60 protein-coding genes, 1 tRNA gene and 1 pseudogene (1 of these 62 cut by a window edge) are annotated in these 55,414 nt (G+C 57.1%); 23 read left to right on the top strand and 39 right to left on the bottom strand.

Annotated elements, in window-relative coordinates; all coding sequences use genetic code 11:
- The 3 genes from QZ517_RS01765 to QZ517_RS01755 form a co-directional block, all read left to right on the top strand.
- A protein-coding gene (locus QZ517_RS01765; protein WP_294221109.1) for a M20 aminoacylase family protein crosses the window boundary here: on the top strand, positions 1-366 show its 3' portion. The gene continues 795 nt to the left of window position 1, outside the view; 366 of the gene's 1,161 nt are visible here — the last part of the coding sequence; its start codon lies beyond the left edge, outside the window; it ends in the stop codon at positions 364-366.
- Between the two features lie 108 nt (positions 367-474).
- The gene (speB, locus tag QZ517_RS01760; RefSeq protein WP_294221106.1) at positions 475-1,434 is read left to right on the top strand and encodes an agmatinase; all 960 of its coding nucleotides are present in this window, start codon (positions 475-477) and stop codon (positions 1,432-1,434) included.
- A 98-nt stretch (positions 1,435-1,532) separates the two neighbouring features.
- Positions 1,533-1,928, top strand: a complete 396-nt coding sequence (locus QZ517_RS01755) for a DUF1499 domain-containing protein (RefSeq protein WP_294221102.1) — start codon at positions 1,533-1,535, stop codon at positions 1,926-1,928.
- Here the strand turns inward: QZ517_RS01755 and QZ517_RS01750 are convergent.
- Complete coding sequence (locus QZ517_RS01750) at positions 1,860-2,114, bottom strand: hypothetical protein (RefSeq protein ID WP_294221185.1); 255 nt, start codon at positions 2,112-2,114, stop codon at positions 1,860-1,862. The genes QZ517_RS01755 and QZ517_RS01750 overlap by 69 nt on opposite strands.
- 118 nt (positions 2,115-2,232) lie before the next feature.
- On the opposite strand from QZ517_RS01750, the gene prfA reads away from it, so the two are divergent.
- The 3 genes from prfA (at position 2,233) to QZ517_RS01735 (ending at position 5,003) form a co-directional block, all read left to right on the top strand.
- Positions 2,233-3,282, top strand: a complete 1,050-nt coding sequence (gene prfA, locus QZ517_RS01745) for a peptide chain release factor 1 (protein ID WP_294221099.1) — start codon at positions 2,233-2,235, stop codon at positions 3,280-3,282.
- Positions 3,279-4,112, top strand: a complete 834-nt coding sequence (gene prmC, locus QZ517_RS01740; RefSeq protein ID WP_294221096.1) for a peptide chain release factor N(5)-glutamine methyltransferase — start codon at positions 3,279-3,281, stop codon at positions 4,110-4,112. Before prfA ends, prmC begins: the two co-directional genes overlap by 4 nt.
- A gap of 222 nt (positions 4,113-4,334) precedes the next feature.
- A complete protein-coding gene (locus QZ517_RS01735) occupies positions 4,335-5,003 on the top strand; it encodes a DUF4167 domain-containing protein (protein ID WP_294221092.1) in 669 nt (222 codons plus the stop codon).
- Positions 5,004-5,075: 72 nt separating this feature from the next.
- Here the strand turns inward: QZ517_RS01735 and QZ517_RS01730 are convergent, their stop codons facing one another.
- The 4 genes from QZ517_RS01730 to QZ517_RS01715 form a co-directional block, all read right to left on the bottom strand.
- Positions 5,076-6,044 (bottom strand): Gfo/Idh/MocA family oxidoreductase, encoded by a 969-nt coding sequence (locus QZ517_RS01730; protein ID WP_294221088.1) that lies wholly within the window; start codon positions 6,042-6,044, stop codon positions 5,076-5,078.
- 75 nt (positions 6,045-6,119) lie between these two features.
- A complete protein-coding gene (locus QZ517_RS01725) occupies positions 6,120-7,058 on the bottom strand; it encodes a DUF6716 putative glycosyltransferase (protein WP_294221085.1) in 939 nt (312 codons plus the stop codon).
- A 113-nt stretch (positions 7,059-7,171) separates the two neighbouring features.
- Complete coding sequence (gene rpoH, locus QZ517_RS01720) at positions 7,172-8,068, bottom strand: RNA polymerase sigma factor RpoH (protein ID WP_294221081.1); 897 nt, start codon at positions 8,066-8,068, stop codon at positions 7,172-7,174.
- 220 nt (positions 8,069-8,288) lie between these two features.
- Positions 8,289-9,116: a LysR family transcriptional regulator gene (locus QZ517_RS01715; protein ID WP_294221073.1), complete on the bottom strand. Its 828-nt coding sequence runs from the start codon at positions 9,114-9,116 to the stop codon at positions 8,289-8,291.
- Positions 9,117-9,215: 99 nt separating this feature from the next.
- On the opposite strand from QZ517_RS01715, the gene QZ517_RS01710 reads away from it, so the two are divergent.
- Entirely contained in the window at positions 9,216-9,614 is a 399-nt protein-coding gene (locus QZ517_RS01710; protein ID WP_294221069.1) for a hypothetical protein, read from the top strand.
- A 70-nt stretch (positions 9,615-9,684) separates the two neighbouring features.
- Here the strand turns inward: QZ517_RS01710 and QZ517_RS01705 are convergent, their stop codons facing one another.
- A complete protein-coding gene (locus QZ517_RS01705; RefSeq protein WP_294221066.1) occupies positions 9,685-10,713 on the bottom strand; it encodes an RluA family pseudouridine synthase in 1,029 nt (342 codons plus the stop codon).
- Here QZ517_RS01705 and QZ517_RS01700 point away from each other — a divergent pair.
- The 3 genes from QZ517_RS01700 to QZ517_RS01690 all read left to right on the top strand — a co-directional run bounded on the left by QZ517_RS01700 (position 10,712) and on the right by QZ517_RS01690 (position 13,397).
- Positions 10,712-11,035: a DUF6476 family protein gene (locus QZ517_RS01700; protein WP_294221061.1), complete on the top strand. Its 324-nt coding sequence runs from the start codon at positions 10,712-10,714 to the stop codon at positions 11,033-11,035. The genes QZ517_RS01705 and QZ517_RS01700 overlap by 2 nt on opposite strands.
- 382 nt (positions 11,036-11,417) lie before the next feature.
- Positions 11,418-12,995: a hypothetical protein gene (locus QZ517_RS01695; RefSeq protein WP_294221057.1), complete on the top strand. Its 1,578-nt coding sequence runs from the start codon at positions 11,418-11,420 to the stop codon at positions 12,993-12,995.
- Between the two features lie 30 nt (positions 12,996-13,025).
- Positions 13,026-13,397, top strand: coding sequence for a hypothetical protein (locus QZ517_RS01690; RefSeq protein WP_294221054.1), 372 nt, complete (start codon positions 13,026-13,028; stop codon positions 13,395-13,397).
- A 15-nt stretch (positions 13,398-13,412) separates the two neighbouring features.
- On the opposite strand, the gene QZ517_RS01685 is transcribed toward QZ517_RS01690, so the two are convergent.
- Positions 13,413-15,440: a BTAD domain-containing putative transcriptional regulator gene (locus tag QZ517_RS01685; protein WP_294221051.1), complete on the bottom strand. Its 2,028-nt coding sequence runs from the start codon at positions 15,438-15,440 to the stop codon at positions 13,413-13,415.
- The gene (locus QZ517_RS01680; RefSeq protein WP_294221047.1) at positions 15,440-16,492 is read right to left on the bottom strand and encodes a YcaO-like family protein; all 1,053 of its coding nucleotides are present in this window, start codon (positions 16,490-16,492) and stop codon (positions 15,440-15,442) included. Before QZ517_RS01680 ends, QZ517_RS01685 begins: the two co-directional genes overlap by 1 nt.
- A 148-nt stretch (positions 16,493-16,640) precedes the next feature.
- On the opposite strand from QZ517_RS01680, the gene QZ517_RS01675 reads away from it, so the two are divergent.
- Both QZ517_RS01675 and QZ517_RS01670 read left to right on the top strand, forming a co-directional pair.
- Complete coding sequence (locus QZ517_RS01675) at positions 16,641-18,026, top strand: hypothetical protein (RefSeq protein ID WP_294221044.1); 1,386 nt, start codon at positions 16,641-16,643, stop codon at positions 18,024-18,026.
- 35 nt (positions 18,027-18,061) lie between these two features.
- On the top strand, positions 18,062-18,691 hold the full coding sequence (locus QZ517_RS01670) for a hypothetical protein (RefSeq protein WP_294221040.1): 630 nt from the start codon (positions 18,062-18,064) through the stop codon (positions 18,689-18,691).
- A 208-nt stretch (positions 18,692-18,899) separates the two neighbouring features.
- Here QZ517_RS01670 and QZ517_RS01665 read toward each other — a convergent pair.
- Together QZ517_RS01665 and QZ517_RS01660 are read right to left on the bottom strand one after the other, a co-directional pair.
- Positions 18,900-18,976 (bottom strand) — tRNA-His (locus tag QZ517_RS01665).
- 42 nt (positions 18,977-19,018) lie between these two features.
- The gene (locus QZ517_RS01660) at positions 19,019-19,507 is read right to left on the bottom strand and encodes a GNAT family N-acetyltransferase (RefSeq protein WP_294221037.1); all 489 of its coding nucleotides are present in this window, start codon (positions 19,505-19,507) and stop codon (positions 19,019-19,021) included.
- Positions 19,508-19,631: 124 nt separating this feature from the next.
- On the opposite strand from QZ517_RS01660, the gene QZ517_RS01655 reads away from it, so the two are divergent.
- Positions 19,632-19,820, top strand: coding sequence for a DUF6324 family protein (locus QZ517_RS01655; protein ID WP_283425251.1), 189 nt, complete (start codon positions 19,632-19,634; stop codon positions 19,818-19,820).
- A 73-nt stretch (positions 19,821-19,893) separates the two neighbouring features.
- Here QZ517_RS01655 and QZ517_RS01650 read toward each other — a convergent pair whose 3' ends face one another.
- Positions 19,894-20,361 carry an MmcB family DNA repair protein gene (locus QZ517_RS01650; protein ID WP_294221026.1) on the bottom strand — a complete coding sequence of 156 codons (468 nt, stop codon included), beginning with the start codon at positions 20,359-20,361 and terminating at the stop codon, positions 19,894-19,896.
- Positions 20,362-20,755: 394 nt separating this feature from the next.
- On the opposite strand from QZ517_RS01650, the gene QZ517_RS01645 reads away from it, so the two are divergent.
- Both QZ517_RS01645 and QZ517_RS01640 read left to right on the top strand, forming a co-directional pair.
- Positions 20,756-21,100, top strand: coding sequence for a metalloregulator ArsR/SmtB family transcription factor (locus QZ517_RS01645; RefSeq protein ID WP_294221023.1), 345 nt, complete (start codon positions 20,756-20,758; stop codon positions 21,098-21,100).
- Complete coding sequence (locus QZ517_RS01640; protein WP_294221020.1) at positions 21,075-21,512, top strand: SRPBCC domain-containing protein; 438 nt, start codon at positions 21,075-21,077, stop codon at positions 21,510-21,512. The genes QZ517_RS01645 and QZ517_RS01640 overlap by 26 nt, the downstream gene beginning before the upstream one ends.
- A gap of 56 nt (positions 21,513-21,568) precedes the next feature.
- On the opposite strand, the gene QZ517_RS01635 is transcribed toward QZ517_RS01640, so the two are convergent.
- Entirely contained in the window at positions 21,569-21,895 is a 327-nt protein-coding gene (locus tag QZ517_RS01635; RefSeq protein WP_294221018.1) for a hypothetical protein, read from the bottom strand.
- A 150-nt stretch (positions 21,896-22,045) separates the two neighbouring features.
- A complete protein-coding gene (locus QZ517_RS01630) occupies positions 22,046-22,489 on the bottom strand; it encodes a GFA family protein (RefSeq protein WP_294221016.1) in 444 nt (147 codons plus the stop codon).
- A 90-nt stretch (positions 22,490-22,579) separates the two neighbouring features.
- Between QZ517_RS01630 and QZ517_RS01625 the strand changes: the two genes are divergently transcribed.
- Positions 22,580-22,984, top strand: coding sequence for a helix-turn-helix domain-containing protein (locus tag QZ517_RS01625; protein ID WP_294221014.1), 405 nt, complete (start codon positions 22,580-22,582; stop codon positions 22,982-22,984).
- Here QZ517_RS01625 and nusB read toward each other — a convergent pair.
- The 4 genes from nusB to QZ517_RS01605 form a co-directional block, all read right to left on the bottom strand.
- Positions 22,981-23,451 (bottom strand): transcription antitermination factor NusB, encoded by a 471-nt coding sequence (gene nusB, locus QZ517_RS01620; protein WP_294221012.1) that lies wholly within the window; start codon positions 23,449-23,451, stop codon positions 22,981-22,983. The genes QZ517_RS01625 and nusB overlap by 4 nt on opposite strands.
- Positions 23,448-23,999: a 6,7-dimethyl-8-ribityllumazine synthase gene (locus QZ517_RS01615; RefSeq protein WP_294221010.1), complete on the bottom strand. Its 552-nt coding sequence runs from the start codon at positions 23,997-23,999 to the stop codon at positions 23,448-23,450. Before QZ517_RS01615 ends, nusB begins: the two co-directional genes overlap by 4 nt.
- 3 nt (positions 24,000-24,002) lie before the next feature.
- On the bottom strand, positions 24,003-25,124 hold the full coding sequence (gene ribB / locus QZ517_RS01610; protein ID WP_294221006.1) for a 3,4-dihydroxy-2-butanone-4-phosphate synthase: 1,122 nt from the start codon (positions 25,122-25,124) through the stop codon (positions 24,003-24,005).
- A 240-nt stretch (positions 25,125-25,364) separates the two neighbouring features.
- Entirely contained in the window at positions 25,365-26,081 is a 717-nt protein-coding gene (locus QZ517_RS01605) for a glutathione S-transferase family protein (protein ID WP_294221003.1), read from the bottom strand.
- 149 nt (positions 26,082-26,230) lie between these two features.
- On the opposite strand from QZ517_RS01605, the gene QZ517_RS01600 reads away from it, so the two are divergent.
- The gene (locus QZ517_RS01600) at positions 26,231-27,478 is read left to right on the top strand and encodes a membrane dipeptidase (RefSeq protein WP_294221000.1); all 1,248 of its coding nucleotides are present in this window, start codon (positions 26,231-26,233) and stop codon (positions 27,476-27,478) included.
- Between the two features lie 6 nt (positions 27,479-27,484).
- On the opposite strand, the pseudogene sigZ reads toward QZ517_RS01600, so the two are convergent.
- Both sigZ and QZ517_RS01590 read right to left on the bottom strand, forming a co-directional pair.
- Positions 27,485-28,033, bottom strand: a pseudogene (sigZ, locus tag QZ517_RS01595) (RNA polymerase sigma factor SigZ); the annotation flags it as partial.
- A 240-nt stretch (positions 28,034-28,273) separates the two neighbouring features.
- The gene (locus QZ517_RS01590; protein WP_294220997.1) at positions 28,274-28,864 is read right to left on the bottom strand and encodes a riboflavin synthase; all 591 of its coding nucleotides are present in this window, start codon (positions 28,862-28,864) and stop codon (positions 28,274-28,276) included.
- A gap of 150 nt (positions 28,865-29,014) precedes the next feature.
- Here QZ517_RS01590 and QZ517_RS01585 point away from each other — a divergent pair, with 150 nt between their 5' ends.
- The 3 genes from QZ517_RS01585 (at position 29,015) to QZ517_RS01575 (ending at position 33,547) form a co-directional block, all read left to right on the top strand.
- Positions 29,015-30,307, top strand: a complete 1,293-nt coding sequence (locus QZ517_RS01585; RefSeq protein ID WP_294220993.1) for a capsular biosynthesis protein — start codon at positions 29,015-29,017, stop codon at positions 30,305-30,307.
- Between the two features lie 142 nt (positions 30,308-30,449).
- Complete coding sequence (locus QZ517_RS01580; RefSeq protein WP_294221183.1) at positions 30,450-31,538, top strand: polysaccharide biosynthesis/export family protein; 1,089 nt, start codon at positions 30,450-30,452, stop codon at positions 31,536-31,538.
- Positions 31,539-31,540: 2 nt separating this feature from the next.
- Positions 31,541-33,547 (top strand): capsular polysaccharide biosynthesis protein, encoded by a 2,007-nt coding sequence (locus tag QZ517_RS01575; RefSeq protein WP_294220991.1) that lies wholly within the window; start codon positions 31,541-31,543, stop codon positions 33,545-33,547.
- A 3-nt stretch (positions 33,548-33,550) separates the two neighbouring features.
- Here QZ517_RS01575 and ribD read toward each other — a convergent pair whose 3' ends face one another.
- The 17 genes from ribD to QZ517_RS01490 form a co-directional block, all read right to left on the bottom strand.
- Positions 33,551-34,660, bottom strand: coding sequence for a bifunctional diaminohydroxyphosphoribosylaminopyrimidine deaminase/5-amino-6-(5-phosphoribosylamino)uracil reductase RibD (gene ribD / locus QZ517_RS01570; protein ID WP_366765993.1), 1,110 nt, complete (start codon positions 34,658-34,660; stop codon positions 33,551-33,553).
- Positions 34,661-34,662: 2 nt separating this feature from the next.
- Complete coding sequence (gene nrdR, locus QZ517_RS01565) at positions 34,663-35,130, bottom strand: transcriptional regulator NrdR (RefSeq protein WP_283425268.1); 468 nt, start codon at positions 35,128-35,130, stop codon at positions 34,663-34,665.
- 228 nt (positions 35,131-35,358) lie between these two features.
- Positions 35,359-35,775, bottom strand: a complete 417-nt coding sequence (locus QZ517_RS01560; protein WP_294220981.1) for a secondary thiamine-phosphate synthase enzyme YjbQ — start codon at positions 35,773-35,775, stop codon at positions 35,359-35,361.
- Between the two features lie 13 nt (positions 35,776-35,788).
- The gene (locus tag QZ517_RS01555) at positions 35,789-36,214 is read right to left on the bottom strand and encodes a hypothetical protein (RefSeq protein WP_294220978.1); all 426 of its coding nucleotides are present in this window, start codon (positions 36,212-36,214) and stop codon (positions 35,789-35,791) included.
- Positions 36,215-36,235: 21 nt separating this feature from the next.
- The gene (locus tag QZ517_RS01550) at positions 36,236-36,658 is read right to left on the bottom strand and encodes a hypothetical protein (protein ID WP_294220975.1); all 423 of its coding nucleotides are present in this window, start codon (positions 36,656-36,658) and stop codon (positions 36,236-36,238) included.
- Positions 36,659-36,727: 69 nt separating this feature from the next.
- Positions 36,728-37,153: a hypothetical protein gene (locus QZ517_RS01545; protein WP_294220970.1), complete on the bottom strand. Its 426-nt coding sequence runs from the start codon at positions 37,151-37,153 to the stop codon at positions 36,728-36,730.
- A gap of 140 nt (positions 37,154-37,293) precedes the next feature.
- The gene (locus QZ517_RS01540; RefSeq protein WP_294220967.1) at positions 37,294-37,578 is read right to left on the bottom strand and encodes an HlyU family transcriptional regulator; all 285 of its coding nucleotides are present in this window, start codon (positions 37,576-37,578) and stop codon (positions 37,294-37,296) included.
- Between the two features lie 3 nt (positions 37,579-37,581).
- Positions 37,582-39,576: an RNA polymerase sigma factor RpoD gene (gene rpoD, locus QZ517_RS01535; RefSeq protein WP_294220964.1), complete on the bottom strand. Its 1,995-nt coding sequence runs from the start codon at positions 39,574-39,576 to the stop codon at positions 37,582-37,584.
- 128 nt (positions 39,577-39,704) lie between these two features.
- Entirely contained in the window at positions 39,705-41,666 is a 1,962-nt protein-coding gene (gene dnaG / locus QZ517_RS01530; RefSeq protein WP_294220961.1) for a DNA primase, read from the bottom strand.
- A gap of 15 nt (positions 41,667-41,681) precedes the next feature.
- A complete protein-coding gene (locus QZ517_RS01525; RefSeq protein ID WP_294220958.1) occupies positions 41,682-42,017 on the bottom strand; it encodes a hypothetical protein in 336 nt (111 codons plus the stop codon).
- 34 nt (positions 42,018-42,051) lie between these two features.
- Positions 42,052-42,597 carry a sarcosine oxidase subunit gamma gene (locus QZ517_RS01520; protein WP_294220955.1) on the bottom strand — a complete coding sequence of 182 codons (546 nt, stop codon included), beginning with the start codon at positions 42,595-42,597 and terminating at the stop codon, positions 42,052-42,054.
- On the bottom strand, positions 42,590-45,520 hold the full coding sequence (locus QZ517_RS01515; RefSeq protein ID WP_294220953.1) for a sarcosine oxidase subunit alpha family protein: 2,931 nt from the start codon (positions 45,518-45,520) through the stop codon (positions 42,590-42,592). The genes QZ517_RS01520 and QZ517_RS01515 overlap by 8 nt, the downstream gene beginning before the upstream one ends.
- The gene (locus QZ517_RS01510; protein WP_294220950.1) at positions 45,517-45,789 is read right to left on the bottom strand and encodes a sarcosine oxidase subunit delta; all 273 of its coding nucleotides are present in this window, start codon (positions 45,787-45,789) and stop codon (positions 45,517-45,519) included. The genes QZ517_RS01515 and QZ517_RS01510 overlap by 4 nt, the downstream gene beginning before the upstream one ends.
- On the bottom strand, positions 45,786-46,346 hold the full coding sequence (locus tag QZ517_RS01505; protein WP_294220947.1) for a hypothetical protein: 561 nt from the start codon (positions 46,344-46,346) through the stop codon (positions 45,786-45,788). Before QZ517_RS01505 ends, QZ517_RS01510 begins: the two co-directional genes overlap by 4 nt.
- 10 nt (positions 46,347-46,356) lie before the next feature.
- Entirely contained in the window at positions 46,357-47,613 is a 1,257-nt protein-coding gene (locus tag QZ517_RS01500) for a sarcosine oxidase subunit beta family protein (RefSeq protein ID WP_294220943.1), read from the bottom strand.
- Positions 47,614-47,776: 163 nt separating this feature from the next.
- Complete coding sequence (locus tag QZ517_RS01495; RefSeq protein WP_294220941.1) at positions 47,777-48,364, bottom strand: DUF6151 family protein; 588 nt, start codon at positions 48,362-48,364, stop codon at positions 47,777-47,779.
- Positions 48,364-49,794 (bottom strand): Glu/Leu/Phe/Val dehydrogenase, encoded by a 1,431-nt coding sequence (locus tag QZ517_RS01490; protein ID WP_294220938.1) that lies wholly within the window; start codon positions 49,792-49,794, stop codon positions 48,364-48,366. Before QZ517_RS01490 ends, QZ517_RS01495 begins: the two co-directional genes overlap by 1 nt.
- A gap of 328 nt (positions 49,795-50,122) precedes the next feature.
- Here QZ517_RS01490 and QZ517_RS01485 point away from each other — a divergent pair, with 328 nt between their 5' ends.
- The 3 genes from QZ517_RS01485 to QZ517_RS01475 are packed head-to-tail and all read left to right on the top strand — an operon-like array spanning position 50,123 to position 53,112.
- Positions 50,123-51,979 (top strand): VWA domain-containing protein, encoded by a 1,857-nt coding sequence (locus QZ517_RS01485; protein ID WP_294220935.1) that lies wholly within the window; start codon positions 50,123-50,125, stop codon positions 51,977-51,979.
- On the top strand, positions 51,976-52,521 hold the full coding sequence (locus tag QZ517_RS01480) for a pilus assembly protein (RefSeq protein WP_294220932.1): 546 nt from the start codon (positions 51,976-51,978) through the stop codon (positions 52,519-52,521). The genes QZ517_RS01485 and QZ517_RS01480 overlap by 4 nt, the downstream gene beginning before the upstream one ends.
- A gap of 3 nt (positions 52,522-52,524) precedes the next feature.
- Positions 52,525-53,112, top strand: a complete 588-nt coding sequence (locus QZ517_RS01475; RefSeq protein WP_294220929.1) for a TadE/TadG family type IV pilus assembly protein — start codon at positions 52,525-52,527, stop codon at positions 53,110-53,112.
- A gap of 27 nt (positions 53,113-53,139) precedes the next feature.
- On the opposite strand, the gene QZ517_RS01470 is transcribed toward QZ517_RS01475, so the two are convergent.
- The 3 genes from QZ517_RS01470 to QZ517_RS01460 all read right to left on the bottom strand — a co-directional run.
- Positions 53,140-53,643 carry a hypothetical protein gene (locus QZ517_RS01470; protein WP_294220926.1) on the bottom strand — a complete coding sequence of 168 codons (504 nt, stop codon included), beginning with the start codon at positions 53,641-53,643 and terminating at the stop codon, positions 53,140-53,142.
- A 16-nt stretch (positions 53,644-53,659) separates the two neighbouring features.
- Positions 53,660-54,703, bottom strand: a complete 1,044-nt coding sequence (locus QZ517_RS01465) for an aldo/keto reductase (protein WP_294220923.1) — start codon at positions 54,701-54,703, stop codon at positions 53,660-53,662.
- Between the two features lie 108 nt (positions 54,704-54,811).
- On the bottom strand, positions 54,812-55,414 hold a 603-nt coding region (locus QZ517_RS01460; RefSeq protein WP_294220920.1), incomplete at its 5' end, for an arginase family protein.

The following is a 55,414-nucleotide window of genomic DNA, read 5'->3' as shown; positions in this document are numbered from 1 at the left end:
CAGGCGATGATTCACCACCGTTTGAAAGAAATCACCACAGGCACCGCCGCCGCTTACGGTCTCGAAGCAGTGCTCGACATCGACATCGGCTACCCCGCCACCGTCAACCACGAGACACAAACCGCCTTTGCCGCCGATGTAGCGCGTGACATTGCCGGTGATGTGGCTGTGAATGCGGATCAGGGCATGGAAATGGGCGCAGAGGATTTCTCCTACATGTTGGAATCCCGCCCTGGTGCCTACCTGTTCCTGGGCGCAGGCGAAGGCGCTGGCCTGCACCATCCGGCGTTTGATTTTAACGACGACATCTCTCCGATCGGCGCCTCATTCTTTGCGCGTCTGGTGGAAACAGCGCAGCCGCTGTAGGCAATTTTCGGGCGGTCTTGGCACAAGATCGCCCGCACATCGTCTTCAGGCTTGACCTTTCTGTTAGATTTGCGAAATTTGATCAAATTCTGCAGGAAGGACTCGCCCGTGGCTCTGGAAGACGCAAAAACCCATGTTGATATGGCCTTCACCCGCGATAACCCGCGCGGTTTGAGCTTTGAAAACACCTTTGGCGGGGCCACCTCGTTCCTGCGCCGCCGCTATTCCAAAGACCTGACTGGCGTGGACATCGCCGTGACCGGCATCCCGTTTGATCAGGCCGTGACCAACCGCCCCGGCACCCGCCTTGGCCCGCGTGCCATCCGCGAGGCCAGCGCCATTCAGGCGTTTGATCCGCCCTACGGCTGGGGCTATGACCCAATGAGCGAATTGAATATCGTTGACTACGGCGATGTGGCCTTTGACTACGCCCGCGTGGCCGACTTCCCCGAGGCGCTGACCAACCACATTCGCGGCATTCTTGCGGGCGGCGCGGCCAGCATCGCTTTGGGTGGCGATCACTACATCACCTACCCAATCCTCAAAGCCTACGCTGAAAAATTTGGCCCACTGAGTCTGTTGCAATTTGACGCCCACACAGACACCTGGGCGGACGACGAACCAGACCGCATTGATCATGGCACTATGTTTTATAAGGCGGTGAAGGACGGTCTGATCGACCCCAAACGCTCTGTGCAAGTGGGCATCCGCACAGAGAACCCGGACACGTTGGGTTTCAACATCATTGACGCCCGCGAAGTGCATGAGACCGGCCCCTTAGCTGTGGCACAGAAAATCCGCGACATCCTTGGCGACCACCCAACCTACCTAACGTTTGATATTGATGGTCTGGACCCGGCCTTTGCGCCAGGCACCGGAACGCCAGTCTGGGGCGGTCTAACCAGTGGCCAGGCCAGCATCATCCTGCGCGACATTGCCGGTATCAACCTTGTTGGCGGTGATGTGGTCGAGGTTTCCCCACCGTTTGACACCACAGGTGCAACGGCTATCGCCGGTGCACATATTGCGCTGGAACTGATCTGCCTGTGGGGATGGACGCGGCGTTAGTACGCACCCCTCTGGAAAATCACCAAACCACCGCATAAGTTGCAGGCGTCGGGCGATTTTCCGGCGTTCTCAAGCGTATGATTTCAGGTGTGCGGAACATGAATTTTCTCTGGCTCATTCCAATACTGGCTATCGGCTTTGCTCTTTACGTGCGTTTGGCGCCCAGCGATCCAGCCCGCTGGCACAAAGAACCTCAAGTCGCTCATGACAGCGACACCGAGAACTCAGCACGCCGTCTTGTTATGTCTGGCCGCGACGGCCTAGCTCGCTTTCATCAGGTGGCTGTCGGCACACCACGCACAACCGTGCTTGAAGGCTCCGTGGAACACGGCATGGTCACTTATGTGACCCGCTCCAACCTCATGGCCTACCCCGACTACACCACCGCTTATCAGGACGGCGACATGCTCAAAATCTACGGTCGCTCACGATTTGGACGCAAGGATTTTGGTGTGAACGCCGCCCGTGTCGAGGCTTGGATCGACGCTCTGTAACGGCGCGTCCAGACTTGAACTCAAACAGCCCGGCGAAATTTCCCGCCACATCGGTACGTTCAGCGACATCTGACATTGCGCCATGAACATGCGCCCATCCACCTGCAAACAAATGGTCTCGCCAACCTCAATGCGCTGGCCTTGTTTGTCGGTGCAATAACAATCCACCGGCACGCCATTCATCATCCCATCAGCAGTCGCTGAGGTGGCCAGCAGAGCAAATATCAAAGTTAGGTGTCGCATATGCCCAGTATAGCGCAAACCGCGCCCTTGACCAAACCCGCGTATTGTCTCACTTAGCGACATGGTACCAATAGAACGACTGCATCAGATCACCCAACGTTTTGAGTTCCTTGAGGCGCAAATGGCCGAAGGCAGCGGCGACATTGCTGCGCTGGCCAAAGAGTATTCCGACCTCAAGCCCGTGGTGGAGCAAGTTCTTGCCTACCAAAAGCTTCTGAGCGATATCGAAGACGCCGAAGAAATGCTGTCTGATCCGGACATGAAAGACCTCGCCGAGGAAGAGCTGCCCGACCTGCGTGCCGCCTTGCCGGAGGCCGAACACGCCTTGCAGCTGTCCTTGCTTCCGAAAGACTCTGCTGACGCCCGCCCTGCCATTCTGGAAATCCGTCCCGGCACTGGCGGCGATGAAGCCGCGCTATTTGCGGGCGATTTACTGCGCATGTATCAGCGCTACGCCGAAAACCGAGGTTGGAAACTCGACATCCTCGAAGAGAACGCCACTGAACTGGGCGGTATCAAAGAGGTGGTGGCCCATATCAAAGGCGAAAACGTCTTTGCCCGCATGAAATACGAATCCGGCGTGCACCGGGTGCAGCGCGTGCCCACCACCGAAAGCGGCGGGCGCATTCACACCTCGGCAGCCACCGTGGCTGTGTTACCCGAAGCCGAAGATGTGGATGTGAAAATCGACGCGGGTGACATTCGCATCGATACCATGCGCGCCTCTGGATCTGGCGGTCAGCACGTCAACACCACCGACTCCGCCGTGCGCATCACCCACCTGCCCACCGGCATCATTGTGGTCAGCTCGGAAAAGTCCCAACACCGCAACCGCGAGATTGCGATGCAGGTGTTAAAAACCCGCCTGTTTGATCTGGAACGCCAGCGTATCGACGATGAGCGCGCCGCTGACCGCGCAGGTCAGGTTGGCTCCGGCGACCGCTCTGAACGCATCCGCACCTACAATTTCCCGCAAGGCCGTATGAGTGACCACCGCATCAACCTGACGCTCTATAAGCTCGATCAGATCATGCAGGGCGACCTCGATGAAATCATCGACGCGCTCACAGCAGATGCACAGGCCACAGCACTGGCGGAGATGAACGGGTGAAAGGCACCATCGCAGCCTTGGTAAAGCGGGCCGTGTCGGTGTTGCAGGACATCCCCGTCGACAACCCCGTTGGCGAGGCCCGCCTTTTGGTCAGCCATGCAACCGGCGTTCCTGTGGACCGTTTGACGCTGGAACTTCGCGAACCCGCTAGTGAAGCTCAGGAAGCTGCCCTAGAAGCCCTTCTCACGCGGCGCACAGCCCGCGAACCCATCTCCCATATACTTGGAAAGCGCGCCTTCTTTAATCACGAATTTATCGTCACACCGGACGCATTAGACCCCCGTCCCGACACGGAAGCGCTTGTCCTGCAGGCGCTTGGGGCACGGTTTTCAACCGTGCTTGATATGGGTACAGGTACCGGCGCAATCATCCTTTCGCTGCTTGCTGAACGGCCCGACACAACAGGTGTGGCGACCGACCTTTCCCCCGCAGCCCTGAAAGTCGCCCGCCGGAACGCAGACCAAATTGGCCTCACCGATCGGCTGACCCTACTGGAAAGCGACTGGTACGCCGCTGTGACAGGCACTTTTGACCTAATCGTGTCCAACCCGCCTTACATCGCGCTCGACGAGATGCCTTATCTCGGCCGTGAACTTTCCTATGAGCCACGCATGGCGCTCACCGATGAAGGTGACGGCCTGTCCGCTTACCGCACAATCATCGACGGTGCCGCTGCGCGCCTCACCTCAGACGGCTGGCTCATGGTGGAAATCGGCTGGAAACAAGGACCTGCTGTAGAAGCGCTTTTTCACGAGGCCGGTTTCCAGAATGTCGACATTCATGCTGACCTGGACCACCGCGACCGCGTTGTTGTGGGCCAAAAGGGCTAAATCCCACGCAAATTTTCCTTTTTGCAAGCTTTGACGTGATAAAAGCACTTGTGCGAACGCCAAAGGCACAATATCAAGTTCTTGTCCTTCTGGTGGATGCCCGTTCTGCGGGCGGTCCCGATTGGACATCAAGCCACAAATTGTCGCCCCCGGAATACTGATCGCAAGAGGCGTGAAACGGGACGAGCGACCGCAATTATTTAAGGCTGGATTGCAGATAAAATGAGATCTTCGAAGTCACGCTCGCGGAATAAGTCAAACCGCAATCGCCCCACGTCGGGCAATATCGTCAACCGTGTGTTTGACAGCTCCGGTCCGGAAGGCAAAGTGCGCGGCACCCCTCAACAGGTGATCGACAAATACAATCAGCTTGCGCGCGACAGCCAGCTGGGCAATGACCGCGTTGCCACGGAAAACTTCCAGCAGCACGCCGAACATTACCAGCGCATGTTGAACGAGGCACAACGCGAACAAGACGCGCGCCGCGAGGAACAAGACCGTCAGAACCGCGAACGTCAGGCCGAGCGGGACCGCGAACGGCGCGAACGCATGGAACGTCAGGAGCGCGAAGGCAACAGTGGCGGTGGCAACCGCGACAAGGCCCCTGCCCCCCAAGACACAGCGGCCGCACCGGTGGACCTCTCTGAGGCCGATCAGCCTGATCTGATCGTGGACGTGGCTGAAAGCAATCTGGTGGTGGACACCCCAGAGGCGGAAGCACCAGCACCCAAAAAACCGCCGCGCAAACGCACGCCGCGCAAAAAGCCCGAAGACAAGGCTGAGGCGTCCGGTGAAAAGACCGAAAAGAAGCCACGCCGTGCGCCAAAGAAAACCGAAGCCGCAGCAGAGCCTGCCGCCGCTCCGGCTGAAGACAGCAAAGCGGCCGAGTGATCCTCCACTGCTAGACACAAAAAAACCCCTCGCCGGTTCTCACCTGCGAGGGGTTTTCTTTTGGTCAGGCGCTTATCCGTGCGCCAGAACCTGATCCATCATTGCTTGGGTGCCACGCGCCTGCTCCAGCGGCCAGGCGTAAGTCTCGCCCGCGCGGATCGCCCGGCCAAAAGCTTCCACCTGCTGCACATATTGGTTCACCACCGGAAACCGCTCAATGTGCACAGTTTGATCTGGCATCGACAGATGCAATTCCGCCTGATCAAACTTGCCCGCGTTAAACGGACAGGTCAGTGTCATCAGGCCTTTCTCACCGTGAAAATGCATCTCTTGCCGCGGTGCTGACCGGATCGAGGTGTAAGCCTGATAGGTGAACCCCTCAAAGCCAAACCCCATATCCGCAAATGTATCCACCCCATGCTCCCACTGCACCCGAGCATAATCGAGCTGCACCGGCTCCTGCCCCGTGGCAAACCGCACGCCGCCCAGCACATAAACGCCAATGTCACGCAGCCCACCACCACCGGACGCCGCCTGATTGCGGATATTGTCGGTGTCGTCGTTGAAAAACGAAAACGCCCCGTTCACATGCACCAGCTTGCCAATGGTTCCGTCCGCCAACAACGCCTTGGCCCGCTGCCACTGTGGGTGATGCACAATCATGTAAGCTTCCGCTGCCAAGAGCCCCGCCGTGTCCCGCGCCGCAATCAGGCGATCTATCTCGGCCACATCCATGCCAACCGGTTTCTCGATCAACACAGGCTTGCCCGCCTCAAGCGCCTTGATGCCCCACTCCACATGCAGATGGTTGGGCAGTGGAATGTAAACCGCGTCAATGTCTGGATCGTTCAGCAGATCCTCATAGCTCTCATGGTGCCGCACTCCAGGTGCAAAGGCGGCAAATCCCGCGACTTTCGCAGCACTAGACGATGCCACTGCCGCAAGCACTGCGCCATGCGCCGCGTGGATCGCTGGCCCCATGGTGGTTTTGGCAAAATTGGCGGCCCCGAGGATGCCCCAACGGACAGGTGAGGTGGTCATGATAGCGCTCCCATTTGATGTTGGGAGGCTATGCCGCAGGCTCTTGGCGTGCAAGCGCACAAATAACCAGGTGGTTTAGCGCAGCTCTTTAAGGGAAAACGCACCCATGCGTTTGTTCAGCTTGTCGAGCCAAGTCTTGGCCTTCATATCCAGACAATGATGGCGGAAGAACCAAAACAGGAAAGGTTCAAACGGCCAGTCTGTATCGAGAGCAGTGTCAATTGCGGCGGGCACATCCGTCAAGTTCTGCACGGTTTGCGTACAGTGATGGAAATCCACCCGTCCAAAAGTGAGCGACGGGACTTTGTGCAACATCGCTTCCACCGCCACGCTGGAACTGATCGACGCGCAGAGCGCTGCGTCTTGCAAGATATCATGCAGATTACCATCCACAATTTGCACGCCATCTGACTGCGCCACCAGCGCCTCAATTTGTGGCCAACTTTCCTCAGCCTTGTTGCGGGGATGGCGCTTGATCAACACCTCACGCCCACCCCGCGCGGCAATCAACGCCGCCGCCATGCTGACTTCATCGGTATACGCAGCCCGCTTTACCGGCAGCGACTCGCCTTGCAAAAACACTGCGATTGCATTCGCCGGATGCTTGGTTGCCTCTGCAGGCTGCCCATGTTTGGACAGGCGCGTCTCCAGTAACCGCTCACGCAACCACCCATTAAACTTGGCCACGCGTTCGGGCCGCACAGTTTCAGGGTCAAACTTCAGATCATAAATCGAGCTCAACCCAAATACGCCTTTGGGATCGGCATACCAGAAATCTTGCAAATAACTTGGGCCTGTGTTGAGCACATTGGGCATCTCAACCAGGCCTTGATGCACAAAATGGAACGCCTCTGGCTCAAACCCGGCATGTGCCCGCAAGTACAACCGCTCGCGCAGCTCCACCTCACCACCTGCCTTTGTCAGCGCAGCTTCCAAAATGCGATAAAACTCCGCCGGGCCGTTGCGGACACCGGGCAGCTGGTGGGCTGGTAAATGCAAAACAAAGCGCGTCATGGTCTCTTCATGGCACCCTGAGCACACCACGTCTAGTTGCAGCGCGCAGGTCCCAACACACAAAAAAACCGGCCCGAAATTGGGCCGGTTCTCATAGCTTTCACTTAGACGCGTTAGTGCGCCGCCAGCATCCCGCGTGTGGCAGCCAACTCGCGCATGCGTTTCTGCAGCTTCTCAAAGGCCCGCACTTCAATCTGACGGATCCGCTCACGGCTCACATCATATTGACCACTCAGGTCTTCCAATGTGACCGCCTTCTCTGTCAAACGGCGTTGGGTCAGGATGTCTTTCTCCCGATCGTTCAGCACGTCCATGGCCTCCGTCAGAAGCTCACGACGGGCATCCAGCTCATCTTTGGCCTCATAGTCTCGCGCTTGGTTGGCGGTTTCATCCTCCAGCCAATCCAGCCACTCCATGGTGCCTTCACCCTCGGTGCCAACCTGCGCGTTCAGCGAAGCATCCCCACCGGACATGCGCCGGTTCATCGAGATCACTTCTTTCTCAGTCACACCAAGGTCAGTTGCAATCCGCTGCACGTTTTCCGGGCGCATATCGCCATCTTCCAACGCGCCAATCCGCGCTTTGGCTTTCCGCAGGTTGAAGAACAGCTTTTTCTGCGCCGACGTGGTGCCAAGTTTCACCATGGACCAACTGCGCAGCACATATTCCTGAATGCTCGCGCGGATCCACCACATCGCATAAGTCGCCAGACGGAAACCTTTTTCTGGGTCAAACTTCTTCACAGCTTGCATCAGACCAACGTTGGCCTCGGAGATCACCTCAGCCTGTGGCAGGCCGTAGCCGCGATAGCCCATGGCAATTTTGGCCGCGAGACGCAGGTGCGAGGTGACCATTTTGTGCGCAGAATCAGCATCTTGCTCTTCCACCCAGCGCTTGGCCAGCATGTACTCTTCTTCGGGTTCCAATAGCGGGAATTTGCGAATTTCCTGAAGATACCGGTTGAGACCACCTTCTGGTGTGGGTGCCGGCAGATTTTTGTAATTGCTCATGGCGAATGCCTCCCTTGTCTGTCTTACGCTGATTGTCTTGGGCGTATGTTTATGTTGTTAACATCAATGTAGGACGCTCACAGAAGGTTTCAACCAGCACGCGCAAATTTCTGACTCCCAGAGTAAGGTTTTTTCCAAGCCAATGCCATGGCTGCCGCCTTACCTCACGGGCAAGTGCGCAATGTTGCAACCGCAAAGGTCTGCCTCCCTTGCGCATGTGCTACTGATTTTGGTTGAAAAGAGCGACAAACCGGTTGGCAATATCCTGTGCAAAAGCGGTTTTTCGGGCGGAGACACCCACGGTGCGTCGAATTTCAGGTGCCTGCCGGAGACGCTGCACCACAACCCCCTTATGGGCCTCGCTGTGGGACAAGGGCACAAACGCAATGCCCAGTCCGGCCGCGACCAAATCAAGAACTTGCTGATCATTGATTGCCTGCGCTGGCGCAACATCAACATCGGCTTCCATGCCCTGCAACCGGTTGGCTTGCGGGCAATACGGCCTATCGATCCGCGGTTCCCCGGCAATATCTGACAGCCCCAAAGACTGCGCCTTTGCTAAGGCCCGATCACAAGCCACCGCCACGCCATAAACCTCTTCGCGCAGCATATCGAAAGAATGACCCGAGGGACAACACAGCTCGGAAACAAGCCCAATATCAGCATCATCTGCACCGTCGCAAAAATTCAGAACCAATTCAGGAGCGTCTTGACGCAAGCTGCGGAACACGGGTGCAAAGGGGGCAACCAGAACGTCCGGCTGGCAGTATATCCGCAGGTTTTTGCGAGGCTTGGCGCGCATACGCTCTGTCACGCCAGTGAGCTTTCGAACCGGGTCCGAAATCTCATCGTAGAGGTTTTTGCCCAGTTCAGTGGCCACCAATCCACGCCGTTCCCTGAGGAACACCGCGCCACCAAGCGCCTCTTCGAGCTTTTGAATGGCAGTGGATACCGTTGGTTGACGCACACCATTTGCCCGGGCCGCACCGCTGAATGAACCGGTCTCAAACGCGCTTTTGAAATAGGTCAAAGGAGTCAGCTCAATCATAGTTGTTACCTATATTTAGCATAAACATTGCCTGAATTGTTTATAGCACAGGACTCTGCGATTTCCATTTGCAATGACACGCATATACGGAGATCCAAAATGACCACGCCAACCGCCATCGAAACCCTGCTTCGAAAATTTGCCGCAGGTGACGCGACACTGTTGGCCCATATGTCCGCTGACATAGATTTTCGCATCGATCACTTTCAGGACGACGAGGATGTCAGCTGGCAATCTGGCCAAGGCCTTGATGCGATGGGGCCAATCCTGCAGCGCCTCGCCACGGAGGTGTTTCCACAGGGCACCAAGGCCAAACGAATCGAGAGCACCGCACTGGATCAATCTGGCTGGGTTATGACCACATTTGAACAGGAGTTTTTCTATGGTGTGCGCAACTGCCTTTGCAACAGCATCACCTACATCATTTCCCATGAGGCCGACGGCCAAGTCGATTTCTTTCGCGAAACCGTAACCAACGTCGTGCCGCTCAACACATAAAAATCACGTGACTTGGCATCTCAGGGAAAGTGAGATCGCCAAGTCATTCTTATGGCGTGAAATTTCCTATTCACGCCCCGCCCAGATCAGCGATCAACTCCGCCATATCTTCTGGCAAAGGCGCTTCAAACCGCAAATCTTCGCCTGTCACCGGATGCTCAAAGCCCAATACCGCAGCGTGCAATGCTTGCCGCTCAAAAGACTTTGCTGCCATCACCCCTTTGGGGCCAATGGCTTTCTCAGCCAGCTTGCGCCGCCCGCCGTAAACCGGATCGCCAATCAAGCCGTGCCCTGCATGGGTCATATGCACGCGAATTTGATGCGTGCGTCCAGTTTCCAGCCAGCATTCCACCAAGCAGGCCACGGCCGGGTCACCAAGCGGCTCCACAATCCGCACACGGGTCACCGCATGCCGTCCGCCTTCAAACAACACCGCCTGTCTCTGTCGATCCGTTTTATGCCGCGCCAGATGGGTTGTGACTTTCATGATGTTGCCCGGCTCGAAATTCACCCCCCGCACCCCGCGCAGCCTTGGGTCATTGGCATCCGGCACCCCGTAACACACCGCGCGGTAGTAGCGCTCCACCGTGTGGGCCTCAAACTGCGCCGCCAACCCTTGGTGGGCTGCATCGGTCTTCGCGACAACCAACAAGCCACTGGTCTCTTTGTCGATCCGGTGCACAATCCCGGGCCGCTTCATGCCACCCACGCCAGACAGAGTATCCCCACAGTGATGCAAGAGCGCATTTACAAGCGTTCCATTAGGCGTGCCCGGTGCCGGATGCACCACCATGCCGGCGGGCTTATTAATCACAATCAGATCGTCATCTTCCCAGATCACATCCAGCGGGATGTCTTCTGGCCCAATGTGACTGTCTTCGGCAAGCGGCACAGTGATCGCAACCGCTTCACCGCCAGCCACCTTGTGTTTGGGGTCGTTCACCACCGAGCCATCCAACGTCACGCTGCCACCTGCAATCAACTTTGCCAGCCGGGTGCGGCTCAAGCTCGCTTCCACTGGCACATCCCGCGAAAGCGCCTTATCAAGACGCTTGGGCGGATTGTCCGCAATCACAAATTCTACAAGGGCCTCTGCCATGGATGAGTCTCCGGAACCAATTGAACCTGCCAACCTGCGCTTCCTGCGCCTGCTGGTGACAGGGCTGACGGTGGTGATGATGGTCGGGCTTGTAACCGTGGTTGCGCTGATTGTCATGCGCTTCCGTGATGATGGTCCCATCTTACCAGAAAACTTCGCTTTGCAAGACGGTGTGACCGCCCAGGCAGTGACCATGGGGGACGGTTGGGTGGCCGTTGTCACCGATGACAACCGCATCTTGATTCACGATCGCATCACCGGCGCGTTGCGCCAAGAAGTGGTTCTGTCTCCTGAGGCGTTTGGGGCATCTGTGAGCGAATAAACAAGGGCTGCACCGCCGCAACACGCTACGCAAAGGGTTCTGCATTGGTGCGCCCCACACCCGGAAACAAAGGTGAGAAAACGCCAACATTACCCCAAAAATGGAAACAGATTCCGCGCTTTTGCGCGTCTCTCCAAGTATTTTCGTGCAAATGGTGTCCAGTCGCCCTGTTAAAAACACCAGTCACAATGCACTCATCTTGAGTCCTCTGGCCGTTAACAAATCGTGATTCCGCTAATTTCTCCGCATCACATGTGACACAATCCAGCCAATTTTCCCCTTATTTTCTTCGTAAATACGCGTGTTTGCGCGAGTTTGATTGATTTTGTCTCAAATTCGAAATTCCCGATAAAGTGGTCTCAGCAACCAAAAGGACTGAGCCATGTCGCACCGTGACCTCGAAATCGACGATGTCTTCGCCGCAACCGGTGGACCATCACAACCGTCACCTCTCACCGAAGAGATGACGGTCTATCTGGCGACTTTGCTCAACAACAACAACAGTTCCACCAACACCGCCAAAGGCTTCCTCAACCAACCAAACGGCAGCCACCTCGGCGTGCCCGCCGGCTATTCCTACCTGTTCCAACTTGCTGGTCATGATCTGGTGTTCAGTTCGCTGGTGCCCCGTGCCTATGACGATATCGGCGGGCGGTCCCAAAACCTGCGCCAGGAAAAGCTCGCGCTGGAAACTCTGTTTGGCGGCGGCCCTGTTGTGTGCCCACACGCCTTTGACATGAAACCTCAAGACGGTACCCATCGGTTGCGCTTGGGCAAATTCCGCCCAGCTGGTCGCATGTCAGATGACCGTTTGTCCCCGTCAGCGGACCTGCCCCGCAATCGCTACAGCGCCGATGGGCCGGATGCAGATGGGCCTTTTACCGACGTGCTGATCCCCGACTCGCGCAACGATGACAACAATATCCTCGCCCAACTCACTGCGTTTTTTCATGCGGTTTACAACATGCTTGTGGCGCAAGCAGCGACCACTCCAATGCCCGGCACCGGAGACCCGATTCCACCGCATCATCGCGCACGCGTGGCGCGGCTGGCCACGGCGCGCCTCTACCGCCGCATTCTGCGCCACGACCTGCTGCCGCGCATCATGGCTGCGGACATCCTGGCATTGTTTGACGCCACCCCCGATCTGCAACCGCTTGGCCGTACACCTTCACAAACAAACGACCTGTTCGCTTATGGCATTGCCCGCATGGCGCACAGCATGGTGCGCCCCGAGTACATGCTGAACAATGGCGTCGGCGATCATATCCTTGGCGAAGTTGATCTGCGTAAGATCATCAACCATTCCTCGCTGCATGAACCGGGCATGGTGCCCACGCCAATTGACTGGAAGATCGACTGGGATCTGTTCTTCACCGCGACTGGCGCGCAGCTGCCGGACAATTTCAACTGGGCCATTCGTTTTGGACCACACGCCGCAGATGGCATGACCATTGCCACCGCGGGCAAGCCCACCAAAGACCACTACCCCGCGGGCACCGCAATGCGCGATCTGTTGCGCGAAAAATGGGTTGGCTTGGGACGCGTGCAAGACCTGATCCAATCCGCAGCTGATGCTCTGACCGCGCAGGGCCTCACGGCACCGTTTGACGCCGCAACCCACTACGACCGGATCGCCACAACCGGCATGGCCGCCCTTGAGGCTGCCGTGCGCCCAGGCCACAAACCACCCATGTCAGATGCAGACAAAGCGACCATAACCGCCAACCTGCCGCTGGTTACGTTCCTTGCCTTGGAAGCGCAAATCGATGGAAACAACGGTGCCACCTACGGCCCGCTTGGCGGCCTCATCCTTGGCGCGGCCTTTGCCCCGGTCTTTGAGGATGACACGCCATCCGACACGGACGCGCAGATCGCCCAGGCCCTCGAAACTGCCGCCTATGGCAGCACGCCAATTCGCGACATGCCCACGCTGGTCGCGACCACCCCCATCACCTGAAAAACACTGTTCAAACAAGGAGGACGAACAATGGATCCCTATGAAATCAAAATCAAAAACTACCTGAAAATGGGCGAAATCCTGCAAGGATGGGCGCGCGAAGCGGACACTGTGCCGCAAACGGTCGGTGACTTTCGCGATCAAGTGCCCAGCAATGTTGCAGAACTAGCCGAGGAATTTGCCAGCGAAGATCCACTTAAAATCTTCAACGCGCCGGATCAGAAAGTGGTGAGCATCATGCTGCCACATCCAGACGACCTCGACCTGCCACCACCCAGCCCTTACACGCTGCCGGATTTTTACGACGAAGCCTATGATGCAACGCTGGTCACTCCATCGGAGGAAGAGCACAATTTCCGCTCCAAACGCATCGCGGATTACGCACTGCGCAAGTGCGTCTAACCGCAAAAAAATGGTTTAGGATTTGCCGGGATCTAATTGATATCCAAGCGCAATTTTGTCGCTTTGAATCAAATCTGGCACCGGCATATCCGCCAATCGCAACCCGTCCCGCAGCGCAAGCCAGACTTTGCGATTGCGGATCGGGAAGCCAGACACCAACCAGCGTGTGATTTCGGCCCGCTCCGGCGGCCCTTCTGCGACCCAATTGGCCCGCGCAATGCTTTCAAACCGCCGCGCCACCGAAGCCGCCTCAGGCAAGCGCCCGACCAATCCCAGCGCTGACGCATGCCACGCAGGCACGTCATGGGAAATCTCGTCCGATTTCTCAGACGCAGCAATGCAGCCCTCATAATCCCCCGCCATAAACCGCGAAGCCGCCACGTAGCTCCAGTGGGACGGCTGCAATCGGAAGTTCAGTTTGAACAGCAGATCCAGCAACCGATTTGAGGCCTCAAGCTGATCACAAAAGGCCAGCCCCACAGCAGAGGACGTCATCGTCCAAGGGTCATTTTCATTGTACTGAAACGCCAGATCAAAGGCCAATTCTGCCTGCTCAAACTGCCGTGACATCGCAGCGGACCAGCCCATGGCCAGCTGCCCCCGACTGTCCATTGGGTCCAGTTCAATCGCCCGTCGCGCCAGTCGCAGCCCTTCGACATGTAAATTCGGCGAACTATACAGCCCCGGAAAGGAAATCTGCCGCATGTTTTCAATCGACGCGCGGCTGGAATACGCCCGACTGAACTCCGGGTAATCTCGGATCAGTGCGTCAAGCAACCCTTCGGCGGTCTTCCATCCGTCCAGAGTAAACTGCAGAATATGCCCCTGCGCCTCAACCCAACGCTCATACGCGCTTGGTGCGGTTTTGTTGGTGGCAATCAGCGGTCCCTTGAAGGCCGACAGATGCAGGTTTAACGCCACCGCCAACCGCTCTGCCGCCCCCGGCCCTTCGGCCAACGTCATCTGCCCCGCGTCGCTCAGCGCCTCAGACCACAACAACTCACCAGAACTGCGGTCGGACAGAACCGCGCGACAGGCCAAGCTGTCACCACGGAGCTGCGGCTGTAGCACCAATGAGTAACTCGCCGCGCCTGGTTCTCCTACCTGCGCGTTAGAGGCCATCAAAGCTGCATCAAAAATCTGCCACTCACGGAACCTAGAGAGGTTGGCACAGAGCGCTTGACGCAGCGCTTCGGCCTCACCCGCCCGCTCCGCTGACAAATGGCCATAGCTCGGCTGGGCCACAACAATCACCGGGCGCAAGGTCTTGGGCACCGGCGCACTTGCCGGCGACTTAATCTCGACCACCAGTTGCTGGGTTTCCTCAGACGGCTCTTCGCCATACTCCTGATCGAGCAGGCTCCACAGCGACTGATACACAGTCAACGCATTGGCCATTTGGCCACTCTGCCAATACGCTTTGATCAACCGCCGCGCCGCACCCTCATCGGCCGTGTCCATGCTTGCGACAAACTGCAGGATGGCGAGCTGCTCTTCTGGCGTGCCAGCCGCATCTGCCGCCGCATTTAGGCGGTGCCGCATCAACCCACAAACATGTTGAACCGAGTCTGTCACTCGCACAGAAAACATGTCGTTGATTTCAACCTGATCACGATCAAACCGCGCCAACTTTTGCGGATCCACCCGCAAAATCGGCGCCATGTCACCGTGCTCCGCCGCGTCGAGCAGCACATCCAGATCCACGTCAACCCGCTTCTCCGCCAACCACACATCACTGCGATCGCTGGAGATCCCGTCAAACCCCGCGTCATTCAACGCTGCTTTTAGGGCCCAAACTGCGTTGCGCAAGCTGGTCTGCGCCGCTGTCTCGGAGCTGTCCGGCCACAGCACACCGCGCAGTTTTTCCCGCGTCATGCGCAGATCAGGTGACAGCGACAGCAGCACCAAAATCGCCGCCGCTTTCTTCTTTTTGATCTCAACACGCCCGCCATCACACCGGGCCTGAAACCCGCCGATCACGTCGATCTGAAGCCGCTCCGATGGCTTGTCCGGCGCCTCAAAACTGGTTTGGTCCTGCTCCATTAGTAAAGAGGCCCCTGCGTCCATCGTCTTTTTTCCAGAAGTGCCATCTGAAGCCGTGGGCTTACATGTGTTTCCCGCCCAGTCTGCAACGTGGCACTCACTGCTTTGATGGCCCGAAAATGCGCTTCAACACAACCCAGATCGACAATACTTATGGCGCTTTTGGCACAAACCGCGCCCCACGCCTCGTTCGTGATCACACCCCGCATTTCAACCTGCCCCCCAAGCGCAGCTTTCTGCGTCACAAATGCAGCTTTAAACTTGTCCAATGTCAGTGTGTTGACGGTCAGATTTGATCCTTTGGACTCGGGCAAGGCGCCCCGAGAAGCTTCCAACTGATGCCCAAATTCCGCCGCCCCCAGTTCGCGCAACGCGGACACCACTGCTTCTTGTAAATGCATGCCTGCAGCTGCGCCAAAACAAAATCCGCCGCCACGTGCATCAAACGACGCGGCCAGAGCCACCGGCACCCCGGTGTCACAGGTCACATCCAACACCCGCGTCTGTCGTCCAATCCTGCCCCCCAGAACCTGAGCCACAAGCGCCTCAATGCCCAACAGTTCCACAGCCTCTGTTGCCCCGGCCCACCAATGCGTCGCCGCGTCCCGTTCAAAAAGCTCCAACACGCCGTGCCTTTGCGCCGCATCGACGTCTGTGTGCGCGGCTAAGCCTTCCGAAAACCCAGCAGTCTCCGCCTCTGACTTGGGCAAAACCGCCCGCGCCACCGATACTTCCACCTGCTCACTGAAATCGTGCGCCAGAACAGGCGCCTGATCCGACAATCCGCCGACAAATGCGCGCAGCCCAATTTGCTCCGCCGCCTCGCCGGCCAGTCGCACCAAGGCGTTCTCAACCAGATCCCCCGCGCCTGACACTGGTGTGCCATCCTTGAGAACACCGCCTGCAATCACAATCGCAGGCACACAGGCAGGACGCCCAACAAAGACATAGTCCAACCGTCTTAGAACCGGCGCGCAAAACCCCGGCATCGCTTTCGGCAACGCCATCTCGCCCGACGCAGACCGCTCGTACTCCTGCAGTTCCGTGAACATCCCGTCCTGATTCCCCTCACAACCCGGAAAAATATACCGTCAATCACCCGCTCCGGCCCCAAAGATACAAGGTAATCCCGCCAAATCACGCAAGAATAACGGTGGGTTTGGCACATTTGTCTCAAAGACGACCAAACTGGAGGATCCAATGGCCCGCCCCCTCTCAACAGAGACCACAGCCGCAGCCCAAACTGTCGCCAACGACGCCCACAAAGAGGCATTAGAAGCGCTGCGCGACATGTATTGTGACCGTTCTGACGTGACCGGTTATGACATCGGCTTCAAACGTGTTGGTGGTCTGGCGACCAACAAACTATGCCTGCGGGTGCATGTGCAGGCCAAGCTGCCCGACGACGAGCTTGACCCGGGCCAACGTATCGTGCGCCGCATCAACGGCTTTCCTGTGGATGTGGTTGCCAGCACCTACAAGGTGCATCGCGAACAGGCGGATGGGCAAAGCAGTTACACCGCCACTTTACTTTCAGGAAGCCCCTGCCAACGCCGTGGCGCCCACGGGGGCACCATCGGCGCAATAGCCATTGACCGCGCCACCGGCTCACCCGGGGTTTTGTCGAACTGGCATGTGCTGTCCTCCCCCGAAGGCGCCGACAGCGATCTGGTCTATGGCGGCACCACCACTGATCTGCCCATTGCCCGGCTGAGCAAATCCATGTTGTCCCGTCATGGCGACGCCGCTTTTGCGCCCTTGACCGGCGCAACCCCATGGCAGCCCACCTTGAAACACCTCAATCTGACCTTGACCGGTGTGGCGTCAGCAGCTCTGGGCCGCAATCTCTGCAAATATGGCCGCACCACCGGCCTGACCCACGCCCGCGTGGATGGTATTGGCACCTACAAAGTGGTGCACAACTTTGCCAACGGCGGCAGCAAAACTGTCGAGGTCGACGGCTTCCGTCTTGTCCCACAAGACATTTCGGCCCCAATGACCGCCTTGTCCCTACCCGGTGACAGTGGGGCCTGCTGGATAGATCCGGACACTGGCGCTGCCGTGGGTTTGCATATGGCAGGCGAAGGTGACGACTGGCCTGGCGGCGAGTGTGCCTTGGCGTGCCACATGCACGGCGTTCTGGACCAGCTTGATTTACGATTGGCAACCCCGTGTGACCTGCCCAGACAGGCCCTCTCAGACGCCACTTCCGACCTCTCCAAAACCGCGCCACCACTGCATATGATGATGCGCCCCACCCACACTTTTGCTCCCCAAAGCATCTCGGAACCACATCGTGTGTTCAGTGTACAAGGCAACATTTGGGCCGAATTATTACGCACCATGTTGGCTCAACACCCGGAATTCTCGCAGGTGCCCTTCGACATCGAAGATGCCGTGGCGGACTACTTTGGTTACGGCACCTCCGGTGAGGCGCTGCACACCATCATCCTGGCCTCTGCAGAGTTCCTGCGCGACGGCGCGGTGCCCAACATCGACGTGCTGACCAAAGAAGTGACCTTCCGCGGCGTGTGTTTCCGCATTGCTGAAACCTATCGCGCCCGTGGCTATTGCGTCACCGCCTAAGATCTGCCGAGAACACGCCAAAGGACACCAGCCACATGAGCCAACGCATCTACGCCATCGACACGGTGACGCTGACCCAACAGGAAGGCCAACCGCCCAACCTGCTGGTCCAGGTGCAAGCCAGAGCGGTCTCCTCCGGTTGGCGTGCACCCACTTTGGCGTTGCACCGCTACCGGCAACCGCCAGAAGACGGCATTTTGGCGTTTGATATGATCGGCACCGCCCCGGATTCGCTCAGCACCACGCTGCCCGTGCTCACCCACACTTGCGCTGACACGGTTTTGCCAGACGTGGACCTTGGCAATTTCTGGGGCGTAGATCAGCCGTTGGTTGGGGTGCGCTGCCATGCCCAAAGCAACGCCAAACTGGCGCTTTTACAGCCCAAACTTGGCATTCCAGAAGTCACCCTAATCCCAAAAATCACCATGTCGGAGGATTTTTGCCCCCAGTTTTCCCGCGACATCCGCCCGCTGTTTCGCCCCTACGACATCGCCATGATGATCATGGTGCGTGATCTGGACCTCGGGTCTTATGAAGCTGTGAGCCAACACGGAGCGTTGATTTTGTCACGCCTAAAAGACGGCAGCATGCCCAGCGACGGCCCCTGGCCCGCCAGCGACATCGCGCTGTTTGAACAATGGCTGGCACAGGGCAAAGCGCCTTAAAGCCAAACGCGATCAAAAGCCGCGTTCCTCCCGCTGATGGGTCATCCCCCCGTCAGCACTTGTTGAGACACTTACATCCCCATTGGTGTTTCAACATCCGGGGCGGTTGCCGGGTCTGTCCCCCCGCAACCGCCCCAAATTTTTGGGACGCAAACAACCCGCAACACCACGTGCGCAGGCAATTGAACTTCACATGTATTGAGGGGGGTGGTACCGCCTCCCCGGCTCGAACGGGGGACCCCTGGTTCCACAAACCAGTGCTCTAACCAACTGAGCTAAGGCGGCAACAAGGGCGATTTACCGCCCCCGTTCGGGGATTGCAAGCATCTAAAACACAATTTTGTAGGTTTGTTCGATCAGATCGCAGCCAAAGCTTTGCGCCGGTTTCTCCGCCTCAAGCGCAAAGCCGTTTTTTTCATAGAGCGCACAGGCCGCCTCGTGGCTTTTGTGGGTCCAAAGCGTCAAACCGTCATACCCCACGCCGCGCGCAAACCCCAAACATGTGTCCAGCAGATGTTGCCCAAGACCGAATCCCCGCGCCTGCGGCAGCACCAAAAACAGCCGCAGCTTGGCCCAGTTTTCTTGGGGGCCCTGAACGCAAAACACACTGCCCAACCTGTGACCATCCCAATCTGCAACCCAGCCTCGTTCCCGTGCAAAATCGTGGTCCAACAAAAATCGCTTTAGGATGGTCTCCACCAGTGGCCCAAAGCTGTCATCAAAGCCTTCGTCGCGCGCATAGAGCGTGGCATGGGCCTCGACCAGCCAATCCAGATCAGCCTCTTCAAAGGAACGAACAGCAACACTGCCAAGCATTTTTTCCTCCCCGCCCAACGCAGGACGGCCCGCATTCTTGCCTTTGGGTCACGATCAGGATACCCGATTTGGCAACATATGAGAACGCAGCCCTTTTGGGCCCCCAATCCACCAGGAGATCACTATGGGCATCAACACCGAAAGCGACATCGAAGCCAACCTGCAAATCGGCCCAACCGATCAGGGGTTTGTGCGTATTTTCATCGAAGGCGAGGGCATTGAAATCCCAATGGATTTTGACCCTGAGGAAGCCGAAGAAATTGCCGAAGAAATTCGTGCAGCTGCCGCCACGGCACGGCAGATGGCCAAGTAAACCTCTCGGAGGGCCAGCCCCTCCGGGACATCCCACTGTACCCCCTCCTCGGGATATTTGGGAAATGTGACTGTTAGAGGGACTCGTCCGGCATCGGCGCCAGTTTGGGATCCCGAAAACGGTGCAGCCGCCGCGCCGCATCGGTGGCAAACTTCTGGATCATCTTTTTGCGTCGCGCAGGCGCCAGCTTGTCCTCCGGCGCCATTCGGATGATCTCCGCATCATAAGCATCCGCAAAAATCAGCCCCGTGCCCTCTGGCAGCAGATCCGTGGGAAACTCGGTGTCCACCGCCCAGAAATACCGATCACACCACTCCAGATACCCCTCCCACTTGGTATCCGATTGAAAATCCGCGCGACTGGATTTGCACTCAATCACCCAAATCTCACCCTTGGGGCCAAGCGCCATCACATCCACTCGCAATCCCCGTGTGGGCACAAATTCCTCAATCGACACATAGCCATGGCTGCGCAGATGGCGGCTCACACCACGGGCAAGTAACTGCCCCGGCTGTAAGGTTTGTGTTGCTGTGTCACCCATGCTCCCAACGTGAACATTTAGAGAACAAAATGCAAGTCGCAATTTTTGCCCAACCCCTTGCGCCGTGCCACCCTCAGGCATAGATAGAGAGGCGGCGGGTTCTGCCCTTCTCGTAATTCGGTTGCATTCCGGTGGCCTTAAGCAATTCCGAGGGAGCTGGCTCTGTTCTGGTCCTGGCCTGATTACCTGGCACCCACCTGTACATACAGGTCCTCGGGAATGAGATAACCCTACGGCTGCGTTTGCGGGCCCGCCACTTACCTCCCTTCAAATCCCCCCATCAGCGGCTGCCTTTTTGGTCCGCGCTTGCGTTATGTCAGAGGCCACTTGACTCAGTACCAAATGGTATCATATATATTGAGATACCAAATGGTATCACTTGAGCGAGACTGTTATGCCCGATCACCTACAACCCGTGTTCCGCGCCCTTGGCGATCCCACCCGTCGCGACATCCTGCGCCTTTTAGGACAGGAGCCGATGACCATAGCCGAAGTGGCTGAGAACTTTGATATGACCCGCGCCGCTGTGAAAAAGCACCTTGTGGTGCTCAGTGACGGCGGATTGATCGAGGTTGCCCCGCGCGGCCGAGAAAAGGTCAATTCTCTCAACGCCTTGGCCCTCAAACCTGCGCTGGAATGGATGGGATGGTTTGATCAATTCTGGGACGACCGTCTCGACGCATTGAAAACCGCAATTGAAAAGGACACCACAGATGACACTGGACACAACAATGGCTGAGCTTTCCCAAGACACCACCATTCGCAAATCGGTTTTTCTGGCCGCACCCAAGACCCGCGTCTGGGAGTTCCTGACCAAAGCTGACCTGCTCAACGAATGGTTTCACCCAGCTGAGAAAGACCTCGCAGAGGGCGAAGACTACACGCTGACGTCGCAAAAAGATGGCGACCGCATGTGCTGGGGTAAAGTGGTGAAAGCCACCCCACATGACTACATGAAGTGGGATTTCACAGTGGGGCCGATGGACGGCGCCATGAGCACCGTGGAGTGGGAACTTTCCGAAGCCCCCGGCGGCACGCGGCTGACGCTGATCCATTCTGGCCTACCCACCAATGTCGACGGCTTTGGCCTGGTTATGGCGCTCGACAAAGGCTGGCACGGCTTCCTGTCCAACCTGCATGACATGCAGTGACCAAAACAAAAGCGCCCCAATTGCGGGGCGCTTAAACGTACGACGTTCTAAAGGGTTTAGCGGTGGGTCTGGCGCGTCTGCGGCTTGCGATCAATCTTCACCGGCACCGGCTCTGCCAGCATCACTGGCAGCATGCCGCGTTTTCCGCCACCCGGATGGTCATCCTCTTTCATGCGCATGACTGCGATGCCAAATTGCACGCCGGCAAACACAATACCATTGAGCACCCACATCACACCCACCGCCAGAATGCCGTCAGAGCTGCTGCTCACCAGATGCCAGAGATTGGCAATGTTGAAGTAAAGCAGCATCGTCACAAAAGCGGCGGAAATGGCGAACCCAATAGCCACTTGACGAATATAGAGCGAAATCAGCTTTGGCATGGCAGTGCCTCCTCAAACACCATTAAACGACAGCGCCATCAGAACGGCAAGTCACAGCTGCGCGACACGCGCCACAATGACACAGGGCAGCCCGTCGTGCGCGCCACCCTGCCCTGCCATCCTTAACAACTGCTTAAAACCTGTGCGACCTCACTCTGCCGCCATCATCTCCGCCATGACCTCCGGCGGAATTTCCGCTTCAAACCCCATCAGCGTTTTGTCCACCGGATCAAAGGCTGTGGCGCGGTTGGTCCACACCGCAAGTTGGGCGGTGTATTTCTCAAGTTGATCCAAAATCGACGCCCGCAGAAAGATCGATCCTGGCTGAGCCGCATTGGTGGAATAAACGGGCGACCCACAAGTGCCGCAGAAGTGCCGGCTCACCAGGTTGCCGCTGTCCGCCGGTTTCTCAAACGCGGTCACCGCGCCGCTCAACGTCAGTGCATCCTCCCGCACCGCGACATGGGTGCAATGCCCCGTGCCGCTGGATTTGCGGCAATCTTCACAATGGCAATGACCCACGGCCATCGGCTCCATCGTGCTCTCAAATGTCACCGATCCACACAAACAACTTCCCGAAAATGCTACCGCCATATCGTCTCTCCTTGCTGATTTGGCTTGACCCTAGAGTGAGTCGCTTGCAAAATGCAAGTGACTTCTTAAACAGGCGGAGAGAGCCCTTACATGGCCAAGAAAAACAGATCCGGGTGCCCAATTGCCTCAGGCCTTGAAATTGTTGGGGATCGTTGGACGTTGGTGGTCCTGCGGGACATGCTGACCGGCAAATGCAAATACGCGGATTTCATCGACAGCCCGGAAAAGATCACCACCAATATTCTGGCATCACGGCTGTCGCAGATGGAAGAAAACGGACTTATTCTTAAGCGTGAATATCAAACAAATCCAACGCGCTACAGCTATTACCTCACCCAAAAAGGTGCGGATTTACTGCCTCTGGTGCAAAGCCTCACACGCTGGTCCAATGCGCATTTGGCGCACACCTGGACCCCACCGGCCTATTTTATGGAAATGACGCCGCAACAAGCGGCAAAGGCTGGCGCAAACCACCAGCCGGACAGAGGCGCTTAAAACGCCTCCGGCTTGGCTTCGCGTGCCATATGATCGAGCACGGCGTTCACAAACTTGCCCTCTTTGCCTTCCGGGAAGAAGGCATTGGCAATCGCCACATATTCGGTGATCGCCACTTTGGCGGGCACATCGCTTTGCAGCAATTCAGCACCAGCCGCCCGGAACAATGCCCGGATAGTAGGATCAATCCGGTCAATTGGCCATGCGGCGACCAAGGCGCGGTCGGTCATCTGGTCAATGGGCGCCTGATAATTCACCGCATCTTCAAGCGTCTTGCGGAAGTGATCCACATCGCCCTCAATCATGTCGGAATTGTCGTCCACTTCGGCACCAAACCGGTGATCCAGAAACTCCACCCGCACCTGATCCACAGTCTGGCCCGAGCTTTCCATCTGAAAGAGCGCCTGCACCGCATACAAGCGGGAGGCCGATTTCATCTTACGTTTCTGGTTACCGGATAGGGTCATGCTGTTGGGTTGTCCTTGAGTTCGCCTGCCAGCTTATATTCCTCAGCATCGGGCAAAAACCCAACGCCTTTGCGCTGAGCGCCCCACTTACGGCCCAACGCCACAAGATGCAAGGCCGCAGCGGCCGCGCCGCCGCCTTTGTTCTGATCCTCAGGATCCGCCCGCACTTCGGCCTGGGTGCGGTTTTCCACGGTCAGGATACCATTGCCGATGCACAGGCCTTGCAGGCCCAGCATCTGAATCGCGCGGGAACTGTCGTTACACACGGTCTCATAATGCGTGGTCTCACCACGAATGACACAACCCAAAGCGACATAGCCATCAAAGTTGCTCATACGTTCAGCAATGCCAATCGCGGTTGGGATTTCCAACGCACCTGGCACTTGCACCACTTCATAGGTGCCGCCAGCCGCTTCGATCTCTGCCACAGCCCCCGCCAGCATATTGTCGGCGATATCTTTGTAGTAAGGCGAGATCACAATCGCGAGCTTCACCGGCTTATCAAACTCCGCACGTGGCATGATGTAGTGTATTTCAGCGCCAGCCATGACTTATTCCTCCGTCAGGATCGGGCGGGTGCCCACAATGGACAGCCCGTAAGCGTCCAGACCAAGATACTTTGTTTGTGGGCTGTCTGTCAGCAGGATCAACTTTTTGCAGCCCAGATTGGACAGGATTTGCGCGCCCAGACCGGTGCGCTTCACCGTGCGTGGGCCTTCATCCTCTTCGGCATAGAGGCTGTGGCGCACCTCGCGGAACAGGCAGACAACACCCCGCCCCTCATCGGCAATTTTGCGCATCGCCGCTGGAAGCTCGTTTACAGACTTCGGCCCTAGCCCCAACACGTCGCTGGCCTCATGTAACGCATGGGTCCGCGCCAACACCGGCTCCGGTGTGGTGATATCGCCTTTGATCATCACCACATGCTCAATGCCGTGGATCTGATCGGTGAAAATCCGCATGTCCCAGTCACCGCCGTATTCCGACGCCACTGTTTCGCGCGAGGTCTCAACCACTTCGTTGTCCACACGCGAGCGGTAGGCAATCAAATCGCTGATGGTGCCAATTTTCAGGCCATGTTTCTTGGCCACTTCAACCAGCTCTGGCAGACGCGCCATGGTGCCGTCGTCGTTCATGATCTCACAGATCACTGCGCTTGGGTGACACCCTGCCAGACGGGAAATGTCAACGGAGGCCTCAGTATGCCCTGCCCGCACCAGCACCCCACCACGTTTGGCACGCAGCGGGAACACATGCCCCGGTGTTGCCAAAGCTGCCATGGTGTTCTGCTCATTGATTGCTGTGGCAATGGTCAGCGCCCGGTCGCCAGCAGAAATCCCGGTGCTCACACCTTCACGTGCCTCAATCGATACAGTGAAAGCTGTCTCATGCCGCGACGAGTTGTTTACCGCCATCATCGGCAGATCAAGATGGTCAATGCGTTCTGCTGTCATCGGCAGACAGATCAACCCGCGGCCATGCGTGGCCATAAAATTGATCGCAGTCGCATCCGCAAATTCAGCCGGGATGATAAAGTCACCCTCGTTTTCGCGATCCTCATGATCCACAAGAATATAGATGCGGCCCTGACGAGCCTCTTCGATGATTTCTTCAATGGGGCTGATCGCGTCACGCAGGCTTTGCTCGACGGGGCCGGGATTTTCAAAGGACATGGGCTGTCTCCGCTGTGTTGCGGCTGAGATAGACCATGCGGGCCATAAATAAAAGTGCAGCCACGACACCCGAAGGCTCAAAAACGCAACGACACTGTGCGCACATGCAGAGCTTCCGGGATGTTAGCGCTTGCGCTTTGATCTTGAAGACAGGCTCAGCCTGCGCTGAGCCTGTGAAGGGGCGCTGCCCCTTTTTGGCGATGCCAATTCATCCCCGAGGTATTTGCGGAAAGAGAAAGCCTAACAACATCCTGAGGTTGCGGTGCCACAGCCACCCGCGGCGGCCACTTGTGGCGCTTCCTCTTTCAGGCCACGCCCAAGATAAGTCACGTCCGCCAGATAGAAATTGATGAAGGCCGCCTCAAAGTCCTCCGCCCCGGCTTTCTGCGCTAGCCCAGTCGCCATGATTTCCGCCTGCCAGGCCTGCACTTTTGGACGACCGTCCAGGAAATCATACCCCGTGTGGTCCTTGATGATCTGCGCCCGGTGCAGCAGCACCAGCCAGGCAATATCCACGACCCCAAGCTGGTCACCGCCAAAAAACGGCCCGTCCCCAAGTGCCTTTTCGATCTTGTCAAACGCCGCGCCCAGCTTGGCCGACTTCTCCGCCAAGGTCTCCGCATCCCGGCTGCGCATGGTGCCACATTGCACAAGGTAGTTCTTGGCCGCCAAGTAACACCACGCGCGGTTCAACGCCTTCTGCTCCAGCGAGACATTCGCTTCTAGCGGTGCATAGGCCTCTTCGATGTATTCAATGATGGCCTCACTCTCAAACAGCGCCACGCCGCCTTCGGTCACCATCACCGGCACCTGCCCGTTGGGCGAAATGTCCAAAAACCACTGCGGCTTGTCCGACAGCGAGATGTAGTCGACCTGATAGTCCAGCCCTTTGGCCTCCAGAAGCGCAGTCACTCGCTGCACAAACGGGCAGATTTTGAAGCTCACAATTTTGATCATTGTCTGTGTCCTTTTGATCTCTTTGACCTGAAGACGCGGGAGAGTGGAAAAAGACGACAAGTTTCGCAAAGTTTTTCCGAACCCCTTTGGTTTTATCGCCATCCCGCCGCATACTACGTTCAAATTTCACATATTTATTGGAGAGCCCCATGTCTTTGCGCACCGTGTCTTTTGCCGCCCTGACCGCCGCCTGTCTGGCCTTGCCCGCATTGGGCAGCGAAGAAAGCAAAACCTGGGAGGCCAGTCCGGAGGCCACGCAGTTTGTGAAAGACACCATTGTGCTTGGCATGTTGGCCAGTCCCTACGGCACCGGCTGGACTGAATATGAGCAACTGCACACCTACTTCCAACGGGCGCGGGACAACGGCATCACCGGCCACGAAATGACCCTGGCCGCCGCGGACCAGTCCTGGGAGACCTTTCTGGAGCAGCACTACCACTTCCGCGCCGCCATGGCGCAACAGCCGGAAAACTACCTGATCGTGAATGAAACCCGCGACATCGAAGCCGCGCATCTTCAAGGCAAAACCGCCGTGATCTGGAACAGTCAGACCGCAACCATTCTCAACGGTGACTTGAAAAAGATGGCCGCGCTCAAGGACATTGGCGTAAAATCCATGATCCTGGCCTACAACGACATCTTCCGCACCGGCTCCGGCCAATTGGCTGCTCAAAACGGCCGCGACATTGGCCTCACCCCCTGGGGCAAAAAAGTCATCGACGAAATGGTGCGCTTTGGCATCTTGCTTGATCTGAGCCACACCGGCTCCAAAACCGCCAATGACGCCATGGACTACATGGATGAAACCTACCCCGGCGTGCCCTACGTCTACACCCACTCGGTCCCGGCGGGCCTTTACACAAATGAACCCAACGCCACGCCGCAAGGCTGCTACCGCGCCATTCCGGATGACGAAGCCCTGCGAGCGGCAAAATCTGGCGGCTACATCTCACCGACGTTTACCGAGTGGATGTTGGATGGCATTTGGCCAGATGATATCTCCCCCGCGCAAGCTGCCGACATGATCGACTATTATGTGAAACTGGTTGGCGTGGACCATGTGGGTATCGCCACGGACGATATGTTCTCCACCGAGCTTGTGGTCGCTTTCGCCACAGCCAATGCCGATATGTACAATGATGGCGGCTATATGATTGACGCGTTTGACAAAGGCGCCACCGGCAATGGCGAACTTGCCAAAATGCTCGCCGCCATGACCGACGATCTCTGGGCGCGCGGCTATACCAACGAAGACCTCGCCAAAATCTACGGCGGCAACAAGATGCGGGTCTTTGCCCAGGTCTGGGAAGGCAAACCGCCAGAGCAGTTCCTGCAAGAATACCCGGAACGCCTGCGCCTGCGTCAGGAACTTGAGGGCAAGTTCTTCAACCGCTGATCCAGCTCAGCAACCGCCACAGCGCTTTTCTCTGGGCGTCGCCTCTAGGATCTCTCCCCTGGCGCCCAGTTCCATCGCACAACACGCCCGATACTGATCCGCCATTTTCTCCCGCGCGGCCTGCACCCGGGACTTGAGCGTGCTGTAGGCCAGCCCCATCTCCGTCGCGACGTCTTTCTGCGGTCGTCCGTCAAGGTCCACCGCCCGCAACAATTCGGCATCTTGCTCTGGCAGAGCGGACAGGAACACGCTCACGCAGCCCTCCAACTCCCGCAGCGCCCCTGCTTCCTCGGCGTCGCCGTACCAAAGGTCATCCGCATCAACGGCCCGCGCCTTGCCGCGCGCGCGGTAGAAATCAATGGTCGCATTGCGCGCCACTTGAAACAGCCAAGCCCGAAGCGCCGCTGGGTCTCGCACGTCGGACAAATGCGCATGGGTCTTGATCAGGATGTCCTGCAACAGATCTTCCACATCCGCCTCATTGGCCACCCGCTTGCGCAGAAAGCCGCGCAAGGCGCCGCTGTAGTCCTGCCAAATCTGATCCAGCTGCATGTTATCTGCCTCGCGCGTCTTTCAACTCAAAATTGGGGCGTCGGACAAAAGACTGCAAGGGCCGCCGCCCAAAGCGCAGCCTTGCTTTCTCACTCCAAAAATACCTCGGGGGTCTGCGGGCTGCCCCCCCGCCTTGCAAGTCTTAACGCAGGCGGCCCATGCAACAGGCGCCAAAAACGCACCTCCGCAAAACAGCTGCGATACAGCCGTAATACCGACGCGTTGCCACCGCCGTTCGGTGGCTTAAGACGACATCTCCGACAGCCGCGCCACATAGCGCGCCAGCGTGTCGATCTCGAGGTTGATCTTATCACCGACCTTGGCGTTGCCCCAGGTGGTGACATCTTTGGTGTGTGGAATGATGTTCACACCAAAGTCACAGCCGTCCACCTCATTCACCGTCAAAGACGTGCCATTGAGCGCCACAGATCCCTTGGGAGCAATGAACTTTGCCAGAGTTTCCGGTGCCTTAAAGGTAAACCGCGTGCTGTCACCCTCATCGGTCATAGCAACAATCTCGGCCACACCATCAACGTGCCCAGACACGATATGCCCGCCCAGCTCGTCACCAACCTTCAGTGCCCGCTCAAGGTTCACGGCCCGGCCTTCACTCCAATCACCAAGATTGGTTTTGGAGACTGTTTCCGCTGAAATTTCAACATCATACCAATCGTCACCCAAGGCGATAACGGTCAGGCAAACCCCCTCACTGGCAATCGACGCGCCCAGTTCAATGCCGCTGGTGTCATAAGCCGTTTTGATGCGTGCCTTCAGGTCGCCGCGCTGCTCCAGCGCAACAATTTCGCCAACGTCAGTGATAATTCCAGTAAACACGGGCCGCGCTCCATAGCTGTGATCTGCCAAAGTCCTACAGCCCGAACCGCATCAAGACAAGCTGTCCATAGCCTGGCAGATGGCGACCATAATTTTGCCACGGCGTTGGTCTAACATTCCTTTAACAGAAGGCGTATAGGGTTGAGCGTTATGACAATTCCGACCGGCGACAACAAAGTGTTCTTGTTCCTGCAAGGCCCGCACGGGCCGTTTTTTGCAGCGCTGGCACGCATGTTGCGACGCTCTGATGCCACGGTCTGGCGGGTTGGCTTTAACGCTGGAGATCGCGCGTTCTGGCCACATCAAAAAAGCTTTATTCCCTATCTAGGTACGCCTGAGGCCTGGCCTGAGACCTACAAAAATATCCTGTCTGACAAAGGCGTTACTGATATTGTCCTCTACGGTGACGTGCGTCCAATCCATGCCCAAGCGGTGGAGATCGCCAAAGATGCGGGCATCCGCGTACATGTCTTTGAAGAAGGCTATTTGCGGCCCTACTGGGTGACGTACGAGCGCGGCGGCTCCAACGGAAACTCCCGTTTGATGACCATGAACCTTGCGCAGATGGAAAAGGCGCTGGAAGGCTCCGATATGGAAACTCCTATGCCTCCGGGGCACTGGGGCGACATGCGCCATCACGTGTTTTACGGCGCCCTGTATCACTGGTTTGTGATGTTCACCAACCGCAAGTTTCGCAATTTCCGCCCGCACCGAGCGCTCTCGGTCACACGCGAATTTCAGCTGTATTTACAACGCCTTCTGCTGATGCCTTTTCTCGCCATTCAACGCCGCATCGCCACTTTGCGCATTCGCTACGGCGGTTTTCCGTATCACCTCGCGTTGCTGCAACTTGAACATGACAGCAGCTTTCAGAAACATTCGCCGTTTGCCACCATGACCGACTTTCTGTCGTTGGTGATCGAGAACTTTGCGGAAAGCGCCCCCAAACATCATCATCTGGTGTTCAAAGCGCACCCGCTCGAAGATGGCCGCGTGCCTCTGCGCAAGGAAATTCGCAGATTGGCCAAATCTTACGGCATTGAAAACCGTGTGCACTACGTGCGTGGCGGCAAGCTGGCGCAACTTTTGAACGACACCCGCACCGCTGTCACAGTGAACTCCACTGCTGCGCAACAGGTGCTCTGGCGCGGCATCCCGATCAAAGCTTTTGGCGACGCAGTTTATAACCAGCCGGAGTTTGTCAGCACGCAATCTTTGACGGATTTCTTCTCTGCCGCGACCCGGCCCGACAGCCGCGCTTACAAGACCTATCGCCGCTATCTGCTTGAAACCAGTCAAGTTCCTGGTGGGTTTTATTCCGCCCGTGGCCGCCGCCGTCTGCTGCGTCAAGTGGTCGATATGATGCTGTCAGATGATGATCCGTACCAGGCTCTCGCCGCCGGCACAGCGGCACCAAGGCAACAGTTGCGGCTTGTGAAGTGACCCCCACAAGGTCTAGCGCTGGATTTTTGGTTAGGATTTCTGTAAGTTGTCTCAAAAAACTGAGGCAGAATAATCAGGTCGAGGAGACCGAGCAGTGAAATCCTTTGCATCCCGAGTGGGGAAGTGCGCCGTCGTGCTGACTATGGCGACCGTTTTGGCGTCGTGTAGCCTTGTGCCGCGCTCCGGCCCCAACAAACGCGAAATCTACGCAGGCTCTGTGCAGCGAGAAGGCGACGCCTTCATTGTTGCCGTGAACGACCGCGTCTCCCGTGCCACCGCCGTAGTGCCCGCACTTGGCTTCTCTGACGGTTTCCAGAACGCAGGCCAACTTGGATCTGACACGATTCGACCCGGCGACATTCTGGCGCTGACCATTTGGGAAAACGTCGACAAACCGCTTTTGGGTCCGGAAGGCCAAGTGGCTGCCGTGCTTGAAGAAGTTCAGGTCGACGGCGCTGGCTTTATCTTTGTTCCATATGCCGGCCGCATCCGTGCCGCAGGCAACACGCCTGAAGGCATTCGCCGCATCATCTCCGCAAAACTCGAGGAACAAACACCTGATCCACAAGTCGAAGTCCGCCGGGCTGCTGGTGACGGTGCCACCGTGTCTTTGGTTGGCGCTGTTGGTGCACAAGGCGTCTACCCGATCGAGCGCCCGACCCGCACACTCTCCACCATGCTGGCGCAGGCCGGTGGTGTGACCATCGTGCCAGAGATCGCCCAGATCACCGTTTTGCGTGGCAAAGAAACCGGTCACATCTGGTTTCAGGATCTTTACGACGATCCGAAACTCGACATCGCCCTGCGCGGCGGGGATCGCATTCTGGTCGAAGAAGACACCCGCGCCTTTACAGCCCTTGGCGCCACCGGCACCCAAAGCCGTGTAAACTTCTTCACCAAAGATCTGTCGGCCATTGAAGCCTTGGCGCAGGTTGGCGGTTTGACCCCGACCAGCTCTGACCCAACCGGCGTGTTCATCTTTCGCAACGAGGCAGACAAAGTTGCCAATAACGTGCTGGGCCGCAAAGACCTCACCGGTGCACAGCGCATGGTCTATGTGCTCGACCTGACCAAGCCAAACGGCATGTTCATGGCGCGCGACTTCATCATCCGAGACGGCGACACGCTCTATGTGACCGAAGCCCCAATCACGACATGGGATAAAACCATCTCAGCGGTCACGGGTACTCTGACATCTGCTGACACATTGAGCAGCCTCGGCGGTCTCTAAACGTGCAGAACCATTCTGAAAATCAAACCGCCGGGGGCGACGACCCCCGGCGGCTTTTTGCATTCAACGGCGGTTTCTTTTTTCAAAAACGCCTGCGCCGCATTCTTTCTCTTGCTGGTTATGACCTCCGTTTCGGCCGCCCCACTCCAGAGGACTTAATTGCCATTTGGGGCAACAGCCCCACCGCCCATCGCGGCCATGCAATGGCTCAGAAAACCGGCGCATCTCAGCTCTACGTCGAAGATGCCTTCCTGCGCTCCCTCTTCCCTGGCCGGGTTGGCAAAGAGCCTCCCATCGGCTTGATGATCGACACCACCTGCCCGCACTTTGATCCCAGCCAACCCTCTGATTTGGAAAAGCTTCTTAAACATGAACCGCTGGATGACACGGCACTTCTAAACCGAGCGCGCGGCGCAATTGAACGCCTCAAGGAATCCCATCTCACCAAATACGCTGCAGTCGATCCACACCTGCCGCCCCCCGATCCGGGTTATGTTCTGGTCATCGATCAAACCCGCGACGATGCCGCCGTAACTGCCAGCGGCGCAGACAAATTGCGTTTTCAGGAAATGCTGGTGATGGCGCAGGAAGAAAATCCCGGCGCACGCGTCCTGATCAAGACCCATCCAGAAACCCAACACGGCGCACGCGCAGGGTACTATGGCGAAAAAGATACGCGTGACAACGTGCGCCTTTACACCGACGCAATCAGCCCGTGGCTGCTTTTAGAGGGCGCCATTGCCGTCTATACAGTGTCCTCCCAACTTGGCTTTGAAGCCATCCTTGCAGGTCACAAGCCCCGCGTCTTTGGGCAGCCGTTTTACGCTGGATGGGAGCTCACCCAAGACGAATTTCCGATCTACCGCCGCCAACGCCGCCTGACTCGGGCTCAGCTCTTTGCCGCCGCGATGATCCTCTACCCGACCTGGTATGATCCCTGCCGTGACCGACTTTGCGAACTCGAAGACAGCCTAGAACAGCTTGCCGCCCAAACCCGTACCTGGCGCGAGGATCGTCACGGGTGGAACGCCTTTGGCATGCGCCTGTGGAAGCGCAAACCGTTGCAAAGCTTCTTTGGCCGCCACAAAGCGCTCACCTTTGACAAGCGCAAATCTACCCGTCCCGCTATGGTCTGGGCCAGCAAGCAGGGCCCAGATGGCGCCACCCGTATCGAGGATGGCTTCTTACGCTCCCGCGGCCTTGGCGCAGAACTCGTCCCCCCGATGTCCTTGGTCTGCGACGACCTCGGCATCTACTACGACCCCAACCAGGAAAGCCGCCTGGAGCACCTGATTTGCCAACGCACCAGCCTGCGACCAGATCAGCAGCTACGGGTGGAGCGACTGACCAAGTCGCTGAAAAAGCATCGCATTACCAAGTACAACCTCGGCGGGGCCACCTTTGATCTCCCCGAAGGTCACCGCATTCTCGTGCCCGGCCAAGTCGAGGACGACGCGTCTATCCTCACCGGCACCACCAAAATCAAAACCAACCTCGACCTTCTGAAAACCACACGTGCAGCCAACCCAACGGCTCGTATTCTCTACAAACCGCACCCCGACGTGGAAGCAGGCCTGCGCAAGGGCCAAATTCCTCCTGAAGAGGCCGCAACCTATGCAGACATAGTGCTGGATCAAGCCGATATGGCACCTCTTCTAGAGAAGGTTGATGAAGTCTGGACCATGACCTCTCTCACCGGGTTTGAAGCCCTCTTGCACGGTCGCAAGGTCACCACGCTTGGCGCACCATTTTATTCAGGTTGGGGGCTGACGGATGATCGCGGCGATGTTCCCGCGCGCCGCACCGCACAAAGCAGTCTCGAAGGCCTCATACACGCAGCACTCATTGACTATCCGCTTTACCGAGATCCGGTATCCGGCCTACCCTGCTCTGTCGAAGTTGCACTGGACCGATTGGCATCTGGCGAAATCCCCCATCCAAGCTGGGGCAATCGCTTATTGTCCAAACTACAGGGCCGCTTTGCCAGCTATCAATCGCTTTGGCGTTAGACGTTAGCGCGGGTTTCGCTGCGCTTCGATGCGGTGCCAGACACTCATGATGTCCTGCCCCATGTGCTGATGTGACACCAAGTCAAATCGCGGCGCTTCGCCCAAACGTGCCAAACCCATCGCACCAATCGCCGGATGACCTTCCGCGCCAATCACCACACCTGCGGAAAAGGTGATCAACTCATCCACCATATCGGCCGCCATCAGCGACGCGGCCAGCGCCCCGCCTCCCTCGCAGAACACGCGCGTAAGCCCTTGTTTCCCAAGCGCCTCCAGCACACCTTTTGCGGACAAATGCACACCATCCAACGGACAGGGCAACAACTCTGCCCCAAGGTCGCGCCAGGTTTTCTGCAATGACACATCTGCGTCCGCACCGTGCACAAGCCACAACGGGACGTCCTTCGCGGTCTGCGCCAAGACACTCATCAAAGGCAGGTCCAACCGTCGCGAGACCACCACCCGCACCGGCTGCGCCACCTCGCCAAACTCGCGCACTGTCAGAGTCGGATCATCCGCCCGCGCGGTGCCGCCGCCAACCATCACCGCGTCATGGCGCAGACGCATGCCATGTACTGCCCGCCGAGAGTCCGGCCCGGTGATCCAGCGGCTTTCACCCGTTGCAGTGGCAATCCGTCCATCCAAAGTGGTTGCCAGTTTTAATGTCAAAAACGGGCGGCCAAGATCGGTTTTTAGGAAGAACCCCTGTAAGTCCCGCGCGGCCTCATCCGCCAGAACACCGGTGGTCACCTCAATGCCCGCGTCACGCAGCATCGCCAAGCCACGACCAGACACCCGCGCGTCGCTATCCTCGACCGCGACAACAACCCGAGCAACCTTGGCCGCGATCAGCGCCTCTGCACACGGCGGCGTTTGTCCATGATGGGCACAAGGTTCAAGCGTTACATAAACAGTGGCCCCACGCGCGGCTTGTCCGGCCTGAGCAAGCGCCACGGGTTCCGCGTGTGGACGCCCACCTGGCTGGGTCCAGCCGCGGCCAACAACACGTCCATCTTTCACAATAACGCAGCCCACGGCCGGGTTTGGCCAGCAGACACCTTGACCGCGCCGGCCCATCGAGAGGGCCAACGCCATGTAACGGCGATCAGTCACGTTTACTCCTCAGGAGATTGGTCGGGACGCAGTTCGCTTACAAATTTATCAAAATCATCGGCCGCTTGGAAGTTTTTGTAGACGCTGGCAAAGCGCACATAGGCCACGGTATCAATCCGCGCCAAGGCTTCCATGACAATCTCACCAATGGTTTTAGACGGGATATCCGTCTCTCCCATGCTTTCAAGTCGCCGCACGATGCCGCTGATCATCTGATCAATGCGCTCTGGTTCAACTGGGCGCTTCTGCATGGAGATGCGGATCGAGCGTTCAAGCTTGTCACGGTCAAAGTCTTCGCGACGACCGTTGGTTTTCACCACAACAAGATCACGCAGTTGCACGCGTTCATAAGTGGTAAACCGTCCGCCGCATGCTGGACAAAACCGCCGGCGCCGGATCGAAACGTGATCCTCCGCAGGCCGTGAATCTTTCACCTGAGTGTCGATGTTTCCGCAAAACGGACAGCGCATAGACTTCCCCTTGTTCCAACTGCTCTTTGCCTGTGCCGCAATAGGTTACGGCGTGGGTTGGGTATTTTCCCAAGTTATCCACAGGCACTATAGGAGAGCTACAACTCTTTGGGTAGAGGCAAAAAGCCACCCCAAGATAGGCGATACTGGGAAGCCACGCTTTGATTTCCCCCTGATGATTTTTCAACACGCCGCTATATCACTTTCATAGACCTGACGGTCTTCCAATCATGCACCTAAATGCGCCGTCACACTCCTGGTGTGCGGCGCATTCCTGTGTTCAAACAGGTAAATTCCCTGCCAGGTTCCCAGTGCCAAACCCCCATCCGTGATTGGGATCGACAACGACACAGGCATCATCGCCGCTTTGATATGAGCCGGCATATCGTCCGGGCCTTCATAGGTATGCGTCAGGTAGTGCATCGCTGGGTCTGTTGTTGGCGGCACCAACCGATGAAAGAAATTTTGCAAATCGGTCTGCACTTCCGGGTCGGCATTTTCCTGAATGAGCAAACTACAGGAGGTGTGCCGCACAAACAGCGTTAACAATCCTGAACGTTCACTTTGGGCGACCCAACGCGCAACATCCTGTGTAAACTCGTAGAGCGCTGGCCCACGGGTGGATATCTGAAACTCTGTCTGCATTGGCATTTGCCTGTTAGCTGGTGTCGCTGTTGCGCGGCGGAGCGCAGCTGTTGCGCGCACGACCAACGCTGTTTGCCTGACCGACACTTGGCCCCCAGTTACCTGCCCGCCCTGTGGCCCCTGAAACCTGCTCCGGTGGCTTCAGAGAAAACTGCGCGGCATCTGGGCTTTTCATGGTCACGCCTTGCCCAGCCCCACCGACAGTATAAACCAGCGCATTGTCTGGTGCCCCAAGCGCACCGCTCGCGTAGGAGCCCGCTCCGCACCAGAAATCGGACTTCCGGCCATTTGGCCGTGCAATCACCTCAAACACATCGGTATTCACCGGATTCACACGCACCCCGTTGCGCGCCGTAAACGCCGCGCTGCCTCCGGTCTGGCACGCAACTAATGACAAGAGCGACAACGCAGAAATCCCGGTGAGAACCTCATGTTTCATAACACCCCCAACCGTCAGGCTTTAGGACCAGAAACTGTTCTGATCGATGTTGCAGTCCTGCCGAGCGGATCCTACTGATTTGCTCGCGCCTAACCGAGGCCCCCAACGGCCCGATCGACCGGTGGCACCCTGTGCAACTTGCGGAGGCTTCAGGGAAAACTGCGCCGTTTCGGGATTGGCCGTTACCGTACCTGGCCCGGTGCCACCGACGACGTATACCCGCGCATTGTTGGGCGCCCCCAGACGGCGGCTCGCGTAATCGCCCGCTGCACACCAAAAATTAGCCTCGATGGCATTGGGCCGCACGCCCACTTCAAAAACGTCAGCGTTCACCGGCGTCACTTGTACGCCACCACGTGAGACAAATCCGCCGCCTCCGCTGGCATCCATGCAGGCGCTCAGCACCAGGGAGCCAACCATCATACATACTGGGAGTGTCTTCATTCTTTTTCTCCATTGCCGTAGTGGCTAGCCAGGGAGTTTATCCCATGTCGGGAAAACTGAGCGGCGGGTTTAGAAAACGGCAAAAGGGTCGCCGATGATACGGCAATACCGGCGCGCATCAGCCACAAATTCATCTTCACCAATGCGAGGGCCAAACGTCCCGTTGCGTCCCGTGGCCCCAACCGCCTGCCCCGCAGGTTTTAGGGAGAATTGCGCTGTGTCGCGCGCGTCGCTGGTCACACCAGGTCCCGCTTCACCAACCACATAAACTCTTGCGCCCGCAGGCGCGCCTAGCACTTGCCCTGCATAGTTTCCAGCCCCACACCACAACTGCGCCGTTGGATTACCGCCAGGCCTTGGAGCCACTTCGAAAACATCCGCAGACACCTGATTCACTCGAATATTGCCGACAGTTGTAAAATCACTGGTGCCCAAACCACCTGCCTCGGAGCAGCCAGCTACTAGAAAAATCGCTAAAGCGGAAAATCGTTTCATCAAAAAACTCTGGGGTTGTCGTCCACCCAACGTGGTGAACAAGATCAACCTACCTGCAAATGGCGCAAGAGAAAAGGCCAGCAAAGCTGCTGGCCTGGTCACGTTTACTGCATATGTCCGGGCCATCACCCTAGATACACTCAGAAAATTTGATCACCCATCTGATCAATCATCTGTTTTGCTTTGCCAATTGAGGCCTCAACAGCCTCGCCATGATCGCGGATTACATCCGCCCGGATCAACGTGTGGCTTTTGGCCTCACCGTTCACAACACCATCAATTCGCGCAGAGATGCGAAACTGACCACTTTCCGAAATTGGACAAGGGGTGATCTGGAACCCCTTATACTCCACCGGCTGAGCAGTCTTTTCGGAGGCAGCATCTTTGCTGTCACCACCACCGAAAAGTTTTTTGAACAACGACATCGCTTACTGGTCCAGGAAACTGCGCAGCTTCCGCGAACGGCTTGGATGTTTCAGTTTGCGCAGAGCTTTGGCTTCAATCTGACGAATACGTTCCCGCGTCACGCTGAACTGCTGACCAACTTCTTCAAGAGTGTGGTCAGTGTTCATGCCAATGCCAAAACGCATCCGCAGAACACGTTCTTCACGTGGTGTGAGGCTCGCAAGCACCCGTGTTGTGGTCTCTTTGAGGTTTTCCTGAATGGCGCTGTCCAGCGGCAGCACAGCATTCTTGTCCTCAATGAAGTCACCCAGCTGGCTGTCTTCCTCGTCCCCAATTGGGGTTTCCAGAGAGATCGGCTCTTTGGCGATCTTCATCACCTTGCGGACTTTCTCCAGTGGCATCTGCAGCTTTTCAGCCAGCTCTTCTGGCGTGGGCTCGCGGCCAATTTCGTGCAGCATCTGACGTGAGGTCCGCACCAGTTTGTTGATCGTCTCAATCATATGCACAGGAATACGGATGGTACGGGCTTGGTCGGCAATCGAACGGGTGATCGCCTGACGGATCCACCAAGTCGCATAAGTGGAAAATTTGTACCCGCGACGGTATTCAAACTTGTCCACCGCCTTCATCAGGCCGATGTTACCTTCTTGAATGAGATCAAGAAATTGCAGGCCACGGTTGGTGTATTTTTTGGCAATCGAGATCACCAAACGCAGGTTGGCCTCGACCATCTCTTTCTTGGCCTGACGCGCCTCTTTTTCACCCTTCTGAACCTGCTGCACGATGCGGCGGAATTCCGGGATATCCAGACCAACGTATTGACCCACTTGCGCCATGTCGTTGCGCAGCTCGGTCACTTTGTCGACGGAGCGCTCCATAAACATCTGCCAACCACGACCGGATTTTGACGACATGTCGTCCAGCCAGTTTGGATCCAGCTCGCGACCACGGTAGGCTTCGATGAATTCACGGCGGTTGATGCGCGCTTGGTCGGCCAGCTTCACCATGGAGCTGTCGATCTGCATCACGCGGCGGTTGATGCCGTACAACTGGTCAATCAATGCGTCGATACGGTTGTTGTGCAGGTGAAGTTCATTCACCAACTCCACAATCTCGGACCGCAGCTTTTGATAGATGCTTTCGTCTTTTTTGGAAAAAGACCCGTCTTCATTCAATGTCGCAGAAATCCGTGCATCCTGCATATCCGAGAGCATCGCAAAGTCGCGGGCAATGACATCCAGCGTTTCCAGCACGCGCGGCTTCAGCGCGGCTTCCATCGCTGCAAGCGACATGTTGGCCTGCTCGTCTTCATCATCATCGTCGTCGTCTTTGGCAATTGGATTGCCGTCAGCGTCGAGTTCCTGCTGTCCGTCTTCCGATTTCGGCGCCGAGGTCACATTGGCAGCTTCAGCGGCCACAGGCGTAGACTCGCCCTCCTCTTCGTCTTCACCCATCTGGTTGCCAAAGGTGGTTTCCAGATCAATCACGTCGCGCAACAGAATATCTTCAGACAGAAGTTCGTCACGCCAGATTGTAATCGCTTGGAAGGTCAACGGGCTTTCGCACAGACCGGCGATCATTGTGTTGCGGCCAGCCTCAATGCGCTTGGCAATCGCAATCTCGCCTTCGCGGCTCAGCAGTTCAACCGAGCCCATCTCGCGCAGATACATGCGCACCGGGTCATCGGTACGATCCAGCTTCTCGTTAGCGCCGCTGGAAACAGCCACGCCGCGATTGGCCGAAGACGTATCCACAACTGCGGTGGATTTTGCCTCTTCTTCTTCTTCTTCGTCTTCGATGATGTTGATGCCCATTTCAGACAGCATCGACATCACGTCTTCAATTTGCTCGGAGCTCACTTGATCAGGCGGCAGAACTTGGTTCAGCTGATCGTACGTGATGTAGCCCTTCTCCCGGGCCTCAGCGATCATTTTCTTGACGGCTGTCTGGCTCATATCGAGCGAGATTTCGGCGTCCTGATCGGCGGGCTTCTGGTCGTCGGTGTCCTTGGCGGCCATTCAATGCTCCTGCAAGTTCGGGCTAAGGTGATTCGCTGGCTCCGAATCAACCCCGCAATAGGGTGATTCGCAACCCCACCGCGTCCGTTTTCTTCATGTGTTGCTTACAAGGCTGCGCCGTAAGGGAATTATCCCTTGCGTGGTGGCTTCCCACCCCTCGTAAAATCGATCATTTCCCGCAGCGCATCCAACGCCGCGCGTTCATCCTTGTCAATTGGCGCCCCATTGTCGCCAACAGCAAAATCGCCCCCGCCTTCTTCGTCGAGACCGCTTTGCATTGCTCTGTTTCGCGCCTCAGCCGCTTGTCCCAACCGCCACGTCATTGCCTCATCAGCAACACTTAGGAGATCTTCTTCGGCTTCGGCGATTTCTTCGCTCAACCCCCGCTCGGTTTTGAGCTTTGCGAGCTCCTCGGTCAGCGTCATGCGCGCCAGCGCCATGTCGCCGGGCTTACGTACCGCGGGGGTGATGGCGACATGGGGTTGGCGCAGCAGGTTTTCAACCATCTCCAGCCCCAAAGCCATTTCTACATTGCTACGTGGATCAGGAGTGTTGGCATAACGCAGCAAAACATCTCGCAAATGCGCGTTGTCCTGATCCAAACAGTTCATGCTTTCGATCTCATACTCAAAATCATCCAGCAGTTCTGGATTGACCAAGGCCACGGCCAAAACCACGGCCTCGCGCACCCGTCTCTCCACGGGCCCTTCGCTGGCCGCCAACATCGACGTCTTGGTGTGGGCTTGCACCGTCGGCTCCGCGCTCCATTTGCCTTTTTTGAATGTGCCTTTTCCGCCGCCCCGTTGCGGTCGGAACAAATGGAAACGCAACTCCTTAATCGCTTCGCCGTAGTGGCTGCGGATCGAAGGGTCCTGGATCAATTTAATCTTCTGTTTGAGCAGTTTGTCGAGCGCAGCCCGTCTCTCCGGACTGTCAAACACCTTGCCTTCGATTTCACGTTGCCAGAGCAGGTTCACCATTGGCATGGCCGCATCGAGCACCTTTTGCACAGCACTTGCGCCTTTTGCCTTGATCAGGTCGTCAGGGTCTTGCCCATCTGGCATGATCGCAAAGCGTAGAGATTTGCCGGCTTCCAGCAAGGGCAAAGCCAAATCAACAACCCGCATGGCCGCGCGAATGCCCGCCTTATCACCATCAAGCGCGATGATTGGCTCATCTGAAATCCGCCACAGCAACTGCAACTGGTTTTCTGTTACCGCTGTCCCCAGCGGCGCCACCGAGGCGCCAAAGCCAGCGTCACACAAGGCAATCACATCCATGTAGCCTTCCGCCACAATCAAAGGCTGGCCTTTACCTGCAGCTTCCCGTGCCGGACCATGGTTGTAGAGGCTGCGTCCTTTGTCAAACAGCTCCGTCTCCGGACTGTTGAGATATTTGGCATTGTCATTTGGGTCCATCGCCCGCCCACCAAAGGCAATGCATTTGCCGCGCGCATCCCGGATGGGGAACATAATCCGATTGCGGAAGGTGTCATAGGGCTTGCCACCTTTGTTGGACGGCTTTGCCAGCCCAGCGCCCATGATCAAGTCCGGGTCCACGCCTTTGCCGGTCAACGCATCCCAAAGGCCCTGCCACCCGTCCGGTGCAAAACCGATGTCAAATCTGTCCCGCGTCTCCTGCGCCATGCCGCGCCGATCAAGGTAAGCCCGCGCCTCGCTCCCTGCCCCAGCATTCAACATCAGCCGGAAATGCTGCACAGCCATTTCCATGACATCCGACAGCTGCGTGCGACGGTCAGCTTTCTGTTGCGCCTGCGGATCACGCTTGGGCATGGTCATCCCAGCTTCTTCCGCCAGAATTTCCACCGCTTCCATAAAGCCGACGTTCTCGGTTTCGGTCACAAACTTGATCGCGTCGCCCTTGGCCTGACAGCCAAAACAGTAATAATACCCCTTGCGATCATCGACATGAAAAGACGCGGTTTTTTCATGGTGAAACGGGCACGGCGCCCACATGTCACCCTTGCCCTGATTGGACTTGCGCGCTTCCCACATGACTTTGCGCCCCACCACCTGAACGATGGAGGTGCGGCTGCGAAGCTCATCTAGGAATCCGGGCGGTAAGGACATGTTGATCCGATTAGGTCAGTTTGAAGCGGACTTCTGCATTTCCTGAATTTGGTCCCAATTGTCCAGACACTGTTGCTCAACTTGTGCACCCAGATCGATCTTTTTCAGGTCTCGCTTTTTGGCACCATAGACCACCGGCGCAAAATGCAGAATTGCCGCGTTGTAGTTTTCGGGCCAAGTTGGCTCGCTAGCCAGCAGATACTCTTCCAAATCTTTAGCCTTCACCTTGTCCAGGCGCGCGTCCTGGATCGCTTTGATAACCTGACCCTGATACATACAGGTGTCTTCTTTGCCATCGGCTGCATAGGCTGCACTGCTTAGCATCAGCGCCACGAGAGTATAACGGACCATCAAGGCCTCCTGAATCACTTTAGACCCAGCGAGACTACCCGCGTGCGGCAAGGCTTTCCATGGCCCTTTGCAAATCGTGAACAAGTGTTTTGGCCATGGAGCGGAACGTCATGATCTGAAACACCTGCTCCCCGACACGGGTCACCGACACCGTCATATGTCCCAGCATCGTACGCGCCGTGTTCCCGCGTTTGAAGGTCGTCGCGCGCAAGTCAACAGGCACAAGCCGTGCCAACACACCCTCTGCCTCTGCGCCTTCCAGCTTCACAACCGTCCAAGCATCGCTTTGATCCACCACAGTGGCCTCGTTCTGCAGGATCCAGTTTGGCGTAGGTCCAAGCAACATGGCCTGACCAGGCCCGAACCAGACAGCACGGCTCGCAGCCGTGCCCGTCGCCCGATTGGGTTTTGGCATTGCCATGCCATGCGCGGACTTCAAGAGATCGGAACAGGCTGCGAACCGTTCCTTGCGGGCGGTGATCATCGTCAGGCTCACCGGCAGTTCTTCGGTCAACGACACATCGCCAACGGTCAGCGGCAGCAAGGTTTCACAAGGCGTCTTTGCAATCAACTCAACCACGCATCCGCCCTCCTTCGGGGTCAAAAAAAACCGGATCACACACCTCACAGCGCGCAGTCACGCCGCGCAAATGGTCCACCATCACCACCTGCTCCCCATGCCGCGCCCGCCCATTGCGCAAAAACGCCAGCCCAAGGAAACTCTCAAAGGTCGTCGAGAAGCCGACGGAGGTGGTATACCCCTGCTCATTCTCGCGCACGGGGTCTGCGTCCACCTCAAACAAATGTGCCCCGGCGGTTAATTGCTTCACTGCCCCCACCGGCTTTAAGCCCACCAACTGCTCACGCTCATCGCCATATAGGCCGGGCCGCTCACTCATTGTTTTGCCGATGCAATCTTTCTTGGCGCTCACCATGCGTTCCATGCCAATATCAAAAGCCGTCGTGCGCCCGTGGATTTCCGAATGGGTGATGAAGCCTTTTTCTATGCGCAGCACATTAAGCGCTTCCATGCCATAAGCCCCGCCGCCCAGCGCCTCCGCCTTTTGCACCAGCGCCTGATACAGGCTCTCACCATAACGCGCGGGCACCGCAATTTCGTATGCATGTTCTCCGCTGAATGAAATGCGGAACAATCGCCCGCGTATGCCGCCAACTGTGATCTCTCCGCAGCCCATGAACGGAATGCGCTCGTTGTCGATCTCCTCGCCCACAATACCAGACAGCAGCTCCCGCGACTTTGGCCCCGCAACCGCAAACTGCGCCCAATGTTCGGTCACCGACACCATCGACACATCCAGTTCTGGCCGCAAACATTGATGCACATACTCCAGATGCCGCATCACCGGCCCCGCCGCCGCCGTGGTGGTAGTCATGACAAAATGCTCTTCGCCCAAACGCGCGGTTGTGCCGTCATCCAACACCGTGCCGTCTTCACGCAGCATCAAACCATAGCGCACCTTGCCCAGCTTCAGCGTGCTAAACGTATTGGTGTAGACAAAATCCAGAAACGCCCCCGCGTCCGAGCCTTGAATGTCGATCTTGCCTAGCGTGGACACATCACACACCCCAACCGCATTGCGTACCATCTGCACCTCACGGTCACAGCTTTGCCGCCACTTGGTTTCGCCCGTCTTTGGGAAATAGCTCGGACGATACCAAAGCCCCGCCTCAATCATCGGCGCGCCATCAGTGACGCTGGCCTCATGGCTGGTTGTGAACCGCTCCGGCGAAAAGCCAATGCCCTGCCCACCAGCACCCAGCGCGGCAATGCTCACCGGCACAAACGGCGGGCGGAATGTCGTGGTTCCCGTTTCCGGAATGCCCCGCCCTGTGGCATCCGCCAGCACAGCCAATGCACCCATGCTGGAGGTTTTTCCCTGATCCGGTGCCATGCCCTGAGTGGTGTAGCGTTTCATATGTTCCACAGAGCGAAAGTTCTCCTTCGCAGCCTGCTTCACATCCTTCACGGTCACGTCGTTCTGAAAATCCAACCACGCGCGGCCACGTCCTGCCACTGCCCAAAGCGGTTCCAAGTTGTAAGGCGCGTCCTCTGCCACGAGCCGCTCCGTTTCCACAGCCTTGAAACCCAGCGCCTCCACAGCCTCATTGGCTTTCTCAGCCCCTTCGTTCAGCGCACCCAGCGTCGAGAATGTGCCGTTACACGCCCCCGCTGTGGTCATGCCCGGCACCATGCCCTCCACTGGGCCAAAACTCTGAATGTCCTCGCTCCACTCTGGCCGCCCATTCATATGGCAGGTCAAATGCACCGATGGGTTCCAACCGCCAGACACCGCCAGACAATCCGTGCCAAGCTTCTCTTCGCCGCTAACCGTTCGGTAGGTGACACTTTCGAGCGCCTTACGCCCTCCTGCGTCACAGACCTCAGCCCCAGGAATCACCTGGTAACCCTGCCCCTCTGGCGCATCTTTTCGACTGTCCAACACCGCCGTCACATGCACACCCGCAGCCCTCAAATCCCGCGCCGTGCGATGGCCGTCGTCATTGTTGGTGAACACGGTTACCGCACGCCCCGGGGCCACACCGTAACGGTTCACATAGGTGCGCACCGCCGCCGCACTCATAATGCCGGGCCGGTCGTTGTTGCGAAACGCAATAGGCCGCTCAATGGCCCCAGTACACAGGATTGTACGCTTCGCCACGATGCGCCAGAAACACTCCAACGGTCGTCCACTTGCGTCATTCAAATGATGGCTGACCCGCTCCAATGCTCCGAAGGTGCCCTGATCATAAGCACCAGTCACCGTGGTGCGCGGCATCATCCGCACATTGGGCATGGCAGACAGCTCATCCACCACATCCGCCGCCCATTCCGACGCGGAAATACCATCCACCTCTTCGTTCTCGCTGTTCAAGCGCCCGCCAAGTTCGCTGTCCTCATCGGCCAACAGAACGTCAGCCCCAGCCCGCGCCGCCGTCAAAGCCGCCATCAGACCCGCAGGCCCGGCGCCAATCACCAGCACATCACAGAAGGCAAAGGCTTTCTCATACAGGTCTTCATTGTGCGCACCGGACAGCGCGCCCAGGCCAGCCGACCGGCGAATGATCGGCTCATACACCCGCTCCCAAAATGCCTTGGGCCACATGAATGTCTTGTAATAAAATCCCGCCCCAAGAAACGGGGCTGCAAGATCGTTGATTGCCAAAAGGTCCACATCCAGACTGGGCCAACGGTTCTGGCTGCGCACTTCAAGACCATCATAGATTTCCTGCATCGTGGCCCGCACATTCGGGTCCTGATGTGCCGCCCGCCCCACGGTGACCAACGCATTGGCCTCCTCTGAGCCCGCGCCCATCACGCCGCGTGGACGGTGATATTTGAACGACCGTGCCACAAGCTTGATGTCGTTGGCCAACAACGCAGAGGCCACTGTGTCTCCCGCAAAGCCCTGCACGCGATGACTATCAAAAGTAAAACTGACCGGCTTGCTCCGATCCACACGGCCCCTGCCCGCAATCCTCATGCGCTGGCCTCCTTCACATCAGATGCCAACGCCGTGGTCAAAACCTCATGGGTCACTGTGTTGCGCGAGACCACAATCCAGGCGCCGCAACCGCCTTCATGATACCAAAGGTCTCGTGTCATCCCCGCCGGATTGTCGCGGTTGTGCAAATAGTCATCCCACACCACATCACTGGCGTCCGGATCAGGACGGTTCAACGCCACCGCATCGCCCTGATAGTAAAACTCGCGCCGATCACGTTCGCCACAATGCGGACAGGTCAATCTCATTTGCTGTCCTCAGAGCTGCTCTGTTCTGCTTCCGAGGTGCTGTTCTGCTTAAAATCATAAACGCTGCGCGCAGCCTCACATTGATGCGCCGCCACTCGGTTGAGCTTGTACTTCACGGGTTTGCCTGGCACCTCCGCCAGATCCACTGCGCCACCACAACTGTCGGTTTCGCCCACCCACAAATTGTCGGTCTCAATGGTCATGGCCTCGCCGGTGTCGCGTGCCACATAGAAATTGCCGCCATCACATTCTACCGCGCAGCCTTTTCGGCCGTCGTAGTCAAAGCACAGCAGAAACTGATCCAACACCTGCCCCGCGTGTTCGGTACCCGCCACATGACCTTGATTGGAAAAGCCAACCAGCATGTTGGCCAGCTTGTTCTGATTGTCGTCTTGATAGATCCACAACTGCATCCAATCGACCACCTGCGCAGGTTGCCCTGCCAAATGCGCATCGGAGTAATCACGCACATAACACCCTGCATCTGGCCCTTCAGCCAACACAGGCCCCGCCAGCATTACCCCACTCAACGCCAAACTCCTGATCAAAACTTTCATCACCACGCCCTCAATGCAAATTGTGCTGAGAGCCGGTGCCCTCTTCATCCATGATCCCCACGCCAGTGCGGAACCGATCCATCCGGAACTTCGCGGCATGGTCATGGTGCTGATCCGTCGCCATCAAATGCGCCATACACCAGCCAGAAGCCGGCACCGCTTTGAACCCGCCGTAGTTCCAACCACAATCGATGTAGAGCCCGTCAATACCCTCCATCTTATCAATAATGGGCGAACCATCTGGCGTCATATCCATGATCCCGCCCCAAGACCGCAGCACCTTCGCTTTGCCAATCATCGGCATCAGTGTCATGCCCGCTTCCATAACATGTTCTTTCATCGGCAGGTTGCCGCGCTGGGCATAGGAGCTGTAGAAATCCAGATCGCCACCAAACACCAATCCACCTTTGTCCGACTGACTGATATAGAAGTGCCCCATGCCAAAACTGATCACATGATCCATCACCGGCTTGAGTCCCTCGGTCACAAAGGCCTGCAACACATGGCTCTCAATTGGCAACCGCCGTCCGGCCATGCCCGCCACCAATCCGGACCGACCAGCCACAATGATCCCAACCTTCTTGGCCCGGATCACGCCTTTGCTGGTCTGCACCCCTTTCACAACACCCTCTTCGATGTCGATGCCCGTGACTTCACAATTCTGCACCAGATCCACACCGCGATCAGAGGCCCCCCTGGCATAACCCCAGGCCACCGCATCATGGCGGGCCGTACCGCCGCGTGGATGATACAGCCCGCCATAGATCGGAAATCGTCCCTGCTCAAAGTCCAGGTAAGGCAGCTTCTTGCGCACCCCTTCCCGATCTAGCAGTTCCGCATCATCCCCCTGATTGATCATCATGTTGCCACGCCGCGCAAACGCATCCCGCTGCCCGTCACTGTGAAACAGGTTGACCAATCCACGTTGGGAAAACATCACATTGTAGTTGAGGTCCTGTTCAAGCCCTTCCCAGAGCTTCATCGAATGGGAGTAAAACTCGCTATTGCCCTGCAAAAAGTAGTTGGCCCGCACAATGGTGGTGTTGCGCCCGACATTGCCGCCGCCAAGGTAGCCTTTCTCCAGCACGGCGATATTGGTCATGCCGTGGTTCTTGGCAAGGTAATAGGCGGTCGACAAACCATGCCCACCGCCGCCAATGATCACCATGTCATATTCCGGCTTGGGCTGAGCATCACGCCAATGCGCGGACCAGCCTTTGTTGCCAGTCAGTCCCTCTGCCAAAACCTTGAGGCCGGAAAACCGCATGTTTTTGTCCCCTGATTACCCAGTGAAGGTGTGCCTTCAAATCCGACACGACCTCCTGACATCAGGCGCATAATTTCCGCGCAAGGATGGCCGCTTAGCGACAGAATGCGTCGCTAAACGGTCAATTGCAATCAGGGTTTTGGAGAAGTTCTACAAGGCTTGCTTAAGGTGTCGCCGCTTTGCGCTCTGCCTTACTTAACACACGAGGTTCCACGACAGGCGCGCCACCCTCAAACAATGGATTGTCCTTCACCTGGCCGCGCATCAGCGCCCCAAAATGCCGCGCCAACACATTAAATCCAGCTTTGTTGAACCCGTAATCCTTGAGAGGTTCCGTGCCAAACGGCGCATCCTTGGTCTGCACCACTGCAATCACCTTACCGATGGCCTTGCCAACACCGTCGCCTTGCATCGTCGGTACCGACACACCAATAAAAGCCAACTTCGTGCCACCCAACGTGTTGAACACCGGCGTGTTACAGCAGCTTGCGTACCACCGCATAAGCCCTTTGGGTGACAACCGCAGGCAGGCCAGATGATCCTGACCCTTGGTGAGTTCCAAATTTGCGGGAATGGTCTGAAAGATATCAGAGCCACCACGCGGCAAAAGCGTCTCTTCCGCACCCAGCGCATGTGCGCCAGCCTGACAATCTTTGCAGTGACATTGCACATGTGAGCCCGTTTTCGGGCTCACATTTTTTAGTTTTGCACCAAACTGCCCACACCGGCAGCCAATCGTCAAATCAACCATCAAAGTCCTTTTGCGCGATAGCTGGCTGCCACCTTCTCAATCGACACGAGGTAGGCCGCTGTGCGCAAATCCTCTACATCGGCACGGTCGTGCCACACATCTCGCATAGATTGATAGGCAATGCGCATGGTGTCATCAAGCCCAGACCGCACAAGCTCCAGCTCATCCGCCCCACGCAGATACTTCTGCTTAAATCTGTCGGTCAAACTGTACTGGTTGCCCAGCGCTTGACTGATCTGCTCAAGCTCATCCACCACCAACTGGTGACGCGCCTCTTCCTGGCGACGCTGCATGCGGCCAAAGCGGATGTGGCTGAGGTTTTTGACCCACTCAAAGTAGGACACGGTCACACCACCGGCGTTGGCATACATATCGGGAATGATCACGGTGCCCTTTTTGCGCAGGATATCATCCGCCCCGGCAGTCACCGGACCGTTCGCAGCTTCAATGATCAACGGGGCCTGAATGCGCGCCGCATTCTCCATGTTGATCACCCCTTCCAGCGCCGCCGGAATAAGGATGTCACAGGCCTCTTCCAACACTTTGCCGCCTTCGCGGGTGTAGGTTGCATCCGGGTACCCGGACACACCACCATGTTTGGCCAGCCACTGCTGCACCGCGTCAACGTCAATGCCGTCTTCGTTGTATAGCGCACCATCGCGCTCAATAACGCCGACGATCTTTGATCCGTCTTCATCCGACAGGAACTTCGCCGCGTGGAAACCCACATTGCCGAGACCCTGCACAATGACGCGCTTGCCATCAAGCGTGCCTTCCAAGCCTGCCTTTGCAACGCCACGCTCATCCCGGAAGAACTCTTGCAGCGCATACTGCACGCCCCGGCCGGTCGCTTCGACACGACCAGAAATCCCCCCCGCGTTAAGCGGTTTGCCAGTGACACAGGCGCGCGCATTGATGTCTGTGGTGTTCATGCGCGCGTATTGGTCTGCAATCCAGGCCATCTCACGCTCGCCGGTGCCCATGTCAGGCGCGGGCACGTTTTGCGATGGGTGGATCAGATCACGCTTGGCCAACTCATAAGCAAAGCGGCGCGTGATGCGTTCCAACTCATGTTCGTCGTATTTACGCGGATCAATGCACAGCCCACCTTTGGACCCACCAAACGGCGCTTCCACAAGCGCACATTTGTACGTCATCAATGCCGCCAGTGCTTCGACTTCGTTCTGGTTCACACTAGGCGCAAAACGGATACCACCTTTGACAGGCTCCATGTGCTCTGAGTGCACAGACCGATAGCCCGTGAACGTTTGGATTTGCCCGCGCAAACGTACCCCAAAGCGCACGGTGTAGGTCGCGTTACACACGCGAATTTTTTCTTCCAAGCCCGGTGGCAAGTCCATCAGCGCCACCGCGCGATTGAACATTAGGTCAACACTTTCCCGAAAACTCGGTTCTTTAATAGCGCTCATCATTATCCTCCCGACAAGCAACACACTGCGACTCACTGCCACACTTACCGACTTAAGTATGAGTAAGGTCATAACAGCCGCAAAGATAACAGTTGAAAATTCGCAACACCATAACTTGTCTCTGTCTCCATCTTGGAAACAGAAGCCCCCAAGCGGCCAGAACTGTATCCAACCATCTGCAATAATTGAGAAAAATCTTAATCATCGCCTAACGAACTGCTAGGTTTCGCCCCAATTGCGCCCCAATCCATTGAAATAAGAATTTGCGACGCAGACCGTCTGGAGACGGGGAGTCCCATGTCGGGTGTGTCGCAGAGAGGTATGTAAAATGAAACAGTTTCAGGCACCGAAAAGGCCACCTGTTACGCCCCTGCCAAAGGCCCTTTGGCGGTTGGGCACACACCGTTTCCGCAAGGAAGAAGACGGTGTCATGGTCGGCTTTAGCGTTTTTCTCATCATTATGATGATCATGATTGGTGGCATTGGCGCCGACATCATGCTCGCAGAAATGCGGCGCACACAGCTGCAGCACACATTGGATCGCGCCATTTTGGCCGCCGCGGATCTGGATCAAACGCGCGCCGCCGATGTGGTTGTAGCGGATTACTTTGACAAGGCAGGCGTTGCACACACGCTCAACGAAGTGACCGTGTCCCAGTCCCTCAACCATCGCAGTGTGAGCGCAACGGCACAAATCGAATCCAACCTCGTGTACAGCACGGTTGGACGGGACTTCGACACGCTGCGGCCCGAGCAACCCGCCGGAGACGTATACACCAGCGCTGAAGCACAAGGACTGGCAACCAAGCTCCCCGCACGCACCAGCCTGACCATCGGCGCAAGTGGCACCGCAGAGGAGCGTATCGGCAACATCGAAATTTCGATGGTGCTCGATGTGTCCGGCTCAATGGGCAACAACAGTCGCTTGAGCAACCTGAAGATTGCCGCAAAAGAGTTTGTGCAGACCATGGACGACAACACCGAGGACGCCACCATGTCGATCTCGATTGTCCCCTACTCCGCGCAGGTATCTGCCCCGGACGAAGTTATGGCAGCGTTGCAAACCCAGGGTGAAAACCCGGTTGCAAATTGTCTGAATTTTAGTGCCGCAGATTACAACACCAACTCTATCTCCCCAACCGATACATACGATCGCACGCTTCACTTCACCTGGAGCAGCAGCGAGTACGACAATCGCTCCAGCAATTCTGTGGTCAACGATAGCTACATCGATTGCCGACAAGAGAGCTCTCGTGAATTGGCGCTGATGCAGAACGACACACAGGCGTTGAAGAACTACATCGACAGCTTTTTTGCCAAAGGCAACACCTCCATCGACACCGGCATGAAATGGGGCACCGCCCTGCTTGATCCGGCATTTCAACCGGTGGTCTCAAGCATGATCGACAGCACCGATGGAGACACAGGCACCATTTCCAATGTGTTTGAGGGACGCCCATATGACTACGGCAGCAATGAATCTTTGAAAATTGTGGTCCTGATGTCGGATGGTCAAAACACGCGTCAGCACTTTGTGACCGAAAACTACCGTTACGATGACTCCAACGTTTGGTACAACGCGCAAGAAGACTTCTATTCGATCTATCTCGGTGAAGACGAATGGGACGACGACAATGACGGCATCTACAATGAACCGATCTATTTCTGGCCGTCGCAGTACAAGTACAAAGACCACGCCTATGGCGAAGGCAGCTACGAGACCACGGAAACTGTGAACTCGGACGTGTGTCGGTCTTATCGTCGCAACGGCAGCTGCAAGCGGTACTACAAGATCAAAAAAACCGTGACAGTGAACGAACCAGGCGAAGCCAAAGTTCTGTCCTATGCAGACCTGTGGGCCTACACGACACCGAAATACGTGGCCGACAATATCTATGGTCCTCTGATGGGCGAAAGTGCCGCTCGGAACGAATGGTATTACCCGGTGATCGACGATGTGGGCTACGGCACCAAAGACGCCCGCACCCGCAGCGTTTGTGAGGCCGCCAAAGAACAAGGCGTCATTGTCTTCGCAATTGGTTTCGAAGCACCTGATGCAGCGCGTGTGGTTCTCAAAGACTGCGCCAGCTCTGACAGCCACTACTTCGACGTGCAGGGCCTCGAAATCCGCGACGCCTTTGCCGCCATCGCAACATCCATCCGTCAGCTGAGGTTGATCCAATGATCCATACGGTTCTCAAAAAAGCCCGCTCAATCCTGCGCAAGGAAGATGGTGCCGTCACGGTCGACTTTGTCATCATGGTACCCTTCTACTTGAGCGTTTTCCTGGCATCCGCCGAACTTGGCTTGATGTCCCTGCGTTACGCTTATCTGGAAAGGTCACTTGATGTGGCGGTGCGCGACATTCGCCTCTCCACTGGGCATGCACCGTCCCACGATGAACTGGTCCAGCAAATTTGCGATCAGGCCAGCGTCATCCCGGATTGCACAAACAATCTGTCTCTGCAGATGTTCCAACGCGACCCTCGCAATTGGACCGAAGTGCCTGAGGCCAGCACCTGCGGCACGTTGCACGAAGACAACGCAACCGTTGATCCAGTGGTACGCTTTGACGATGGCGCAGCCAATGAGATGATGTTCGTGCGGGCCTGCGCCTCGGTTCAGGCCATCTTCCCCGGCGCCTTGTTTGTGCCGGTCGCCGTCCGCAACAGCGAGGGCGAGTACGCCTTAGTTGTTGAAAACACCTTTGTTCAGGAGCCTCGTTGATCCATGTCTGTAATGAACCTACGCAAATCTCTTGCGACGTTCCGCAAGGACGCCTCGGGCTCTGTTGCAGTCGAATCTGCAATCATTTTCCCGACCCTGCTGTTCTGTCTGTTTGTCATGATGAACATCTTTGACGCCTACCGCGCAAAGTCGACCACGGAGAAAGCCGCATTTGCCGTATCCGACATGTTGTCGCGCGAAACCACCGCCGTAAACGCAGATTACCTTGATGGTGTGCACGCCGTATTGGAGGAAATCTCCACAGTTCGTAGCGAGCACACGCTCACTGTGAGTCATGTGTTTTGGAGCCCGGTTTCCGGCGACTATGAACTGTCTTGGTCTCGCAGTAATGGCAGTGGCAGCGGCATCACGGCATCAGAGTTTGAAGCGATGAAGGGCAAATTGCCAGTCCTGGTGGACGGCGAAAGTTTGATCGTTGTGGAAACATCGGCTCATTATTCGCCGCCAATTCTAGCCGGCTGGAATGGCAAGCGCCCCTACGGTGAAGAAAGCGCGCTGAACATGGATATCGAGACATTTGTGTTCACCCGCCCCCGCTTTGCGCCACAATTGGCCTGGAGCAACAGCTAAGACAGGCGCTGTTGCAGCGCGGAGCCTTTACCCCTCGGTTTGACTCCGCTCCGCCATCAGTGCTTCAATGATCTGAGCCATAGACTTTGCCTCAGATCCGGGTGTTACGCCGCCAATGCCCACCCGACGGCCAAACGCCCACCAAAGCCCCGGTTGCCACTTGCGCGACCGGGGCTTTTTAAGGTGCACCGTAAAGCCATTGGACGGTTTGAGATCAAACATGCCAACTTTGATCGCGGCAATATTGTCCAGCGGTGCAATCATCTCACCTGACGTGCTGCGAAGACCCTGGTGAGTAAGCTCAATGCGGTGCTCCGTCGCCCGACGGGTGGCATCTGCCAACCAAAGCACCAACCCGCCCAGGACCAACAGAAACATCCGCCAGTGCAGCGCAGGCGCTGTTGTCAGGGCAATGTAGATCAACACGCCCCCCAAAACAGACAAAGTCGCGAGGCCAAACAGGCGGCGCATAGGGGAAGCGGTGATGGTGGCCAGAACCTCTGGGAGGTCCGAAGTGTCTTGCGTGGTCATGTCTGTCCTGACGGAGTTAATACGGCATCGGATGCGCGCGATGTGCGGCGCTGATGTCTTTAAGCACTTCTGCGCCCAGTCGCAAATCAGCCCCTGCCAAAATGTGCTTTAGTTGATCCACAGTTGTGGCCCCAAAAATCGACGAGCACATAAATGGCCGCTGCACGGTGAAGGCCATCGCCATATGCACCGGATCCAGCCCGTGTTTGCCCGCGATGTCCAAATAGGCCTGCACCGCGTCAAACACGCGTGGGCCAACCCGCCCTCCCAAATCACCGTTGATTGATTTGCGCGAGCCGTCTGGCGTTGCGCCGTCCTGATATTTTCCGGTCAGCAACCCGGTGGCCAGCGGAGAAAATGCCAGCCAACCAACGTCCTCATTCACACAAAGCTCCGCCAGATCGGTGTCTCCCATGCGACAGAGCAGCGAATACTCGTTCTGAATCGACGCCACCCGTGGCCCACCTTTGTCTTCAGACATCCGTAGCCATTGCGCCGTGCCCCAAGTGCTTTCGTTTGATAGCCCAAAGGCACGAATACGCCCTTTGTCGACCTCTTTCTGCAAGGCCTCCAGCACCTCTCCCATATGCGTCAGCGTGTCCGCCTTGTTTTGGCCCGACGGATCATAATCCCAGTTTTGGCGGAACATATAAGAGCCGCGGTTGGGCCAGTGGAACTGGTAGAGGTCGATATAATCGGTCTGGAGCCGATTGAGCGAGCCTTCAATCGCTTCCGGAATGGTCTTGGCGGAGATCTGCGCCCCACCCCGAACATGCGCCAAACCTGCACCGGAGTGCTTGGTCGCGAGGATCATATCTTTGCGCCGCCCTGTCTTGGCAAACCACGTGCCAATGATCTCTTCGGTGCGGCCTTGGGTTTCAGGGCTTACCGGGTTGACGGGATACATCTCCGCCGCGTCCACAAAATTGATACCCGCATCCAGCGACATATCAATCTGCTGATGCGCCTCCGCTTCATCGGTTTGTGTGCCGAAGGTCATGGTACCAAGGCAAAACTCCGACACGTCGATGCCGGTTTGACCCAAAGGGTTCATTTTCATGGGAGATCATCCTGTCACAAATGTTTGTGCTTAACTTAGGGCGTATGGCGTTGATCGCAAGCGGCGCCAATTCACCCCCGAGATATTTTGAGAAGGAGAAGAATCGGGTCAGCGCGTACCGCGGGCGTGGAAAATAAAGCCCAATGTGTTGAGTAAAAGCTGCGCTGCGAGGATGGCTGTCGAGCCTGTTGGGTCATAATCCGGAGCCACTTCGACAAGATCAATGCCAACCACCTCATGCTGTTTGGCCAGCGCCTGCATCATCTCCAGCACATCGTAATAGAGAAAGCCTCCATGGCTGGGCGTACCTGTCCCCGGTGCGATTGACGGGCAGAAAGCATCAATGTCCACCGTCACATAGACCCGCGCGCCCTCGGGAATACGATTGATCAACGCCTCCGCCCCAAGCTTGCGCGCCTGTCGCACGCTCAAGATGTCGCTGCCCATAGCCCGCGCATCCGCGTAGCCCTCTTTGGCAGTGGAGCTGACATTGCGAATGCCCACTTGCGTGAAACCGGTGACATAGTCCTTTTCCGCCGCCCGCCGCATCGGGTTGCCATGGCCAAAGCGCACCCCGTGGCGCTCATCAACAAAATCCAGATGCGCGTCGATCTGCAGAATGTGGATAGGCCCCTGATCGTCAAACGCATTGATGCAGGGGATGTTGATCGAATGATCCCCGCCAATGGTGACCGGCAAGGCCCCCGCTTT

Origin of the sequence: uncultured Shimia sp., from assembly GCF_913054185.1 — a bacterium.
Lineage (GTDB): Bacteria > Pseudomonadota > Alphaproteobacteria > Rhodobacterales > Rhodobacteraceae > Shimia.
The sequence above is the reverse complement of the archived record's forward strand: the minus strand, read 5'-3'. Positions and strand labels throughout refer to the sequence as shown.

Bases quoted from the DNA above. Each gene is read 5' to 3' on its own strand.
- QZ517_RS01755 (WP_294221102.1), top strand. From the start codon at position 1,533: ATGAATTTTCTCTGGCTCATTCCAATACTGGCTATCGGCTTTGCTCTT.
- QZ517_RS01750 (WP_294221185.1), bottom strand. From the start codon at position 2,114: ATGATGAATGGCGTGCCGGTGGATTGTTATTGCACCGACAAACAAGGC.
- prfA (WP_294221099.1), top strand. From the start codon at position 2,233: ATGGTACCAATAGAACGACTGCATCAGATCACCCAACGTTTTGAGTTC.
- QZ517_RS01735 (WP_294221092.1), top strand. From the start codon at position 4,335: ATGAGATCTTCGAAGTCACGCTCGCGGAATAAGTCAAACCGCAATCGC.
- QZ517_RS01730 (WP_294221088.1), bottom strand. From the start codon at position 6,044: ATGACCACCTCACCTGTCCGTTGGGGCATCCTCGGGGCCGCCAATTTT.
- QZ517_RS01725 (WP_294221085.1), bottom strand. From the start codon at position 7,058: ATGACGCGCTTTGTTTTGCATTTACCAGCCCACCAGCTGCCCGGTGTC.
- rpoH (WP_294221081.1), bottom strand. From the start codon at position 8,068: ATGAGCAATTACAAAAATCTGCCGGCACCCACACCAGAAGGTGGTCTC.
- QZ517_RS01715 (WP_294221073.1), bottom strand. From the start codon at position 9,116: ATGATTGAGCTGACTCCTTTGACCTATTTCAAAAGCGCGTTTGAGACC.
- QZ517_RS01710 (WP_294221069.1), top strand. From the start codon at position 9,216: ATGACCACGCCAACCGCCATCGAAACCCTGCTTCGAAAATTTGCCGCA.
- QZ517_RS01700 (WP_294221061.1), top strand. From the start codon at position 10,712: ATGGATGAGTCTCCGGAACCAATTGAACCTGCCAACCTGCGCTTCCTG.
- QZ517_RS01705 (WP_294221066.1), bottom strand. From the start codon at position 10,713: ATGGCAGAGGCCCTTGTAGAATTTGTGATTGCGGACAATCCGCCCAAG.
- QZ517_RS01695 (WP_294221057.1), top strand. From the start codon at position 11,418: ATGTCGCACCGTGACCTCGAAATCGACGATGTCTTCGCCGCAACCGGT.
- QZ517_RS01690 (WP_294221054.1), top strand. From the start codon at position 13,026: ATGGATCCCTATGAAATCAAAATCAAAAACTACCTGAAAATGGGCGAA.
- QZ517_RS01685 (WP_294221051.1), bottom strand. From the start codon at position 15,440: ATGGAGCAGGACCAAACCAGTTTTGAGGCGCCGGACAAGCCATCGGAG.
- QZ517_RS01680 (WP_294221047.1), bottom strand. From the start codon at position 16,492: ATGTTCACGGAACTGCAGGAGTACGAGCGGTCTGCGTCGGGCGAGATG.
- QZ517_RS01675 (WP_294221044.1), top strand. From the start codon at position 16,641: ATGGCCCGCCCCCTCTCAACAGAGACCACAGCCGCAGCCCAAACTGTC.
- QZ517_RS01670 (WP_294221040.1), top strand. From the start codon at position 18,062: ATGAGCCAACGCATCTACGCCATCGACACGGTGACGCTGACCCAACAG.
- QZ517_RS01660 (WP_294221037.1), bottom strand. From the start codon at position 19,507: ATGCTTGGCAGTGTTGCTGTTCGTTCCTTTGAAGAGGCTGATCTGGAT.
- QZ517_RS01655 (WP_283425251.1), top strand. From the start codon at position 19,632: ATGGGCATCAACACCGAAAGCGACATCGAAGCCAACCTGCAAATCGGC.
- QZ517_RS01650 (WP_294221026.1), bottom strand. From the start codon at position 20,361: ATGGGTGACACAGCAACACAAACCTTACAGCCGGGGCAGTTACTTGCC.
- QZ517_RS01645 (WP_294221023.1), top strand. From the start codon at position 20,756: ATGCCCGATCACCTACAACCCGTGTTCCGCGCCCTTGGCGATCCCACC.
- QZ517_RS01640 (WP_294221020.1), top strand. From the start codon at position 21,075: ATGACACTGGACACAACAATGGCTGAGCTTTCCCAAGACACCACCATT.
- QZ517_RS01635 (WP_294221018.1), bottom strand. From the start codon at position 21,895: ATGCCAAAGCTGATTTCGCTCTATATTCGTCAAGTGGCTATTGGGTTC.
- QZ517_RS01630 (WP_294221016.1), bottom strand. From the start codon at position 22,489: ATGGCGGTAGCATTTTCGGGAAGTTGTTTGTGTGGATCGGTGACATTT.
- QZ517_RS01625 (WP_294221014.1), top strand. From the start codon at position 22,580: ATGGCCAAGAAAAACAGATCCGGGTGCCCAATTGCCTCAGGCCTTGAA.
- nusB (WP_294221012.1), bottom strand. From the start codon at position 23,451: ATGACCCTATCCGGTAACCAGAAACGTAAGATGAAATCGGCCTCCCGC.
- QZ517_RS01615 (WP_294221010.1), bottom strand. From the start codon at position 23,999: ATGGCTGGCGCTGAAATACACTACATCATGCCACGTGCGGAGTTTGAT.
- ribB (WP_294221006.1), bottom strand. From the start codon at position 25,124: ATGTCCTTTGAAAATCCCGGCCCCGTCGAGCAAAGCCTGCGTGACGCG.
- QZ517_RS01605 (WP_294221003.1), bottom strand. From the start codon at position 26,081: ATGATCAAAATTGTGAGCTTCAAAATCTGCCCGTTTGTGCAGCGAGTG.
- QZ517_RS01600 (WP_294221000.1), top strand. From the start codon at position 26,231: ATGTCTTTGCGCACCGTGTCTTTTGCCGCCCTGACCGCCGCCTGTCTG.
- QZ517_RS01585 (WP_294220993.1), top strand. From the start codon at position 29,015: ATGACAATTCCGACCGGCGACAACAAAGTGTTCTTGTTCCTGCAAGGC.
- QZ517_RS01580 (WP_294221183.1), top strand. From the start codon at position 30,450: ATGGCGACCGTTTTGGCGTCGTGTAGCCTTGTGCCGCGCTCCGGCCCC.
- nrdR (WP_283425268.1), bottom strand. From the start codon at position 35,130: ATGCGCTGTCCGTTTTGCGGAAACATCGACACTCAGGTGAAAGATTCA.
- QZ517_RS01560 (WP_294220981.1), bottom strand. From the start codon at position 35,775: ATGCAGACAGAGTTTCAGATATCCACCCGTGGGCCAGCGCTCTACGAG.
- QZ517_RS01555 (WP_294220978.1), bottom strand. From the start codon at position 36,214: ATGAAACATGAGGTTCTCACCGGGATTTCTGCGTTGTCGCTCTTGTCA.
- QZ517_RS01550 (WP_294220975.1), bottom strand. From the start codon at position 36,658: ATGAAGACACTCCCAGTATGTATGATGGTTGGCTCCCTGGTGCTGAGC.
- QZ517_RS01545 (WP_294220970.1), bottom strand. From the start codon at position 37,153: ATGAAACGATTTTCCGCTTTAGCGATTTTTCTAGTAGCTGGCTGCTCC.
- QZ517_RS01540 (WP_294220967.1), bottom strand. From the start codon at position 37,578: ATGTCGTTGTTCAAAAAACTTTTCGGTGGTGGTGACAGCAAAGATGCT.
- rpoD (WP_294220964.1), bottom strand. From the start codon at position 39,576: ATGGCCGCCAAGGACACCGACGACCAGAAGCCCGCCGATCAGGACGCC.
- dnaG (WP_294220961.1), bottom strand. From the start codon at position 41,666: ATGTCCTTACCGCCCGGATTCCTAGATGAGCTTCGCAGCCGCACCTCC.
- QZ517_RS01525 (WP_294220958.1), bottom strand. From the start codon at position 42,017: ATGGTCCGTTATACTCTCGTGGCGCTGATGCTAAGCAGTGCAGCCTAT.
- QZ517_RS01515 (WP_294220953.1), bottom strand. From the start codon at position 45,520: ATGAGGATTGCGGGCAGGGGCCGTGTGGATCGGAGCAAGCCGGTCAGT.
- QZ517_RS01510 (WP_294220950.1), bottom strand. From the start codon at position 45,789: ATGAGATTGACCTGTCCGCATTGTGGCGAACGTGATCGGCGCGAGTTT.
- QZ517_RS01505 (WP_294220947.1), bottom strand. From the start codon at position 46,346: ATGAAAGTTTTGATCAGGAGTTTGGCGTTGAGTGGGGTAATGCTGGCG.
- QZ517_RS01500 (WP_294220943.1), bottom strand. From the start codon at position 47,613: ATGCGGTTTTCCGGCCTCAAGGTTTTGGCAGAGGGACTGACTGGCAAC.
- QZ517_RS01495 (WP_294220941.1), bottom strand. From the start codon at position 48,364: ATGGTTGATTTGACGATTGGCTGCCGGTGTGGGCAGTTTGGTGCAAAA.
- QZ517_RS01490 (WP_294220938.1), bottom strand. From the start codon at position 49,794: ATGAGCGCTATTAAAGAACCGAGTTTTCGGGAAAGTGTTGACCTAATG.
- QZ517_RS01485 (WP_294220935.1), top strand. From the start codon at position 50,123: ATGAAACAGTTTCAGGCACCGAAAAGGCCACCTGTTACGCCCCTGCCA.
- QZ517_RS01480 (WP_294220932.1), top strand. From the start codon at position 51,976: ATGATCCATACGGTTCTCAAAAAAGCCCGCTCAATCCTGCGCAAGGAA.
- QZ517_RS01475 (WP_294220929.1), top strand. From the start codon at position 52,525: ATGTCTGTAATGAACCTACGCAAATCTCTTGCGACGTTCCGCAAGGAC.
- QZ517_RS01470 (WP_294220926.1), bottom strand. From the start codon at position 53,643: ATGACCACGCAAGACACTTCGGACCTCCCAGAGGTTCTGGCCACCATC.
- QZ517_RS01465 (WP_294220923.1), bottom strand. From the start codon at position 54,703: ATGAAAATGAACCCTTTGGGTCAAACCGGCATCGACGTGTCGGAGTTT.